At 70.0% G+C, this 54,301-nt stretch carries 57 protein-coding genes and 2 tRNA genes (2 of these 59 only partly in view); 31 read left to right on the forward strand and 28 right to left on the reverse strand.

Going from position 1 to position 54,301, the window contains the following annotated elements; genetic code table 11:
• From AC0IWM_RS07540 to AC0IWM_RS07550, 3 genes are all read right to left on the reverse strand, one after another.
• Positions 1 to 170 carry the 5' portion of an ABC transporter permease gene (locus AC0IWM_RS07540; RefSeq protein ID WP_471753920.1) on the reverse strand. 670 nt of this gene lie to the left of the window's left edge, so the window shows 170 of its 840 coding nt (coding positions 1-170); its start codon is at positions 168 to 170; the stop codon falls past the left edge of the window.
• Positions 171 to 187: 17 nt separating this feature from the next.
• Positions 188 to 1,252: an ABC transporter ATP-binding protein gene (locus AC0IWM_RS07545; protein ID WP_471753922.1), complete on the reverse strand. Its 1,065-nt coding sequence runs from the start codon at positions 1,250 to 1,252 to the stop codon at positions 188 to 190.
• A 404-nt stretch (positions 1,253 to 1,656) separates the two neighbouring features.
• Positions 1,657 to 1,896, reverse strand: a complete 240-nt coding sequence (locus AC0IWM_RS07550; protein ID WP_471753924.1) for a hypothetical protein — start codon at positions 1,894 to 1,896, stop codon at positions 1,657 to 1,659.
• A 451-nt stretch (positions 1,897 to 2,347) separates the two neighbouring features.
• Here AC0IWM_RS07550 and AC0IWM_RS07555 point away from each other — a divergent pair, with 451 nt between their 5' ends.
• The 3 genes from AC0IWM_RS07555 (at position 2,348) to AC0IWM_RS07565 (ending at position 4,254) form a co-directional block, all read left to right on the forward strand.
• Positions 2,348 to 2,620 (forward strand): hypothetical protein, encoded by a 273-nt coding sequence (locus AC0IWM_RS07555; RefSeq protein WP_056475056.1) that lies wholly within the window; start codon positions 2,348 to 2,350, stop codon positions 2,618 to 2,620.
• 791 nt (positions 2,621 to 3,411) lie between these two features.
• Complete coding sequence (locus AC0IWM_RS07560) at positions 3,412 to 3,630, forward strand: DUF6894 family protein (RefSeq protein ID WP_471753926.1); 219 nt, start codon at positions 3,412 to 3,414, stop codon at positions 3,628 to 3,630.
• A gap of 357 nt (positions 3,631 to 3,987) precedes the next feature.
• A complete protein-coding gene (locus tag AC0IWM_RS07565) occupies positions 3,988 to 4,254 on the forward strand; it encodes a hypothetical protein (protein ID WP_471753928.1) in 267 nt (88 codons plus the stop codon).
• 123 nt (positions 4,255 to 4,377) lie between these two features.
• On the opposite strand, the gene AC0IWM_RS07570 is transcribed toward AC0IWM_RS07565, so the two are convergent.
• The 3 genes from AC0IWM_RS07570 to queA all read right to left on the reverse strand — a co-directional run bounded on the left by AC0IWM_RS07570 (position 4,378) and on the right by queA (position 6,887).
• Positions 4,378 to 4,453, reverse strand: a tRNA-Lys gene (locus AC0IWM_RS07570).
• Positions 4,454 to 4,571: 118 nt separating this feature from the next.
• On the reverse strand, positions 4,572 to 5,726 hold the full coding sequence (tgt, locus tag AC0IWM_RS07575) for a tRNA guanosine(34) transglycosylase Tgt (protein ID WP_471754135.1): 1,155 nt from the start codon (positions 5,724 to 5,726) through the stop codon (positions 4,572 to 4,574).
• Between the two features lie 75 nt (positions 5,727 to 5,801).
• The gene (gene queA, locus AC0IWM_RS07580; protein ID WP_471753929.1) at positions 5,802 to 6,887 is read right to left on the reverse strand and encodes a tRNA preQ1(34) S-adenosylmethionine ribosyltransferase-isomerase QueA; all 1,086 of its coding nucleotides are present in this window, start codon (positions 6,885 to 6,887) and stop codon (positions 5,802 to 5,804) included.
• Between the two features lie 169 nt (positions 6,888 to 7,056).
• Here queA and AC0IWM_RS07585 point away from each other — a divergent pair, with 169 nt between their 5' ends.
• From AC0IWM_RS07585 to AC0IWM_RS07605, 5 genes are all read left to right on the forward strand, one after another.
• On the forward strand, positions 7,057 to 7,314 hold the full coding sequence (locus AC0IWM_RS07585) for a hypothetical protein (protein WP_471753930.1): 258 nt from the start codon (positions 7,057 to 7,059) through the stop codon (positions 7,312 to 7,314).
• Between the two features lie 119 nt (positions 7,315 to 7,433).
• Positions 7,434 to 8,321 carry a cation diffusion facilitator family transporter gene (locus tag AC0IWM_RS07590; RefSeq protein WP_471753931.1) on the forward strand — a complete coding sequence of 296 codons (888 nt, stop codon included), beginning with the start codon at positions 7,434 to 7,436 and terminating at the stop codon, positions 8,319 to 8,321.
• A 136-nt stretch (positions 8,322 to 8,457) separates the two neighbouring features.
• Positions 8,458 to 9,060, forward strand: a complete 603-nt coding sequence (locus AC0IWM_RS07595; protein ID WP_471753932.1) for a TetR/AcrR family transcriptional regulator — start codon at positions 8,458 to 8,460, stop codon at positions 9,058 to 9,060.
• A gap of 88 nt (positions 9,061 to 9,148) precedes the next feature.
• Positions 9,149 to 9,397 (forward strand): hypothetical protein, encoded by a 249-nt coding sequence (locus tag AC0IWM_RS07600; RefSeq protein WP_471753934.1) that lies wholly within the window; start codon positions 9,149 to 9,151, stop codon positions 9,395 to 9,397.
• A gap of 102 nt (positions 9,398 to 9,499) precedes the next feature.
• On the forward strand, positions 9,500 to 10,183 hold the full coding sequence (locus AC0IWM_RS07605; RefSeq protein ID WP_471753936.1) for a type 1 glutamine amidotransferase domain-containing protein: 684 nt from the start codon (positions 9,500 to 9,502) through the stop codon (positions 10,181 to 10,183).
• A gap of 54 nt (positions 10,184 to 10,237) precedes the next feature.
• On the opposite strand, the gene lipB is transcribed toward AC0IWM_RS07605, so the two are convergent.
• Entirely contained in the window at positions 10,238 to 10,963 is a 726-nt protein-coding gene (lipB, locus tag AC0IWM_RS07610; protein WP_471753938.1) for a lipoyl(octanoyl) transferase LipB, read from the reverse strand.
• Positions 10,964 to 11,043: 80 nt separating this feature from the next.
• On the opposite strand from lipB, the gene AC0IWM_RS07615 reads away from it, so the two are divergent.
• Positions 11,044 to 11,349 (forward strand): FliM/FliN family flagellar motor switch protein, encoded by a 306-nt coding sequence (locus AC0IWM_RS07615; protein WP_056475087.1) that lies wholly within the window; start codon positions 11,044 to 11,046, stop codon positions 11,347 to 11,349.
• 135 nt (positions 11,350 to 11,484) lie between these two features.
• Positions 11,485 to 11,569, forward strand: a tRNA-Leu gene (locus AC0IWM_RS07620).
• Between the two features lie 121 nt (positions 11,570 to 11,690).
• On the opposite strand, the gene AC0IWM_RS07625 is transcribed toward AC0IWM_RS07620, so the two are convergent.
• Entirely contained in the window at positions 11,691 to 12,824 is a 1,134-nt protein-coding gene (locus AC0IWM_RS07625; RefSeq protein ID WP_471753940.1) for an FAD-dependent monooxygenase, read from the reverse strand.
• 301 nt (positions 12,825 to 13,125) lie between these two features.
• On the opposite strand from AC0IWM_RS07625, the gene AC0IWM_RS07630 reads away from it, so the two are divergent.
• Positions 13,126 to 13,305, forward strand: coding sequence for a hypothetical protein (locus tag AC0IWM_RS07630; RefSeq protein ID WP_471753942.1), 180 nt, complete (start codon positions 13,126 to 13,128; stop codon positions 13,303 to 13,305).
• Between the two features lie 97 nt (positions 13,306 to 13,402).
• Here the strand turns inward: AC0IWM_RS07630 and ribB are convergent, their stop codons facing one another.
• The 3 genes from ribB to AC0IWM_RS07645 all read right to left on the reverse strand — a co-directional run bounded on the left by ribB (position 13,403) and on the right by AC0IWM_RS07645 (position 16,868).
• Positions 13,403 to 14,479 (reverse strand): 3,4-dihydroxy-2-butanone-4-phosphate synthase, encoded by a 1,077-nt coding sequence (ribB, locus tag AC0IWM_RS07635; RefSeq protein ID WP_056475095.1) that lies wholly within the window; start codon positions 14,477 to 14,479, stop codon positions 13,403 to 13,405.
• Between the two features lie 51 nt (positions 14,480 to 14,530).
• Entirely contained in the window at positions 14,531 to 15,634 is a 1,104-nt protein-coding gene (gene aroC / locus AC0IWM_RS07640) for a chorismate synthase (RefSeq protein WP_056475099.1), read from the reverse strand.
• Positions 15,635 to 15,728: 94 nt separating this feature from the next.
• Positions 15,729 to 16,868, reverse strand: coding sequence for an anhydro-N-acetylmuramic acid kinase (locus AC0IWM_RS07645; RefSeq protein WP_471753944.1), 1,140 nt, complete (start codon positions 16,866 to 16,868; stop codon positions 15,729 to 15,731).
• A gap of 135 nt (positions 16,869 to 17,003) precedes the next feature.
• Between AC0IWM_RS07645 and tyrS the strand changes: the two genes are divergently transcribed.
• Positions 17,004 to 18,308 (forward strand): tyrosine--tRNA ligase, encoded by a 1,305-nt coding sequence (gene tyrS, locus AC0IWM_RS07650; protein ID WP_471753946.1) that lies wholly within the window; start codon positions 17,004 to 17,006, stop codon positions 18,306 to 18,308.
• A gap of 365 nt (positions 18,309 to 18,673) precedes the next feature.
• On the forward strand, positions 18,674 to 18,874 hold the full coding sequence (locus AC0IWM_RS07655) for a hypothetical protein (RefSeq protein ID WP_471753948.1): 201 nt from the start codon (positions 18,674 to 18,676) through the stop codon (positions 18,872 to 18,874).
• 289 nt (positions 18,875 to 19,163) lie between these two features.
• Here the strand turns inward: AC0IWM_RS07655 and AC0IWM_RS07660 are convergent, their stop codons facing one another.
• From AC0IWM_RS07660 to AC0IWM_RS07670, 3 genes are all read right to left on the reverse strand, one after another.
• On the reverse strand, positions 19,164 to 19,364 hold the full coding sequence (locus AC0IWM_RS07660) for a hypothetical protein (protein ID WP_471753950.1): 201 nt from the start codon (positions 19,362 to 19,364) through the stop codon (positions 19,164 to 19,166).
• A gap of 10 nt (positions 19,365 to 19,374) precedes the next feature.
• Positions 19,375 to 19,617 carry a hypothetical protein gene (locus AC0IWM_RS07665; RefSeq protein WP_471753952.1) on the reverse strand — a complete coding sequence of 81 codons (243 nt, stop codon included), beginning with the start codon at positions 19,615 to 19,617 and terminating at the stop codon, positions 19,375 to 19,377.
• Between the two features lie 434 nt (positions 19,618 to 20,051).
• Positions 20,052 to 21,002, reverse strand: a complete 951-nt coding sequence (locus tag AC0IWM_RS07670) for a LysR family transcriptional regulator (RefSeq protein WP_471753954.1) — start codon at positions 21,000 to 21,002, stop codon at positions 20,052 to 20,054.
• Between the two features lie 97 nt (positions 21,003 to 21,099).
• Between AC0IWM_RS07670 and AC0IWM_RS07675 the strand changes: the two genes are divergently transcribed.
• Positions 21,100 to 21,972, forward strand: coding sequence for an aldo/keto reductase family oxidoreductase (locus tag AC0IWM_RS07675; protein WP_471753956.1), 873 nt, complete (start codon positions 21,100 to 21,102; stop codon positions 21,970 to 21,972).
• 7 nt (positions 21,973 to 21,979) lie between these two features.
• Here AC0IWM_RS07675 and AC0IWM_RS07680 read toward each other — a convergent pair whose 3' ends face one another.
• Both AC0IWM_RS07680 and AC0IWM_RS07685 read right to left on the reverse strand, forming a co-directional pair.
• Entirely contained in the window at positions 21,980 to 22,291 is a 312-nt protein-coding gene (locus AC0IWM_RS07680; RefSeq protein WP_471753958.1) for a GGDEF domain-containing protein, read from the reverse strand.
• 441 nt (positions 22,292 to 22,732) lie between these two features.
• Positions 22,733 to 26,179 carry a hypothetical protein gene (locus AC0IWM_RS07685; protein ID WP_471753960.1) on the reverse strand — a complete coding sequence of 1,149 codons (3,447 nt, stop codon included), beginning with the start codon at positions 26,177 to 26,179 and terminating at the stop codon, positions 22,733 to 22,735.
• 172 nt (positions 26,180 to 26,351) lie between these two features.
• Between AC0IWM_RS07685 and AC0IWM_RS07690 the strand changes: the two genes are divergently transcribed.
• Both AC0IWM_RS07690 and AC0IWM_RS07695 read left to right on the forward strand, forming a co-directional pair.
• On the forward strand, positions 26,352 to 26,819 hold the full coding sequence (locus AC0IWM_RS07690; protein WP_471754138.1) for a peroxiredoxin: 468 nt from the start codon (positions 26,352 to 26,354) through the stop codon (positions 26,817 to 26,819).
• A 149-nt stretch (positions 26,820 to 26,968) separates the two neighbouring features.
• Positions 26,969 to 28,162, forward strand: a complete 1,194-nt coding sequence (locus AC0IWM_RS07695) for a M23 family metallopeptidase (protein WP_471753962.1) — start codon at positions 26,969 to 26,971, stop codon at positions 28,160 to 28,162.
• Positions 28,163 to 28,291: 129 nt separating this feature from the next.
• On the opposite strand, the gene prfB is transcribed toward AC0IWM_RS07695, so the two are convergent.
• A protein-coding gene (gene prfB / locus AC0IWM_RS07700) for a peptide chain release factor 2 (protein ID WP_156653057.1) occupies positions 28,292 to 29,420 on the reverse strand; the annotation gives its coding sequence in 2 pieces (ribosomal slippage) (positions 28,292 to 29,350 and positions 29,352 to 29,420; 1,128 coding nt in all).
• A gap of 106 nt (positions 29,421 to 29,526) precedes the next feature.
• On the opposite strand from prfB, the gene AC0IWM_RS07705 reads away from it, so the two are divergent.
• On the forward strand, positions 29,527 to 29,901 hold the full coding sequence (locus AC0IWM_RS07705; protein WP_471753964.1) for a ribosomal maturation YjgA family protein: 375 nt from the start codon (positions 29,527 to 29,529) through the stop codon (positions 29,899 to 29,901).
• Here AC0IWM_RS07705 and AC0IWM_RS07710 read toward each other — a convergent pair.
• From AC0IWM_RS07710 to AC0IWM_RS07725, 4 genes are all read right to left on the reverse strand, one after another.
• Entirely contained in the window at positions 29,898 to 30,215 is a 318-nt protein-coding gene (locus AC0IWM_RS07710; protein WP_471754141.1) for a hypothetical protein, read from the reverse strand. The two genes, AC0IWM_RS07705 and AC0IWM_RS07710, sit on opposite strands and share 4 nt — an antisense overlap.
• A 234-nt stretch (positions 30,216 to 30,449) precedes the next feature.
• Complete coding sequence (locus tag AC0IWM_RS07715) at positions 30,450 to 30,662, reverse strand: hypothetical protein (RefSeq protein WP_056475130.1); 213 nt, start codon at positions 30,660 to 30,662, stop codon at positions 30,450 to 30,452.
• A gap of 163 nt (positions 30,663 to 30,825) precedes the next feature.
• Positions 30,826 to 32,058, reverse strand: a complete 1,233-nt coding sequence (locus tag AC0IWM_RS07720) for an LL-diaminopimelate aminotransferase (RefSeq protein WP_056475575.1) — start codon at positions 32,056 to 32,058, stop codon at positions 30,826 to 30,828.
• Positions 32,059 to 32,308: 250 nt separating this feature from the next.
• On the reverse strand, positions 32,309 to 32,635 hold the full coding sequence (locus AC0IWM_RS07725; protein WP_082511359.1) for a hypothetical protein: 327 nt from the start codon (positions 32,633 to 32,635) through the stop codon (positions 32,309 to 32,311).
• A gap of 143 nt (positions 32,636 to 32,778) precedes the next feature.
• Here AC0IWM_RS07725 and AC0IWM_RS07730 point away from each other — a divergent pair, with 143 nt between their 5' ends.
• Complete coding sequence (locus tag AC0IWM_RS07730; RefSeq protein WP_471753966.1) at positions 32,779 to 34,584, forward strand: PHA/PHB synthase family protein; 1,806 nt, start codon at positions 32,779 to 32,781, stop codon at positions 34,582 to 34,584.
• On the forward strand, positions 34,581 to 35,051 hold the full coding sequence (locus tag AC0IWM_RS07735; RefSeq protein WP_471753968.1) for a GNAT family N-acetyltransferase: 471 nt from the start codon (positions 34,581 to 34,583) through the stop codon (positions 35,049 to 35,051). Before AC0IWM_RS07730 ends, AC0IWM_RS07735 begins: the two co-directional genes overlap by 4 nt.
• 13 nt (positions 35,052 to 35,064) lie before the next feature.
• Here the strand turns inward: AC0IWM_RS07735 and AC0IWM_RS07740 are convergent, their stop codons facing one another.
• A complete protein-coding gene (locus AC0IWM_RS07740) occupies positions 35,065 to 36,402 on the reverse strand; it encodes an OmpP1/FadL family transporter (protein ID WP_471753970.1) in 1,338 nt (445 codons plus the stop codon).
• Between the two features lie 435 nt (positions 36,403 to 36,837).
• Between AC0IWM_RS07740 and AC0IWM_RS07745 the strand changes: the two genes are divergently transcribed.
• Both AC0IWM_RS07745 and bioB read left to right on the forward strand, forming a co-directional pair.
• Positions 36,838 to 37,722, forward strand: coding sequence for a fumarylacetoacetate hydrolase family protein (locus AC0IWM_RS07745; protein ID WP_471753972.1), 885 nt, complete (start codon positions 36,838 to 36,840; stop codon positions 37,720 to 37,722).
• Between the two features lie 50 nt (positions 37,723 to 37,772).
• Complete coding sequence (gene bioB, locus AC0IWM_RS07750; protein WP_471754143.1) at positions 37,773 to 38,792, forward strand: biotin synthase BioB; 1,020 nt, start codon at positions 37,773 to 37,775, stop codon at positions 38,790 to 38,792.
• Between the two features lie 24 nt (positions 38,793 to 38,816).
• On the opposite strand, the gene AC0IWM_RS07755 is transcribed toward bioB, so the two are convergent.
• The 4 genes from AC0IWM_RS07755 to mnmA form a co-directional block, all read right to left on the reverse strand.
• On the reverse strand, positions 38,817 to 40,307 hold the full coding sequence (locus AC0IWM_RS07755) for a sensor histidine kinase (protein ID WP_471753974.1): 1,491 nt from the start codon (positions 40,305 to 40,307) through the stop codon (positions 38,817 to 38,819).
• A gap of 185 nt (positions 40,308 to 40,492) precedes the next feature.
• Complete coding sequence (locus tag AC0IWM_RS07760) at positions 40,493 to 41,296, reverse strand: TVP38/TMEM64 family protein (protein ID WP_471753976.1); 804 nt, start codon at positions 41,294 to 41,296, stop codon at positions 40,493 to 40,495.
• Entirely contained in the window at positions 41,293 to 41,946 is a 654-nt protein-coding gene (locus AC0IWM_RS07765; RefSeq protein ID WP_471753978.1) for a class I SAM-dependent methyltransferase, read from the reverse strand. The genes AC0IWM_RS07760 and AC0IWM_RS07765 overlap by 4 nt, the downstream gene beginning before the upstream one ends.
• 52 nt (positions 41,947 to 41,998) lie before the next feature.
• Entirely contained in the window at positions 41,999 to 43,150 is a 1,152-nt protein-coding gene (gene mnmA / locus AC0IWM_RS07770; RefSeq protein ID WP_056475156.1) for a tRNA 2-thiouridine(34) synthase MnmA, read from the reverse strand.
• A gap of 275 nt (positions 43,151 to 43,425) precedes the next feature.
• Between mnmA and AC0IWM_RS07775 the strand changes: the two genes are divergently transcribed.
• The 8 genes from AC0IWM_RS07775 to flbD all read left to right on the forward strand — a co-directional run bounded on the left by AC0IWM_RS07775 (position 43,426) and on the right by flbD (position 51,221).
• Positions 43,426 to 44,799: a flagellar hook-length control protein FliK gene (locus AC0IWM_RS07775; RefSeq protein ID WP_471753980.1), complete on the forward strand. Its 1,374-nt coding sequence runs from the start codon at positions 43,426 to 43,428 to the stop codon at positions 44,797 to 44,799.
• A gap of 11 nt (positions 44,800 to 44,810) precedes the next feature.
• Positions 44,811 to 45,485, forward strand: a complete 675-nt coding sequence (locus AC0IWM_RS07780; protein ID WP_471753982.1) for a flagellar hook assembly protein FlgD — start codon at positions 44,811 to 44,813, stop codon at positions 45,483 to 45,485.
• Positions 45,486 to 45,586: 101 nt separating this feature from the next.
• Positions 45,587 to 45,862: a CtrA inhibitor SciP gene (gene sciP / locus AC0IWM_RS07785; protein ID WP_018044452.1), complete on the forward strand. Its 276-nt coding sequence runs from the start codon at positions 45,587 to 45,589 to the stop codon at positions 45,860 to 45,862.
• A 225-nt stretch (positions 45,863 to 46,087) separates the two neighbouring features.
• A complete protein-coding gene (gene fliF, locus AC0IWM_RS07790; protein WP_471753984.1) occupies positions 46,088 to 47,701 on the forward strand; it encodes a flagellar basal-body MS-ring/collar protein FliF in 1,614 nt (537 codons plus the stop codon).
• Between the two features lie 42 nt (positions 47,702 to 47,743).
• Positions 47,744 to 48,796, forward strand: a complete 1,053-nt coding sequence (gene fliG, locus AC0IWM_RS07795) for a flagellar motor switch protein FliG (protein WP_056475168.1) — start codon at positions 47,744 to 47,746, stop codon at positions 48,794 to 48,796.
• Positions 48,793 to 49,392 (forward strand): FliH/SctL family protein, encoded by a 600-nt coding sequence (locus tag AC0IWM_RS07800; RefSeq protein WP_471753986.1) that lies wholly within the window; start codon positions 48,793 to 48,795, stop codon positions 49,390 to 49,392. The genes fliG and AC0IWM_RS07800 overlap by 4 nt, the downstream gene beginning before the upstream one ends.
• A gap of 52 nt (positions 49,393 to 49,444) precedes the next feature.
• Entirely contained in the window at positions 49,445 to 49,789 is a 345-nt protein-coding gene (gene fliN / locus AC0IWM_RS07805) for a flagellar motor switch protein FliN (protein ID WP_055958008.1), read from the forward strand.
• Between the two features lie 64 nt (positions 49,790 to 49,853).
• Positions 49,854 to 51,221: a sigma-54-dependent transcriptional regulator FlbD gene (gene flbD, locus AC0IWM_RS07810; RefSeq protein WP_471753988.1), complete on the forward strand. Its 1,368-nt coding sequence runs from the start codon at positions 49,854 to 49,856 to the stop codon at positions 51,219 to 51,221.
• Positions 51,222 to 51,254: 33 nt separating this feature from the next.
• Here the strand turns inward: flbD and AC0IWM_RS07815 are convergent, their stop codons facing one another.
• A complete protein-coding gene (locus AC0IWM_RS07815) occupies positions 51,255 to 51,533 on the reverse strand; it encodes a hypothetical protein (protein WP_056475176.1) in 279 nt (92 codons plus the stop codon).
• Positions 51,534 to 51,568: 35 nt separating this feature from the next.
• Positions 51,569 to 52,882 carry a KpsE/RkpR family capsule polysaccharide export protein gene (locus AC0IWM_RS07820; RefSeq protein WP_471753990.1) on the reverse strand — a complete coding sequence of 438 codons (1,314 nt, stop codon included), beginning with the start codon at positions 52,880 to 52,882 and terminating at the stop codon, positions 51,569 to 51,571.
• 265 nt (positions 52,883 to 53,147) lie between these two features.
• Here AC0IWM_RS07820 and AC0IWM_RS07825 point away from each other — a divergent pair, with 265 nt between their 5' ends.
• Together AC0IWM_RS07825 and AC0IWM_RS07830 are read left to right on the forward strand one after the other, a co-directional pair.
• The gene (locus tag AC0IWM_RS07825) at positions 53,148 to 53,477 is read left to right on the forward strand and encodes a (2Fe-2S) ferredoxin domain-containing protein (RefSeq protein ID WP_471753992.1); all 330 of its coding nucleotides are present in this window, start codon (positions 53,148 to 53,150) and stop codon (positions 53,475 to 53,477) included.
• 147 nt (positions 53,478 to 53,624) lie between these two features.
• Positions 53,625 to 54,301, forward strand: the 5' portion of a protein-coding gene (locus AC0IWM_RS07830) for a lysylphosphatidylglycerol synthase domain-containing protein (RefSeq protein WP_471753994.1). 430 nt of this gene lie beyond the right edge of the window; 677 of the gene's 1,107 nt are visible here — the first part of the coding sequence; it begins with the start codon at positions 53,625 to 53,627; its stop codon lies beyond the right edge, outside the window.

Here is a 54,301-nt window from a genome sequence, read left to right on the forward strand (position 1 = left end):
GATCGCCACAATTGTCGATCGGCCAACATCGTCGACCAGTGGCGTAGCGAGAAACCACTCTCGCCGCCGAAGTTGAGATACCCCAGAGACTGGGAGACGGCCATGCCGACGACCAGCACCATGAAGGCCAGCATCAGGCCGAGCCCGGGCAGCAGCAGCGCGTAGGCCATGAGCGTGCGCCGGGCGATCACGTGACGTTCGCCTCGAGAAACCGAATCCGATCCGCAGGGACGTGAATGGTCTGGAGCGAGCCTTCGGCCGCCTGATGGGCGCCGAGCGCATGGACGCGCAGACGTGTCTGCGGGGCGGCCTGCGGGGCGAGGGTGAACTCGGTGATGGCCCCCAGGAAGGTCCGGCTGACGAGCGTGAGCGTGGCGGCGTTCTCGCCCCCCGGTGCGAAGCTGCCGTCTTCCGGCCGCCAGCAGAGATAAGTCCTCTTGGTCGTGGGGGGACGCCTCGTGCGGATGGTCAACGCACCCATGGCGCTCATCGCGCGATAGGAGGTGCCATCGGCCCCAATGACCTCGGCCGGGAGGATGTTGGCCGAACCGACGAATTGGGCGACGAACCGGGTGAGCGGATGGTGATAGACGTCCTCGGGCGAGCCGATCTGCTGGATCTGGCCGGCGTCGAGCACCACCACGCGATCCGACATGGCGAGCGCCTCGGACTGGTCGTGCGTCACGTAAATGGCGGTGAAGCCGAGTCGCTTCTGGAGCCGGCGGATCTCGAAACGTACGGAATCGCGCAGCTTGGCGTCCAGGTTGGACAGGGGCTCGTCGAAGAGGACTATGCCGGGCCGGATGGCCAGGGCCCGGGCAAGGGCCACCCGCTGCTGCTGACCGCCCGAGAGCGCTGCCGGCCGCTTGTCGAGCTGCCCTTCGAGGGAGAGTTGCCTGGTGGTCTCCGCCAGGAGCGCCGTCTGCCGATCTCTCGGCTCACCTTTCTGGCGGGGGCCGAAGAGGATGTTCTCGGCCACCGTGAGGTGCGGAAACAACGCGTAGGATTGGAAGCACATCGCGGTGTCCCGCCGCTCCGGCGGCTGGCCCGTCACGTCGATCCCGCCCATGAGGATTCTGCCGGAACTGAGAGGGACGAAGCCGGCGATGGCCTTGAGAAGGGTCGTCTTTCCGCACCCGGAGGGCCCGAGCAGGCTGATGAATTCGCCGGATGCGACGTCGAGGCTGATCCCGCCCAAGGCCTCGAATGTGCCGAAACGCAGACGCGCTTCGTCGATGTGCAGGCTCGTCATGATCGCGGGCGGCTCGGACGTCCCACGATCTCGTAGGCTCGTTCGTCACACCCCTAAGGTGATCACGCGACGATATTGTTACACGCTGGGTTGCTGACCCATTGCTGAGCAGGTTGCTGGTTGTGGTCTGCGCGCGGCCGCTGCCGGAGCGAGAACGAGGGTGAGCGTGCGGGATCCAAGGATCTGCTCCCGGTTCACCGCGTTGGGCACGGAGCGCATCATCCTCAGTGTCGTCCGTCGCGAGCCGGGCCTGTCCCGTTCAGGGATCACGGGGCGGACCCATCCGACGCGCCACGGAACATCCCCGACATCGTCGGTCCGCGCATGGCTCGCTTCCGGGTGGCTCGTGGCCTTGGCCGAAGACGCCGCCTCGCCCCGGACGGGTCTGCGCGGACGCGGCTCGACTACACCCCGGGCAGATGGTCGCGATCCTGTGTCGTACTTCTGAGCGAGATCTTCGCCAGCATCTCCTTCATCGAAAGGGTGCTGTAATTCAGGTCGATGAGGCCGCGGGCGATGAGGGCGAGAAGTTGTATGGTCTTCTCCTTGTCGGACAGGACGAGGCTGTTTTCCAGCTCGGCGAGTCCGTCCATGGCCTCCTGCCAGTCCTGGTACTCCGAACTCACGACATCGATCTTCGACATCTGCCGCTCCATACAGATATAGATTTCGTGAATTCTATCAATTGATGTTTCATGAGCTTCGTATCGCGGACAGGCTATGCGAAGATCGTTCCAAGATCCAGATTTCAGTCGAATTTTTGATGCTTCGACTGTGCCGGTTTCTTGCGCGGGGATCGCGGCTTGGCCGCGCGGCCTTCCCGGTCGGGCCACGTCGGAACCGGACCTCCGCCGGCCGCCTAGCGAGGATCGGCGAGGATGCCGGCCGTGATCCATGTTTCGATCCGGCACCGTTGTCGCTGAAGGCCCGGACGAAGGCTTCCGCTGTGGAATACCACCTGTCAGGGTAAGGCGTTCCACCCAGGAACACCGAGGAACACCTTTGCCCGCTGGGAGCGATCCTGGCGGGATTTTTCGTGGGAACGACCAGGCGGATCAGGCTGTTGCCCCGACAGCCTTTCAACTGGGAACCGCCATGATCAGAACCACCGCCCTCGCCCTCGGCGCCTCGCTCATCAGCCTCTCCGCATGGGCGCAGCCCGCGACGGCGCCCGGGGCCGCGCCCGGTCAGCCGGGCGGAGCCGTGGTCCAGGGCCAGCCGAACACCACGGGCAACGATCCGAGCGTGTCCGTCTCGCGGGGCGCCACGGGCGCCGAGACGGCGACCACGGATTCGGCCGCAGGCGGCAATGCCAGCAAGCCGGAACAGGCCGTGCCCAACAGCAGCGCGGGCGGCAGCAGCCGCTGAGGCCACGGCATCGGCGGAACGCGAAGACCCGTTCGGCCACCGCCGGACGGGTCTTCGTTCTCGAGTTTCGGCGGACCGTCGACCGCCACCGGCGAAACATCGAGGCGGACAGCCGCACCGAGCAGGTCTCGCACGGCGTCCGCAACTTCAAGGTCGGGGTGGGGTGAAGGCGAGGCGGTCTCCGTACGACCGCGTGTGCTCATTGCGCGGCGTCCTGCCCCGAATGGGACTCCCGCCCAAGCGCGGGATCGATCGCGATGAGTGCACGGAACGCCGTTCGCTGCGTCAGGCCGCGGGCACCATAAATACGGGTCTCTCGGCCGAAGCGGGCTCTCGACACGCCCACGCGAGAGCGGTCGAGCCATGCGCAGACCGTCCCCGCGTCTCCACCCTGGGTGGCGAGCGAAGGGAATATACTGCTAAGGACGTGTCTCGCTGTCCCTTTGGGTAGCTACCGGCATTGGCTCGCGGATAATAATCTTCGCCAAGATGCTTCGCATATGGGCGCGGACCGCTGCCGTGTGTCCATCGCCGCCGCGTGCGGTCGATAAACTGCTGCGGTCCTGCTTGTACATCATGGCCATGACCCCCGATTGCTCATCAGCCAACGGACTGTTTCACGAAGGGTAGAGTTAGGACGATAGTCCAGACAGGACTTTCTGCTTCCGAACGCTTCAAGTAAGTGCATTTTGGCGCTGCAATCAAGGGGGATTTTGCGTCTTTGTGGGCTTGTAATTACTTAGTCTCCGGTGTTCGATCGGAAATCAGGGAAGATGTCATAGGAGACTACATTGTCGCCGCGTTTCTTCTTCGATCTGACAGATGAAAAGACTTTACTGCATGACAACGAGGGTGTTGAGGCTGATAGTCTTGATCAAGCTGTCGAGCAGGCGAAGGTCGTGGTCAACGAGATGCGTCGAGAGGGCAATCTGATCGGAGCGGGCGCAAGCTGGACCATGCATGTGCGAGACGAGGACGGCATCATCCAACAGCGCATCACGATCACCTGAAGGTCATCGCCGACGCAGCATTCATCCCCCGAAGATGTCGTTAGGCCTCCAAGCGCAGCCATCTTCGGATCATCGCAGCTTCCATCATCGGCTAAGCTTCGGCGGCAGCGCGGCCACTGGTCTCGGAATCCTCGAGCCGCTCCCGACCGCGTCCATGTCGGCCGCGCCGCATCTTCGCGCGATCCGGACCGCATCCGGCGCGACCCGCCAGATCGATGGCATCCGATCGAAACCCCGACACGCTCGGCGGCGGCGGCAAGGGGGTCTGTCCGCTGCCGGACGTGTGATGCCGCGCGATGAAACGGGCTGCGCCCCGGGCGGTTGCCGTCCTGGACCTTCCGGAACCGCCGAGCGCCCATGACCGCGAACCTGACTCCCGTCGCCCTCGCCGGTGCCTTCGTGGTCGGTTGCGTGGCGATCCGGGCCCTCCAGCGCTGGGCAGACCTCGTCCTGTTCGGACTCGCCTGGATCTTCGCCGCCGTCGTCCTCCTGCTCCTCGCCGAGATCGCGGTGAACCACCGGCCCCCGTCCGCGGCCCCGGCGGCCGGCGGATCGATCCCGAGCGGCCCAGCCGCGGTGCCGGTCCGCCCCGCGGAGAGAGCCGCCCTGGAATTCGGAGACTGAGCGGCGCCGCGCGACCTCTCCCCCGCTGGTGGGCTGGACGGGCGAGGCCCGGGGTTTCCGGCGAGAGCTGCGTCGTGTCACGGAGCCGCGTGGTGTCGGATCGTCGGGACTGCCGAAGGCAAGTGGTGAGCGCGCTGGGGCTCGAACCCAGGACCTACAGATTAAAAGTCCGTTGCTCTACCAACTGAGCTACGCGCTCGCGTGCGACGGGGCCTCGCGGCTCTGAGGGCCGGCCTGCGTCGTACGGCGTGGCTCGCAATAGGGGGTCGGCGGTATGGGGTCAACCGGCTTCCCGGCCGTCCCCGGGGGACGGCGCCTCAAGGCGCGGCACGCTCGGCCTCGGCCCGGGCCCAGGCCGCGCGGGTCTCGTCGCAGAAGTCGGCGAGGCGGCCTCGCGCGATGGCGGCGCGCAGGCCCGCCATGAGGTCCTGGTAGTAGGACAGGTTGTTCCAGGTCAGCAGCATCATGCCCAGGATCTCGTCGCTGCGCACGAGATGGTGGAGGTAGGCCCGGGAATAGTCGCGGGCCGCCGGGCAGACGGAGGCCTCGTCGAGGGGGCGCGCGTCCTCGGCGTGGCGGGCATTGCGCAGGTTGATCCGGCCGTGCCGGGTGTAGGCGAGGCCGTGGCGGCCGGCGCGGGTCGGCATCACGCAGTCGAACATGTCGATGCCGCGGGCCACCGAGCGCATCAGGTCGTCCGGCGTGCCGACGCCCATGAGGTAGCGCGGCTTGTTCGCCGGCAGGTGCGGCTCCACCGTCTCGATCATCGCCAGCATCACGTCCTGGGGCTCGCCCACCGCCAGGCCGCCGATGGCGTAGCCCTTGAGGTCGAGATCGACGAGGGCGCGGGCGCTCTCCACCCGCAGGGCCGGCAGGTCGCCGCCCTGGACGATGCCGAACATCGCCTTGCCGGGCTGGGTGCCGAAGGCCACCCGGCAGCGCTCGGCCCAGCGCAGGGACAGGTGCATCGCCTTCTCGATGGTGGCGTGGTCGGCCGGCAGGCGGACGCACTCGTCGAGCTGCATCTGGATGTCGGAGCCGAGCAGCCCCTGGATCTCGATGGAGCGCTCCGGGCTCATGTGATGGGTCGAGCCGTCCACGTGGGAGCGGAAGGTGACGCCCTGCTCGTCCAGCTTGCGCAACGCGGAGAGCGACATGACCTGGAACCCGCCGGAATCCGTGAGGATCGGGTGCGGCCAGTTCATGAAGTGGTGCAGGCCGCCGAGACGGGCCATGCGCTCGGGGCCGGGCCGCAGCATCAGGTGGTAGGTGTTGCCCAGGACCACGTCGGCCCCGAGTTCGCGGACCTGCCCCGGATACATCGCCTTGACGGTGGCCGCGGTGCCCACCGGCATGAAGGCCGGCGTCCGGATGGTGCCGCGGGGCATCGTGATCGCCCCGGTGCGCGCCGCCCCGTCGGTGGCGTCAACGCGAAAGCCGAATTCGGCGGGCGGCGGAGCGGGCTCGGACATGACGGTGTGCTCGGACATGGGCGCCGTCTTAGGGCCTGCGGCCGTTTCGAGGCAAACCCGGAGGTGGCGCGGGCCTCAGCCCCGCGCCGGGAACAGCAGGCTGGAATCGCCGTAGGAGTAGAAGCGGTAGCCCGCCGCGATGGCGTGCGCGTAGGCGGCCCGCATGGTCTCCAGGCCCGAGAAGGCCGAGACTAGCATGAACAGGGTCGAGCGCGGGAGGTGGAAGTTGGTCATCAGGGCGTCGACCGCGCGGATGCCGGTGCCCGGGGTGATGAAGATCTCGGTCTGCCCGGCGAAGGGGCGGAGCCGCCCATCGGCATCGGCCGCGCTCTCCAGGAGGCGCAGGGCCGTGGTGCCGACGGCGACGATGCGCCCGCCCCGCGCCCGCACGGCATTGAGGGCCTCGGCGGTCTCGGCGTCGAGGCGGCCGATCTCCGCATGCATGCGGTGGTCCGCGGTGTCGTCGGCCTTCACCGGCAGGAAGGTGCCGGCGCCCACGTGCAGGGTCACGGTGTGGCGGGCGATGCCGGCGGCATCGAGCTCGGCCAGCATCGCCTCGGAGAAATGCAGGCCGGCGGTGGGCGCCGCCACCGCGCCGGGCTCGCGGGCATAGACGGTCTGATAATCGGTGGCGTCCTGCGCGTCGGTGGGTCGCTTGCCGGCGATGTAGGGTGGCAGCGGCAGGTCTCCGATGGCGGCAATGGCCTCGTCGAGCGCTGGCCCGGCCAGATCGAAGCACAGGGTGATCTCGCCCCCCTCCCCCTTCGCCGCGATGGTGGCGTCGAGGCCGCCGAGCTCGCAGGGTTCGCTGGCGCCGTGACGGCCGAAGCGCACCCGGTCGCCGGGCGCGAGGCGCTTGCCAGGCCGGGCGAAGGCGCGCCAGGTATCGGCCGCCTCCCGCAGGTGCAGCATCGCCTCCATGCGCAGGCCCGGCGAGCCCGCGCGGTGGCGCAGACCCGCGAGGCGGGCCGGGATCACCCGAGTGTCGTTGAAGACCAGGGCGTCGCCCCGGCGCAGGAACTGCGCGAGGTCGCGCACCCGCCGGTCCTCCAGGCCCTCGCCGGGCCGGACCACGAGGAGGCGCCCGGCATCGCGGGGCACCGGGGGCCGCAGGGCGATGCTGGCCTCAGGCAGTTCGAAATCGAAGAGATCGACGCGCATGCCGCGCCAACTGCATGGTTTGCCCGCGCGGATCAATGGTCCGGAACCCGCGGGCCGCCGGGCGGTTCGGACTTCCGGCCGGGTAGTCGTGCCTAACGACTAGCCGCGGAGACCTCAGGTTGCGATAGTCGGACCGGTGCAGCGAGCGTTCGAGGCAGGAGAGCGAGGCATGAGCGACGGGATCACCCGGCCGGTGCGGCCGGGCCGCGTCACCCTGGATGGACAGCTGGTGTCGTACTGGGAGCGCGAGGCGCAGCGCCTCGAGGCCCTGGCCGGCGCTGCGCGCTGGAACTGGAGCGCACGGAGCCTCCAGCGCAAGGCCGAGCGCGCCCGGGCGGAGGGCGCGCGCTTCGCCGCCCGCGAGGCGGGGCGCCGATCCCCGGCGGCGGATGCCTCCGATCCGGGGGATGGGCCGGAGACGGCATAGCCCCGGCTCAATCGTTCAGCGACGGGTTCAACCTTTGCCGTGGCCTTGGCGTGGGCACGGGCGCTATGGCCCCGCTACCGGGCGGCACCGCCCCGTCCGGGTCGAGACCGGACGTCGTGATGGACCGCACCCAGAAAGCCGCCCTCCTGAGCGCCGGTCTCGGCACCCTGGTGATGGGGCTCAAGTTCGCCGCCTACTGGGTCACCGGCAGCCTCGCGCTGTACTCGGACGCCCTGGAGAGCATCATCAACGTGGTGGCGGCGGTGTTCGCCCTCGTCGCCCTACGGGTCGCCGCGCGCCCGGCCGATGCCGACCACCCCTACGGCCACCACAAGGCCGAGTACTTCTCCGCCGTGATCGAGGGCGCGCTGATCATCGTGGCGGCGATCCTGATCCTGCGGGAATCCTTCCACGGCCTCCTCGATCCGAAGGCCCTCGACGCGCCGGTGACCGGCCTCGTCGTCAACCTCGTGGCCACGGCGATCAACGGCGCCTGGGCCGTGATCCTGCTGCGCCGGGGCCGGGCCTGGCGCTCGCCCGCCCTGGTGGCGGATGCGCGCCACGTCATGGCCGACGTCGTCACCTCCGGCGGCGTCCTCGTCGGCGTCGCCCTGGTGGCGGTCACCGGCTACGCGATCCTCGATCCGCTCATCGCCGGGCTGGTCGCACTCAACATCCTGTGGTCCGGCTGGGGCATGGTCCGCGATTCCGTCAGCGGCCTGATGGACAAGGCGGCGCCGAGCGAGATGGTGGCGCAGATCCGCGACCTCATCTCCACGCACAGCACCGGCGCCCTGGAGGCCCACGACGTCCGCACCCGCCATGCGGGGCAGGCCACCTTCATCGACTTCCACCTCGTGGTGCCGGGCACGATGACGGTGCAGGATTCGCACGCGATCTGCGATCGGCTCGAAGAGGCGATCGAGACCGCCATCGAAGGCTCGGTGGTGGTCATCCATGTCGAGCCGGGCGAGCATGCCAAGGGTCGGGGCGTCCCGGTGATCTAGCGGACGAAGCGTCGGTCCGGTCGTGGCCGATCCGACGGGCACCCGTCCGCCGGGCCGTCTCGCCTCCAGAGGGCGTGCGCGCGAAAATGTCGTCCTGCCACTAGACGACCGGTCTAATGTGAGCTAGATCATCGTCATGGCACAGGCGAGCGGCAACACCGATGTCCGGCAGGGCATCCTCGATACGGCCCACCGCATCGTGGGTGCGAAGGGGTTTTCGGGCGTCGGTCTCAACGAGATCCTGGCCGCCGCGCGGGTCCCGAAGGGATCGTTCTACCACTACTTCGGCTCCAAGGAGGCCTTCGGCGAAGCGTTGCTGGCGGATTACTTCGCGGATTATCTCGCCGATATCGACGCCACCCTGGCGGAGCCGGGTCTCAGCCATGCCGAGCGCCTGATGACCTACTGGCGCAAGTGGCAGGCGACCCAGGGCAGTATCGATCATCAGCGCAAGTGCCTTGCCGTGAAGCTGGCCGCCGAGGTCTCGGACCTGTCCGAGCCGATGCGCCTGGCCCTCAAGGCCGGGACGGCGGGAATTCTCGAGCGGGTGACCCGAGCCATCGAGGCAGGGGCGGCGGACGGGTCTCTGCAGGTCGAGGGCCGCGCCCGGGACGTTGCCGAGACGCTCTATCACCTCTGGCTCGGCGCGAGCCTCATGGCGAAGATCGAGCGCTCCGACGCGCCGTTCGAGGCCGCGATGGCCACGACCCGACGGGTCCTCGACCCGCATCCGGCCTGATCGCTTGGGCCGGGACGAAAACCAGGGTTTCGGCCCTTCGGTCCTAAGACGACCGGTCTACTCATTTGTCACCACCCAGGAGAAGCCAATGCGTATCCAACCCACCCACGCCGTCGCGCCCTACCTTCTGCTCGCCGAACTCGGAGCCGCCCTGTTCGGGGGTTCGGCCGCCTCGGCCGAGGAGCGCATCACCCTGGAGGTGATCGGCGCCGTCCGCATGGCCGGGCCGGACGCGAACCGCCGGTCCGCCGCCTCGTCGCAACGATCCGAAGCCCGGCCGATGCGCGAGACGATCGCGGAGCGCACCGATGCCCCTGCGTGGTCCGCCCGGCACTGACGCGCGGGCGAACCGACACCGCGACCGATCGGGGAGGTCCTGCGGCCGCCGATCGACCCGACCCTTCACGGCATTCGAATTTTACACGGACGGAGAAGACTCATGAAGATCCTGATGGTCCTGACCTCGCACGACACCCTCGGTGACACCGGCCGGAAGACCGGCTTCTGGCTCGAGGAACTCGCCGCGCCCTATTACGTGTTCAAGGATGCGGGCGCCGAAATCGTCCTGGCCTCGCCCAAGGGCGGCCGGCCGCCCCTCGACCCCAAGAGCAACGAGCCCGGCTTCCAGACGGACCTGACCCGCCGCTTCGAGGCCGACGGCCAAGCCAACGCGGTCCTGTCGGACACGGTCCGGCTCGATGGCGTGACCCATGACGGCTTCGATGCCGTGTTCTATCCCGGCGGCCATGGTCCGCTCTGGGACTTGGCCGAGGATCCGACCTCGGTGCGGCTGATCGAGAGCACGCTCCAGGCCGGCAAGCCCGTGACCCTCGTCTGCCACGCCCCCGGCGTGCTGCGCCACGCGAAGACGCCCGACGGCGCGCCGCTCGTCGCGGGCAAGGGCGTCACCGGCTTCACCAACACCGAGGAGGAGGCGGTCGGCCTGACCGAGGTCGTTCCCTTCCTCGTCGAGGACGAGCTCAAGCGGAACGGCGGCACCTTCTCCAAGGCGGGCGACTGGGAGCCGTACGTGGTCGCGGACGGTCTGCTGATCACCGGGCAGAACCCGGCATCGTCCGGCCCTGCGGCCGAGCGCCTGCTCGCGATGCTCGCCAGCGCCTGACGCGCCTGGGAAAGCACCAGCGGCGACGAGGCCGGAGCGGCGCGGCCGGGCGGGTCAGTCGACCGACACCGTCGCGCCGAAGATCTCCTCGAAGGCGGAGCGCAGTTGCATGTCGACCTCGGCCATCGAGACGAGGTGGCCGAGGTCGACGAGGCTCGTGACGCCATGGCCAGCGATGCCGCAGGGCACGATGCCGGAGAAGTGCGTCAGGTCGGGCTCCACGTTGAGGCTGATGCCGTGGAAGCTGACCCAACGCCGGACGCGGATGCCGATGGCGGCGATCTTGTCCTCGACGCCGGCGCCCCGTTCCGGCCGCCGGACCCAGACCCCGACCCGGTCCTCGCGCCGCTCGCCGCGGACGTTGAAGGCCTCCAGGGTCGCGATGATCCAGGCTTCCAGGGCGGCCACGTAAGCGCGCAGGTCGCGGCGCCGCCGGTCGAGGTCGAGCATCACGTAGGCCACGCGCTGTCCCGGCCCGTGATAGGTGTACTGCCCGCCGCGCCCCGTCCGGTGCACGGGAAAGCGCTCCGGCTCGACGAGGTCGGCCGCCCGCGCCGAGGTTCCGGCCGTGTAGAGCGGCGGATGCTCCAGGAGCCAGACGAGTTCCGGCGCCCGGCCCGCCGCGATGGCCTCGGCCCGCGCCTCCATGGCGGCCACGGCCTCCGCGTAGGGAACGGGCGCGTCGCTGATCAGCCACGCGACCGGCGCCGAGCTGGCCCCGGCTCGAAAGTCCCCCGACGGGAGCGCCAGCCGGGCCGCGGTTATGGTTTCGTTTACCAAGACTTCACCATCGCGCATGGAAGGTGGACGGAAGGGCGGGCGCCGCGTCGCGCGTCGTCCCGGAACGAGGGGCAGGTCGCGTGGCGGTTTTCGAAGACCTGAAGGTCGATCTCAAGGTGGTGCTCGGACGCAGTCACATGCCGCTGCACATGCTGCTGCGCATGGGCCGCGGTGCCGTGATCGAACTCGAATCCACCGAGTCCGATATGGTCGAGATTCTCGCCAACGACCACCCGATCGCCCGCGGCCAGATCGTGGTGACCGGCAACCGGATCTCCGTGGAGATCACGGAGCTGATCCGGAAGGCCGAGGTGGTGCGCCTCGCGGGCGTGACCATCGGCGAGGGCGCGGTGCCGGTCCTCGAAGGCGGCGTCGATTTCCTCTGATCCCGCCCTCGCGACGCTTGTCGGACGGAAATCCGTCTGTTATTGGCTGCGCCGCGCCCCGAGAGATCGGCCGCCGCAGCCGAGTGAGACAGCATCTCCGGGCCCGGTGACCGACGCGAACGGTGTGTTGACGATGCGGCCATGGCGGAATTGGTAGACGCGCTAGCTTGAGGTGCTAGTCCTGCAAGGGGTGGAGGTTCGAGTCCTCTTGGCCGCACCAACTCAACGGAGTTGGTGTTCCCCTCGGAACTGACGAGGCCGCTACCAGGCCTCTGGAACGTCCCCGACATTTCGATCGAGACCGCTCCGCGTCGGAGCGCGCGTCGCCATGCGGCGTTCGCTCAGGCCGAGACCGGCACGCGAAGCTTTGCGTAGGTGGCGCGGTAGCTGCGCGGACCGATCAGCGGCAGCAGCAGGTTCCTCGCCCAGTCCGGCATCGTCGCCGTGCGCGACAGGCGATCGGTCATGGCCTGGACATGGGCGACCCGGGGCCGGCGCAGGGCCTCGTAGGCCGAGCCGATGCCGTCCCGGTCCCCTCCCCCCGCCAGTAGGCCGGCCAGCACCAGCGCATCTTCGAGGGCCAAGGCCGCGCCCTTGGCCCACACCGGCGCGGTGGCATGGGCGGCGTCGCCCATCAGGAGGACGCGCCCCTGGGTCCAGTGAGCGACCCGAACTTCCTCGAGCGGAGAGTGGTGGATCGCGTCGGGACGCAACAGGACCCGGTCCAGGGTGTCCTGGACGGGCTGGGGAAACCGATCGAACACCCGGCGCACCGCCGCGAGATCGCGGCCGGCGGCGCCTGCCCCACCGACCGAGACCCAGCCGTAGACCTCGTCGCGGTCCACGGGAATGAGCAGGAAGAGACCGCCGGCGCCGGCCCAGAGCGTCCAGGCGTCGATCCCCGGATTCGGTGCCATGAAGCGCCAGCTCGCCTGACCCAGGACGGCGGGGCGGGGCGCGGCCGCGCCGAACACCGATCGCCTGACCGCCGAGTGCACGCCGTCGGCGCCCACGAGCCAGCCGCCCCGCTCGACCGCCCCATCGGCGAGCTCCACGCTCACGTCCCCGGCACTCTGGCGGATGGCGGCGACCGCACGCCCCCGCCGCACGGCGTCCGCGGGCAGTCCGTCCGCCAGGAGGCGCAGGAGATCGCCGCGGCGCACGCAGCGCGGATGCGCTCGCGCGCCCCAGAACGCTTCCTCGTCGACGGCGAACAGCAGACGGCCGCGTTCCGTGCGGTACTCCCGGCGCCGGATGGGCGATCCGACCTGCGCGAGCGCGTCGGCCAGACCGAGCTGCGCCAGGGCCTGCACCGCATTGCCCGGCAGGTTGATGGCGAGGCCGGCTTCCGCGACGTCCACCCGCCGCTCCAGGATCAGCGCGGGTACGCCGCGCCGGTGCAGCGCCCGCGCCATCGCCAGCCCGGCGATGCCGCCGCCGGCGATGAGAACCTGGTTCGTCGCGTCAACCGCCATGATGTCTCCCGAGATATGTCGGCCGCCGTCCTGGATCACGGCGACGGTGCGGGTGCCACGACCGCGTCACGGTCGGCTCAGTCACAATGTTGCTGAGGGCAGGGAACCGGATGCGGTGGCGGACCTTCCTAGAGCGCGGCCGTCTTCGGCCCGGCGCTTGCTATGACCCGAGGCGTGCGGCGCCGGGTGCGGGATGCTCCGCACGCGCGTCTCGGCTTCATGGTGAACGAAAGTGGGTTCCATCCCGGGCGTTTCTACGTAGGACTTACGCGGAAGCTCGTCGAGCGGTGAGGGAAACGGGATGCGGTTGATCGACGACGTGGATGCGACGGGCGCCCGGCGAATCCGGCGAAACGCCTACATCTGGTACCGCTTCACCATCCTGGCGGTGCGCGAGATCCTGACGCGTCGCGACACCGTGCACGAGCGCCCCCGACCGCAGCCACGCCGCCTGTCCTGGTCGAGCGGTCCCAAGGCCTGAGGGTCGCGAATCACGAGGCCTGAGCGGCCGGGAGGCTTCGAACCTCGCCGGCCGTCCGACGTCGCGCGTCACCGTCGCCCCGGCATCGAGCGGCGCCTCAGCCTTCGAGCCGCTCGTCGCCGAGAAACTCGATGCCGAAGCCGGACAGGCCGACATAGGCCCGCGAGGACGTCGCGAGGTTGCGGATCGACGAGATCCCGAGGTCGCGCAGAATCTGCGCCCCGAGGCCGACCTCGCGCCACTGCGCGACGCGCTGGGCTTCCGAGCCCTCCTCGGCGATCGGATTGAGCGGCACCCCGGCCGTGCCGTCGCGCAGGTAGACCAGGACGCCGCGGCCTTCCTGCGCGAACCGCCGCATCACCGCCTCGATCTGGCGCCCCCCCTCGATCACGTCGGCCACCACGTTGGAGCGGTGCAGGCGCACCAGCACGTTCGTGCCGTCGCCGATGCGGCCGTGGACGAAGGCGAATTGCTGCACGGTCTCGAAGGGCGTGGTGTAGGCGTAGCCCGTCATCTCGCCGAACTCGGTCTTGACCGGGAAGCTGGAGACCCGCTCGACCAGGGTCTCGCGCGCCTGACGGTAGGCGATGAGGTCCGCCACCGAGACGCGCTTCAGGTCGTGCTTCTCGGAGAAGGCCGTGATCTGCGGCCCCTTCATCACGGTGCCGTCGTCGTTGGCGAGCTCGCAGATCACGCCCACCGGCGGCAGGCCCGCGAGCTTGCACAGGTCGACGGCCGCCTCGGTGTGTCCGGAGCGCATGAGCACGCCGCCGTCCTTGGCGATGAGCGGGAAGACGTGCCCGGGGCGGACGAAGTCGTCCTCGCCCATGTTGCCGTTGGCCAGCGCCCGCACCGTGTTGCAGCGCTGCTCGGCCGAGATTCCGGTGGTCAGACCGTGCTTGACGTCCACCGTCACCGTGAAGGCGGTGCCCAAAGGCGCGTCGTTCGAGGCCACCATCGGGTCGAGGCGCAGGCGCCGGGCCTCGGCCCGGGTCAGGGGCGCGCAGACGATGCCGCAGGTGTTGCGGATGATGAAGGCCATCTTCTCCGGCGTGCAGAGAGAGGCCGCGACGACGAGGTCGCCCTCGTTCTCGCGGTCGTCGTCATCGGTGACGACGACGATCTCGCCGCGGGCATAGGCCTCGATGGCTTGCGTGACGTGGGTGTGGGGCACGGGCTGTCTCTTGGCGTTTCGCGGATCGGACGATGGCGGGCGCGGGCGGGGTCAGGCCCGCGCGCCGACCTGTCCCCGATGGCGCAGATAATGATCGGCGAGGACGCACGCCATCATGGCCTCGGCCACCGGCACGGCGCGGATGCCGACGCAGGGGTCGTGGCGGCCCTTGGTGACGAGGTCGACGTCGCGGTTGTCCCGCGTCACGCTCATGCGCGGGGTCAGGATCGACGAGGTCGGCTTCACGGCGAAGCGGCAGACCACCGGCTGGCCGGTGGAGATGCCGCCGAGGACGCCGCCCGCATGATTGGCGAGGAAGGTCGGTGCGCCGGCATTGCCCGAGCGCATCTCGTCGGCGTTCTCCTCGCCCCGGAGGGCGGCGGAGGCGAAGCCGTCGCCGATCTCGACGCCCTTCACGGCGTTGATCGACATCATCGCGGCGGCGAGGTCCGCATCGAGCTTGCCGTAGATCGGCGCGCCGAGGCCGGGAGGCACCCCTTCGGCCACGACCTCGATCACCGCACCCACCGAGGAGCCGTCCTTGCGGATGCCGTCGAGGTAGTCCTCGTAGAAGCGCGCCGTCTCGGGGTCCGGGCAGAAGAACGGGTTGGCGTTCACCGCCTCCCAGTCCCAGCGGGAGCGGTCGATGGCGTGCGGGCCCATCTGGACCAGGGCGGCGCGGATGACCAAACCGGCCGGCAGGACCTTGCGCGCGACCGCGCCGGCCGCCACCCGTGCGGCGGTCTCGCGGGCCGAGGAGCGGCCGCCGCCGCGGTAGTCCCGGATGCCGTACTTGGCGTCGTAGGCGTAGTCGGCGTGTCCCGGCCGGTAGCTGTCGCGGATCTCGGAATAATCCTTCGAGCGCTGGTCGGTGTTCTCGATCTCCAGGGCGATCGGGGTGCCGGTGGTCAGCTGGACGCCGCCGGTGCGGTCGTCGGCGAAGACGCCCGAGAGGATGCGGACCTGGTCGGGCTCGCGCCGCTGGGTGGTGAAGCGTGACTGGCCCGGCTTGCGCCGGTCGAGCTCCGCCTGGATGTCCTCGGCCGAGAGGGGCAGGCCGGGCGGGCAGCCGTCGACGACGCAGCCGAGGGCGACCCCGTGGCTCTCGCCGAAGGTGGTGACGCGAAACAGGTGTCCGAACGTATTGTGCGACATGGCGCCCCCGCTCTAGCGCGGGTTTGGTCCGAGGGCCAGCGGGCGGCCATGCACCGGTCCGGGAGCGACCGTGCGCCAGGACACGCGCCGCGCCTCAGGCGCCGGGCCGCGCCAGCACGCCGCCCGTCGTCGGCTCGCGCACGCCGGTGGTCGACGGGAAGGTGATCGGCAGGCCTTTGAGCGAGCGCACCGCGAGATGCGCGAAGGCCTGGGCCTCCAGGTAGGCCGAGGACCAGCCGATGGCATCCGCCGTCGTGATCTCGGCGCGCAGGTGGTAGTTCAGCAGGCGGACGAGCTCGCCGTTGCGGGCGCCGCCGCCGGCCACGATCCAGCGCGCCGGGATCTCCGGGGCGTGGTCGAGGGCGCGGGCCACCGCCCGGGCGGTGAAGGCGGTCAGCGTCGCTGCGCCGTCCTCGGTGGAGAGCTGGCCCGCGAGCTTGTGGGAGAACCAGTTCCGGTCCAGCGATTTCGGCGGGCGCCGGGCGAAGAACGGGTGGATGAGCAGCCAGGCGAGCAGCGGCTCGTCGGGGCGCCCGCGGGCGGCGGTGCGGCCGCCGTCGTCGAGGGGGCGTCCGGTGCGCTCGCGCATCCAGTCGTCGATCAGCGCGTTGCCGGGTCCCGTGTCGAAGGCGATGACGTCGCCGTTCGAGGACAGGATGGTGGCATTGGCGACGCCGCCGATGTTGAGGATGCCGAGCGCGCCCTCGAAGCCGGAGGCCCGGGCCAGCGCCTGGTGGAACACCGGCACCAGGGGCGCCCCCTGCCCGCCCGCCACCACGTCGGCGTGGCGCAGGTCCGACACCACCGCGATCCCGAGGCGACGGCTCAGGGCCGCGCCGTCGCCGATCTGCACGCTCATGCGCTGGTCCGGCCGGTGCACCACGGTCTGGCCGTGGAATCCGATCACGTCGATATCGGACGGCGCGAGGCCGTTGGCGGCGAGAAAGCTCTCCACCGCCTCGGCATGGGCGGCGGTGACGAAGGCCTCGGCCTCGGCGAGGCAGCCCGGCCGGTCCTCGCGGGCGGTGACCCCTTCCGAATCGACCAGCGCCTGGCGCAGCAGGGCCCGGTCCTCCTCGGTGTAGCCGCGGTAGCCCGTCGGCCCCAGGGGTTCGAGGTAGCCGTTGTGGCTCTGGACCACGCGCACCGTCTCGCCGTCGGTCTCGATCAGGGCGACGTCGACGCCGTCGAGGGAGGTGCCGCTCATCAATCCGATCGCGCGCATCATCGTCATGGTGCCCTCCCCGGGCCTCGATGCCCGTGCCTTCCGTCCGCAGCCCTGCTAAGAGCCGGCCAAACATCCCGTGCGGTGCTATCACGCGGCCTTCGGCCCTGTCCCGCGCCGCGATCCAGCAGACCGGAACCTCGCATGTCCCCCGACGCCACCCAGGTTGCCCCCGCCAAGCCCGTCGACGCCTTTGTGCCGCAATCCGACTTCCTGAAGGTGCTGACCGAGCGCGGCTACATCCACCAGGGCTCGGACCTCGCCGGCATCGACGCGGCCGCGCGGGAGAGCCGGCTGACGGCCTATGTCGGGTACGATTGCACGGCCGCCTCCCTGCATGTCGGCCACCTCCTCTCGATCATGATGCTGCACTGGCTGCAGGCGACCGGCGGCACGCCCATCACCCTGATGGGCGGCGGCACCACCCGCGTGGGCGACCCGTCGGGCCGCGACGAGAGCCGCAAGATCCTCACCCTCGAGCAGATCGAGGAGAACAAGGCCGGCATCCAGAAGACGTTCGCGCGCTTCCTCACGTTCGAGGGCGGCGGCAACGCCGCGACCATGGTCGACAACGCCGAGTGGCTGACGAAGCTGAACTACATCGAGATGCTGCGCGACATCGGGCGCCACTTCTCGGTCAACCGCATGATGTCGATGGACAGCGTGCGCATGCGCCTGGAGCGCGACCAGGAACTCTCGTTCCTCGAGTTCAACTACATGATCCTGCAATCCTACGATTTCGTCGAACTGAACCGGCGCTACGGCTGCGTGCTGCAGATGGGCGGCTCGGACCAGTGGGGCAACATCGTCAACGGCATCGATCTCGGCCGCCGCATGGGCACGCCGCAGCTCTACGGACTGACTTGCCCGCTCCTCACCACCGCCTCGGGCGCCAAGATGGGCAAGACCGCCGCCGGTGCGGTCTGGCTCGATGCCGGAATGCTGAGCCCGTACGATTACTGGCAGTTCTGGCGCAACAGCGAGGACGCCGATGTCGGCCGCTTCCTCAAGCTGTTCACCCTGCTGCCGATGGACGAGATCGCCCGTCTCGAAAGCCTGCCGGGCGCCGGCATCAACGAGGCCAAGAAGGTTCTGGCGACCGAGGCCACCGCCCTGATGCATGGCCGCGAGGTGGCGGACGCCGCCGCCGAGACCGCCCGGAAGACCTTCGTCGAGGGAACCGTGGCGCAGGACCTGCCGAGCATCACCGTCTCGCCCGACCTGCTGGAGGCCGGCCTCGGCGTGCTCTCGGCCTTCGGACCGGACTACGCCAAGCTCCTGCCCTCCACGAGCGAGGGACGCCGCCAGATCAAGAGCGGCGGCCTGCGCGTCAACGACGTGCCGGTGACGGACGAGCGCGCGGTGCTGCGGACGGCCGACCTCACCGTGGATGGCGTGATCAAGCTCTCGTTCGGCCGCAAGAAGCACGTGCTCGTCCGGGTCGGTTGAAACGGGATTCGCGCGAAATCCGCTTTCGGAGCTGAGAAGCCCGGGAGATCTCCCGGGCCGATCGGGACCAGCGGATGCGGGATGACGGACCATTGGGCGTTCCTCCGGTTCCCCACTCGCTGGCCGCTGTCGTCGACGGGCGCCCCCCCAATTCGGTCCCCGCACGCCTCGAACGTACGCGGCCCTCGCGTACGCACCACCTCGCTGAACGATACCCGATCCGCTCGCGGATCGACGCCGGGGTCAGGCTGTCGACTCGAGCTGACGCGCATGACTCCGCAGACGACGGCACCCGGACCCATCGACAATAAGTGTAGGTAATCCAGAAATCGGAGCGCATACTGATCCTTGGGTCAGGATGCTCTATGACAATTCAAGAACTCGTCCATCGGCATCGATCATCGGCAGCACAGGCGGCGGTCGTCGGTGCCACGCGTGCTTTGGAAATGGCGTTTCCCCTCATCGAGAACGACGAGACGCTCAATCGTCTGGGCCGGGCCTTGGCAGCCATCATCGCGTTGGACAAGCTCGCCGCGCGGGAGGACACCGTCGCAGTGGCCTGCTGATCGAAGCCCGCCAGCGACGGACCCTCGCCGAAGGGAACGCGACGGACCACGGGCGCGCGTGAGGCTGCCGAGGTCCCTTAGGGGCTCGGCCATGGTCCAGACGAGGTCCCCGGACCGCTCGCGCCGGTCCTGTGTGGTCGGTCCGCGACCTGATCGTCCTCGATCGCCTTGGACGGGACACAGCGCCGTACGGGTGATCCGCCTGCCGGATCGAGACGCGCGATCGCCGATCGATTTTTGCTTGGCCCGAGGGCCGAGGAGCGGCGCCGGTTCGGATCGCCCATCGCGATCAGTGCGGGTTCCAGGGCGCGCCGATGCATGTCCCGATGATGAAGACGATCGCCGCTGCACAGACGTGCAGCGCGGGAGACGTCGTCTGAAGAAGCGTCTTCGCCTGACGGCCGGGCCGAGCCCAGACCATCCTTGCCCCCATCGCCAAAGCGGCCGTCGCGACCGCCACGTCGAGCGCCGCTTCGAGGAAGTCTGTCATCCCGGACGACCTAATCCCATTGCTGGCTATCGAGATTGCAGGCGCCGTTCGTCAGCTTGGCGATGGCCGTCATGGCCTCATCGAGGCTCGGGTGCCGGACCTTGACCGCCGCGAGGATCGTCCCCGGCTCCGGTCGGATGCTGACGGTATCCCCCGCAGCGCTTCTCCAGATCGTTCCGAGGTCGCGACCCAGTCGGTCCTTCAGCGACCAGGCATCGACATCCGAAAGCACCGGCGTGAGTACGACGTCCATCGGCGGTCCTCCAAAGACAGATCTAGGGGCACCATCGCGCGAATTGTCCGTCGCCGATGCGCAAGATGCGCTGTCAGTGATGCGCTCGGCGCAAGATTCTGGCAATCCTATAAAAATGAATGCAGCGACGTTTTTATTTGTAGGAGACAGCGAAAACACGTGCATACTGGTCGTTATTCAGAAAAAGGCGACGCATGTTGCGTATTATTCTCCGCCACGAAGCCTCGGCTCTTGGCTCGAAGGCTTGGACCGGCGACTTGGAGTCGGCGAAATCCCACGCGAAAAAGCTGATCGACGAGCCGCGAGCGGGCATTCGACCGACCTCGGCCGAGATCCGCGATGGAATCTCGCAGACGATCGTTCACCGCTATCCGCTCTTGCCATAGCTCTTGCCATAGCGCTGTTTCGACCTCTCGGACGTCGGAGTGCGCTCCCTACGGAGTCGTGCCCGGCGCCTGCCGGGAAGGATCCGCCTGCGAAGGCCCCATGCGCCGCTGCCGCCCGATGAAATCGACGAAGGCCCGGAGCGGTGCCGGCAGGTAGCGCCGCCCGGGATAGTATAGGAACGGCCCGGAGAAGCGTGGCCACCAGGGTTCGAGAACGGCTTCCAGCGCGCCGCTGTCGAGGTGCGGCCGGAGCCAGTCCTCGAACAGGGTGAGGATGCCGATTCCGGCGACGGCCGCCTCGACCGCGAGGTCGGTGGCGGCCCCCACGCGCACGATCAGCGGCCCCGACGGGTCGACCCGGACGGTCTCGCCGTCGCGCTCGAATTCCCAGGCCGTCATCGCGCCGCTGGCGAAGCGGCCACCGATGCAGGCATGGTCGAGAAGATCGCGCGGATGTTCCGGGCGGCCCCGCCGGTCGAGATAGGCGGGCGCGGCGACCGTGGCGAAGCGCTGCTCGCGCGGGCCGATCGGCACCGCGACCATGTCCTGCTCCAGCCGCTCGTCGTAGCGGATGCCGGCATCGCAGCCCGCCGCCAGCACGTCGACGAAGCTGTCATCGGCGATCACCTCCAGGCGGATGTCCGGATAGGCCGCCAGGAAGGGCGGCACGATCCGCGGCAGGACGAGCCGGGCCGCACTCACCGGCACGTTGAGCCTGAGGGTTCCGGCCGGACGATCGCGGAACCCGTTGACGACGTCGACGGCCGCCGCGACCTCACCGAGGGCCGGCTTCAGGCGCTCCAGCAGGCGCAGCCCGGCCTCGGTCGGGATGGTGCTGCGCGTCGTGCGGTTGAAGAGCCGGACGCCGAGGCGGCTCTCCAGCCGGCGCACCGCCTCGCTCAGTCCGGAGGCGCTCGAACCGCTGGCACGGGCGCCGTCGCGAAACCCGCCGGCCTCCGCCACGGCGACGAAGGCCGCGAGGTCGCTCAGATCCGTCATCGCTGTTCGCCCGTTCGCACGACCCGTGCGGACTGTACCGGATTATCGCGGCCTGTCGCAGGGCCTAGCTGTGGGTGACCCATTCCGGAGACACCCGATGACGAACCTCGACAAGGCCGGCACCTACGCGCTGGGCGACCGCACGGTGAGCCGGCTCGGCTACGGCGCCATGCAGCTCGCCGGGCCCCACGTCTTCGGGCCGCCGAAGGATCGCGCCCGGGCGGTCGCCGTCCTGCGCGAGGCAGTCGCCGGCGGCGTCAACCACATTGACACCAGCGACTTCTACGGGCCGCACGTCACGAACCAGATCATCCGCGAGGCGCTGCACCCCTATCCGGCGGACCTCGTCATCGTCACCAAGATCGGCGCGCGCCGCGGCGCGGACGCTTCCTGGAACCCGGCCTTCTCCGCCGCGGCGCTGACGGAGGCGGTCCACGACAACCTGCGGAATCTCGGTGTGGAGGCCCTCGAAATCGTCAACCTGCGCATCATGCTCGATGTGCACGGTCCCGCCGAGGGCTCCATCGCGGAGCCCCTGAGGGTCCTGGCGAACCTCCGGCGCCAAGGGCTCGTCCGCCATGTCGGGCTCAGCAACGTCACCCCGCGGCAGGTCGCCGAGGGACGCGCGATCGTGCCGATCGCCTGCGTGCAGAACGCCTACAACCTCGCGCACCGGGCCGACGACGCCCTGGTCGACGACCTCGCCGCGGCCGGCATCGCCTACGTGCCGTTCTTTCCCCTGGGCGGCTTCAGCCCGCTGCAATCGACGACGTTGTCGGAGGTGGCCGCGCGCCTCGGCGCGACGCCGATGCAGGTCGCGCTGGCCTGGCTCCTCGCCCGGTCGCCCAACATCCTTCTGATCCCCGGCACGTCCTCGCCCGAGCACCTGCGCGAGAACATGGCCGCCGCCGGCCTGACACTGCCCGAGGACGCGCGCGCCGACCTCGACGGGATCGCGGGCGTGGGCTGAGACGCGTTCAGGCGCACCGGACTCGGAGGCCGTCCGAATTGGCCGGCTCCCCGTCGAACGTCTCGCCCGCGACGCGGTTGCGCCCGGCGTGCTCGGCCCGGTGGAGCGCGGCATCGGCCGCCTGGAGCAGGTCGTCCAGCGTGCGCGCCCGGATCGGCCCGGCGGCAAAGCCGATGCTCACCGTCATGGCCGGTCGCTCCAGCGTGGAGGGATCGGTCTCGACCATCCGCCGGATCGTTTCCCCGAGGCGGGCGCCGTCCGCCTCGTCGCCGCCCGGGACCAGGCAGACGAACTCCTCGCCTCCGAAACGGGCGAGCACCGGACCGCGACCGTTGCCGGTGGGCTCGCCGGCTGTCGCCCGGCGCAATAGGAATGCGAAGCGGACCAGACCACGCTCGGCCGCTGCGACCGGCGATGCACCAGGCGGATCGCCGCCCACAGGAAGGCGAAGGTCTGGATTAAGCAGACCTCGGCGAGCCAGATCGCCACCCAGTCGGGCGCCGCCTGACGCAGCATGTAGAGCAGGCACCCGATCGTCGCGCTGGTGGCCGAGGCGGCGACCCAGAGATGGATCCGGACGGGGCGGCAGCCGAGCCAGAGCGCCCAGGCATAGAGGGCGATGCCGACGTCGAGCGCCAATGCGGCGAGGAGCAGGGTGGCGATATCGAGGGTCGACGCAGCATTCCGTCGTTCGTATGACGGACGTTTAACCCGGTCCGGTTGCAAACACGCTGACCGGGTCGGGCGGGGCCGATCGCCCTCAGCGCTCGATCTCGTTCATCGGGGTGCCGGCCGCGAGCCCGTCATTGCCGCCGCCCGCGCTGAACAGCTTGCGCAGGATGCCGGGCGCGAGGGCCGAGAGCGGGTTCACGCTGACGTCGGGTTTGGCGAGGCGGCCCGAGACGCGGAAGTTCAGGGCGAACAGGCCCTCGTTCCGGCCGCCGCCGAGGAGCTGGCCGAGGATCGGCAGCTGGGAGACGACGTTGTTCAGGCCGTAGAGGGGCACGAAGGTCCCGTTGATGTCGGTGCGTTCCTTGGCGGTGTCGAGGAAGCCCGTCATCGTGAAGCCCATGGCGGGGTTCGAGATCGCCGCGTCGCTGATGTCGATGCGGCTGCCGGTGCGGGTGAAGATCGCCCGCAGGCGGTCGAATTCCACGTCGTTGCCGGCATTCTGGACAACGTATTTCCGGCCGCGCGCGTCCGTAACCTCGCTGGTGGCCGGCCCCTGGGCCATGATGCTCGACAGGGCGGGCTCGTTGCGCAGGACGAAGTTGCGGATCTGGACCGAGCCCGGCTGCGGTCCGTCGTTCAGGGCGCTCGTCATGATCAGCTTGCCGCCGTACATGCGCTTGTAGATGTCCGCGAAGCGCAGGGTCGAGCCGGCATCGAGGGTCTCGATGGCGATGCCCGAGCCGCCCCGGTCGCTGTGGGTGATCTGCGCGGAGAACGGCGCGCTGGTGAACTTGCCCTGGATGCGCCCGCTGCGGATGTCGCGCCCGCGCAGGGCGACCTTGACGGTCGCGTTCGTGAGGGATTCGCCGTTGAAGCCCGTAAGAATGCCGAGGCTGAGATCGGCGTCGATGTCCTTCGGGGCGGCATCGCGGCCGCCCTTGGCGTCGGAGCCGGCGAGGTTGCGCAGGAAGGGGCGCGCATCGGCCACGGCGCCCTTCACGCCGATGCGGTAGCCGTTGCCGTTGCGCTCGGCCTGCAGGCGCATGTCGTCGCCGGGCGAGAGCTTGAAGCTCGACAGGTCGGCCCGCTCGAAACCGCCCTCGCCGTTCAGCGTGGCGCTGCCCCGCGCCAGCAGGGGCGCGGCTTCGACGGCGAGGTCGCGCAGCTCCAGGCCGCCGCCGGCGGTCTCCTGCATCGTGAAGCTGGCCCGGCCGGGCTTGCCGACCGCCTTGGTGAAGCCCGGCAGCAATCCGTCGCTGCCGGCCCGGGCGAGGTCGGCCTCGACCCGGATCGGCGGCTTGCCGGATGTGGGGCGCCCGATCGGCACGTTGATCCGCACCGGAATCGTACCGGACAGGAGCGGCGCCACCGGCAGGCCCTTGCGGGCGCGCAACCCTTCGTCGAGGGCGAGGGCGACGTTGATCTCGCCGGGCGCGCCGGCCTTCGGCTGGCGCAGGTCGACGGTGAGCGCCGAACCCAGCACCCGTCCGTCGCCCTTCAGCGCGAAAGCACCCCGGTCGTAGGAGACTGAGAAGCGGCCGGCATCCAGGCGCTCCTTGCCGAAGGCCTTGTCGACGCCGATGTCGGCCAGCGTCCCCGTCATCGTGACCGGCAGGTCCGGCAGGTCGGGGATGTGCTTGAGGTTGAGCGGGAAATCGATCCGCAGGTCGGCGCTGCCCTTGACGGTGGCCGGGTCAAGATCGACCCCGGTCAGGCTCTTGAACATCTTCGTCTGCAGCAGGGAGACCAGCGCGTCCGCGCCGCCGCCGAGGCGCAGGCCGATCTGCGCCACAACCGTGTCGGGCGTGATCTTCGGGATGACGAAGGAGCCGTCGGAGATCGACAGGGTGCGATTGTCCTGCATGCGCAGGTCGGCGGTGACGTTGCGGATCGTCGTCGTCAGGCCCGTGATGGTGCCGCTGACGCGCCCGCGCGTCAGCGGCGGGGCGTCGGCCGAGACGGTCAGGCTCGCGTCGGAGACCGCGAAGTCGATATGGACGGCGTTGTCGGGCATCGGCTCGCCGCGGGTGGCGGCGGCGAGTTCCGGGCCGCTCATGTCCACGGTGATGTCGACGGCGTTCACCCGGCCGCCGCGCAAATTGTCGACGAGGTAGTTGCGCGCGGGCGGCGCCACGTGTTCCGGCCAGAGGCGAAGGGCCATGCGCCCTTCGGTGTCGGCGGCCACGATGTGCAGGGTCAGCCCGTCATCGTCGGCGGCGGTCCCGATGGTTCCGGTGATCCGGCCGCTCGCCGCACCGGCCCGGACCGAGAAGTCGTCGATGACGACGCCCCCGGCCTTGCCGGTGAGGTGGGTCGAGATCGTGTCCAGGGTCACGGGCTTGTCGCCGGCATTGGCCCCGCGCAGGACCGCATCCTTGCCCGACAGTTCGAGGGTCCAGGCGGACTCGGCGCCCGGCGGTGCGGCGGTCCAGGCGCCGGTGAGATGCACCGCGTTGCCGGCCCCGCGATAGTCGAGGGCCTCGAGCTTCATCGCCCGGCCGGCCTCGTCCCAGCGCACCGCGGCCGCGAGGCTGTCGATGGTGACCGGGTTGAAGTCCTTCTCCTCGATGAGAACGCTGCCGCCGCCGGTGCGGATCTCGGCCGTCATCGTCTCGATGCGCCCGGCATCGATGGCCACGTCGGCCTTGGCCGAGAGCTTGAGGTCGGTCTCCACCGGCAGCTTCGACTGGCCGGACAGGAGGAGGAGGTCGTTGATCGGCAGGTCGTCGAGGGTGATGATGCCGGTGCGCCTGGTGCCGCCGGCCTCGTGCAGGTCGCCGCCGAAGCGCCACTCCCCGTGCGGTCCGTCGATGCGCAGCTCGAAGACCCGGGCGTCGCGCCCGGCATCCCGCCGGAACAGGCCGTTGACGTGCTCGAAGACGGCGCGCTGGCGGGCATCGTCGTCGATCAGCGTCAGGCGCCCGTTCGTGATCCGCGCCCGGTCGAGGGCGCCGATGACGCCGGCGGAATCCAGCACCACGCCGAAGATCGAGGCGACGCCGGCGGAGATCGGCGAGACGTGCCCGGCGGCGGCATCGACGCTCGGCAGGGTGTGGGGCACCACCGTTCCCGCCTGGCTGCTGTCGGAGGCCGCGAAGGCGATGCTGCCGTTGCGATGGACCAGGGCGGTCATCTGCAGGTCGCGGAACTCGATGGCGCGGGGCTGAACCGCGAGGCGCAGCAGGCTCCAGGTGTCGAGGCTGACCACCGCCAGGGGCGCCCGGACCACGAGGGCGCCCTCCGGGTTGCGGACGTCGAGACCGGCCACCCGCAGGGCGAGGGAATTCTCGGGGTCGATCTCCAGGGCGCTGTCGCTGAGGTTGACCCGCCAGCCGGGACCGATGCTGCCGGCGATGGCCGAGGCCACCCGCTCCGACATGCCGTCGATCCGCAGCGGACCCATGGCGAGGCGCCCGATCAGCCCGCCGACGGCGATCACCAGGCCGATCACCAGGGCGGCCACGATCCAGAGCAGCGGCCGCCGCCGGGCGGCGGGCCGCGCGGGTCGCAAACCTTTGGCCGTTTCCTGGTCCATCAATCCTTGTGCCGCTGGATCGGAACGTCCCCTCGGGCTATCGAGCGGCTGTCCTACGGGTTTCAGCTTTCGCGGGTCTTTCGCCTTGATCGGTCCCGATGGGCCGGGGCGTCACGCCCCGTCGCGATGCAACTCCAGAGGCACACCATCAATCGGCCGAAAGGAAGGCATGATGCCCCTCGCTACCGGAGATCAGGCGCCCGATTTCACCCTGGCGGGCGCCGGCGACGAGACGATCAGCCTCGGAGCCTTGAAGGGCCGCAAGGCGGTCCTGTATTTCTACCCCAAGGACGACACGAGCGGTTGTACCCTGGAGGCGCAGGGCTTCAACGCCCTCGGCCCCGACTTCTCGGCGGCTGACACCATCGTGATCGGGGTGTCCCCGGACTCGGTCAAGAGCCACGACAAGTTCCGCGCCAAGTACGCCCTCACCTTCCCGCTCGCCTCCGACGAGAGCAAGGCGATGCTCGAGGCCTACGGCGTCTGGGTCGAGAAGAGCATGTACGGCCGCAAGTACATGGGCGTCGAGCGGACCACGATGCTCCTCGACCGGACCGGCCGCATCGCGCGGATCTGGCCGAAGGTGAAGGTGCCGGGTCACGCCGAGGAGGTCCTGGCGGCCGCCCGCGACTTGGCATGACGAGCGACTTGGCATGACCAGCGACTTGGCATGACGGCGCGATCTGGCAGGGCGACATGACCGGCATGGTGAATCGTCGGACCGGCGCCTTGGCGGTTCGTTAACCCTGATCCGGGCAGAGTGAGGCGGTGGATCAGGTCACGCGTCCCATGCCATCGTCCTCTCGGAAAACCTCCTCGAAGACGACCCACGTCGTCTCCGCCGCGCCCGGCGCGACGCTTCGGTCACGCCTCCTCGCCGGAGCGCTGGCCCTCGCGGTCGCCTGGGCCGGCGGGGCGACGTACTACCTCGTCTTCCATGACGAGGTGCTCGCCCGCTTCGTCTCGCAGCAGAGCGCGATCCAGTACGGCTACGAGGAACGGATCGGTGCGCTCCGCCTCCAGCTCGACCGGGTGACGATGGAGCAGGCGGCGGCCCGCGACGGGATCGCCCAGCGCATGGCCGAGCTCGCCCGACGGCAGGCCGCCATGGAGGCACGCCAGGCCGTGCTGGCGAACCTGGCCGGCGAGCCCGGCGCCGCGGCGCTCCCGCCCCCGGCGGTCGAGATCCCCGAGCCCGCGCCGCGACCGCTTCCGGGCGGCAAGCCCTTCCCGACCCCCGACGGCCTGCGGCTGCGGACCGACGCGGAAACCATGCCCGGCCGGCAATCCGCCCGCGCGTCCGAGAGCCGGATTTCGGCCCTGGAGCAGCGCCTCGACGGACTCGCCGAGGCCCAGTCGCGCGTGCTCGCCAATCTCGGCCTGCGCGCCGGCAAGGGCGCCCAGCGCCTGCGCCAACTCGTGGTCCGTCTCGGCCTCGACCCGGCCCGCTTCGAGCACGAGCGCCCGGCCGGCATCGGCGGCCCCCTGGTGCCCCTGAGCGACGCGTTCGGCGCCTCGCTGGCGGACGTGCAGCGCTCCATCGCCGAGGAGGCGCATCTGCGCCGGATCACCGCCGGCCTGCCGGTGCGGCGTCCCCTCTCCGGCGAGCTCAGCCTGTCGAGCAATTTCGGCGCGCGCCTCGATCCCTTCACCCGCGGCTACGCCATGCATACCGGCATGGACATGCGGGCGGAGACCGGCGAGCCGGCCCGCGCCACGGCGGCCGGACGGGTCACGGTGGCGGATTACAACGGCGGCTACGGCAACATGGTCGAGGTCGACCACGGCCACGGCCTGGTCACCCGCTACGCCCACCTCTCGGCCTTCGACGTGACGCCCGGCCAATGGGTCGAGCCCGGCACGATCGTCGGCCGCGTCGGCTCCACCGGGCGCTCCACCGGCAGCCACCTGCATTACGAGACCCGCATCGACGGCGAGCCCGTCGACCCAGTGCGCTTCCTCAGGGCCGCCGAGGCGCTCTGAGCGGCGATCGGGCGGGCCGCAGCAAGGTCGCCCATCCGTGCCCTGTCGCCTGCACCGCCCGACGCGCGCCGAGTCCCAGGGCACCCGCACGGGAACCGTGCGCGACCCCTGGAACTCGTGCGCGTGTCCCTATTCGATGTCCTCGACCACGTCGGCGCCGCCGTAGACGCGCTGGGCCAGGGACGATTCCATAAACGGGTCGAGGGAGCCGTCGAGCACCGCGTCCGGATCGGTCGACTGGGTGCCGGTGCGCAGGTCCTTCACGAGTTGATAGGGCTGCAGCACGTAGCTTCGGATCTGATGGCCCCAGCCGATATCGGTCTTGGCGGCGGCCTCGGCGCTGGCCTTCTCCTCCCGCTTCTTCAGCTCGGCCTCGTACATGCGGGCGCGCAGCATGTTCCAGGCGGTGGCCCGGTTCTTGTGCTGCGAGCGCTCCTGCTGGCACGCCACCACGATGCCCGTCGGGATGTGGGTGATGCGCACCGCCGAATCGGTGGTGTTCACGTGCTGGCCGCCGGCGCCCGACGACCGGTATGTGTCGATCCGGCAGTCGGATTCCTTGATCTCGATCTCGATCCGGTCGTCGATCACCGGATAGACCCAGACGCTGGCGAAGCTGGTGTGGCGGCGCGCGCTCGAATCGTAGGGCGAGATGCGGACCAGCCGGTGTACGCCGGACTCGGTCTTGAGCCAGCCATAGGCGTTGTGGCCCTTGATCAGGAGCGTGGCGCCCTTGATCCCGGCCTCGTCGCCGTCCGACCACTCGACGATCTCGACCTTGTACTTCCGGCGCTCGGCCCAGCGGGCATACATGCGCTGGAGCATGTTGGCCCAGTCCTGGCTCTCGGTGCCGCCGGCGCCCGAATGGACTTCGAGATAGGTGTCGAAGCCGTCGGCCTCGCCGGAGAGCAGCGTCTCGATCTGGCGGCGCGCGGCCTCCTTCTCGACGGCGCGCACGCCGGCCTCGCCCTCCAGGATGGTGGCCTCGTCGCCCTCCATCTCGCCGAGTTCGATCAGCGTGTGGGCATCCTCGAGGTCCTGGCTCAGCTTCTTGATCGCGGTCACGGCGTCATCGAGCTGGGTGCGCTCGCGCATGACCTTCTGGGCCGCCTCGGCGTCGTTCCAGAGTTCGGGGTTCTCGGAAGCCGCGTTCAGCTCCGCGAGGCGTTTCTCGACGGTATCCCAGTCAAAGATGCCTCCTCAGCAGTCCGATCGACTGCTTGGCGGCATCCGAGAGTTGTTCGATCTCGGCGCGCATCTGGTGTTTCGGGCTCGTGGTTCGGGGGTGTGGGACGGGGTGATACCGGGCCGGCCGGATGGTGTAAACGGCGCGCACCCGCGCGCCGCCCCAGGATCGTCGAACGATGCAAGCCCAGAACACCCGGCGGCTCCGGCTTCTCGCGCTGACCGTCCTGGTCATCGCGGCCGGCCTCGTCCTGCGCCTCGTGCCCCTCGGCCTGCCGGCCGCGGTGACGAAGTGGGGCGGCTCGGTGCTCTGGGGCGCGATGGTCTACGGGCTCGCCGGCCTCGTGCTGCCGTGGCCGCGCGGACGTGTCCTGGCCCTGGCGGCCGCCATCGCCGTCGCGGTCAAGCTCTTCCGGCTGGTTCACACGCCGGAGCTCGACGCCTTCCGGCTGACGCTGGCCGGCAAGCTGCTGATCGGGCGGGTGTTCTCGCCCTGGAACCTCGTCGCCTACGCGGCCGGGATCCTGGCCGCGCGCCTAGCCGACCGGCGCTAGCGCAGGGCCGGGCGAACGTAGTCGGGCGGACCGATGCGGGCCGGGGCCAGGACGTACTCGCGCGGGCGATGGCGCTGGTTCAGCGGGCCTTCGCTGAGGCCGTCGGCGAAGTAATCCGTGCCGGTCAGGCCGAAGCCGCCGCCGTTCATCACGCTCGGCACCGGCACGGCGTTCGGCACGTCCGGGATCGGCCGACCGCTGCTGGGGCTGGTGGGCAGGACGATCGGACCCTGGGACCCGAGAAAGAGGGTCTGCGCGGGGGCGGGAACGCTGAACCCGAGACCGATCAGGCCAGCGGCAACGAGGGTTCGCATCTTCAGCACCACGAGATCACTCCTGCGGGCAGCCTGAGACCGGGAAGCGAGGCGCCCGCGCGCATCATGCTCCATTCCCGCGACGCTGTCCGTGTCCGTTCGGTCGCGCCGCCACGACTTTCAGCAAAGCCCTGTGGGCAAAAGCCCCGGGAGGCTGTGCCCGGAACGACGAAGGCCGGGCGATCGGCCCGGCCCTGAACCGTGATGGGGTCCGACGGTGGTCTCAGCCCTTGGTCAGCCCTTGGCGCGCAACACCACGGAGCGCTCCTGGAGCACCGGCTCGCAGGTCGAGTAGAAGCCGTTCAGGACGGTCGGGCGCGAATTGCACTCGTAGCCGAGGGTCGGCTCGGGCGCCGGCACCGGGTCGCGGGCGACGATCGGCTTCGGGGCGCAGGCCCCCGCGGAGGCGCTCAGCACCAGGGCGACGGCAAGGGTCAGGCGACGCATACGATCCTCGGGCCTCGGCGAACGGGCCGCGCGAAACCATCGGGCGCGGCGCGGCGTCGTTCGACCCTGCTGACCTCGCACCGCCGTGACAAGCGCATCGGTGCGTTTCGGCGAGCTTTGCGGGCGCCTGTCTCCCGGCCGCAACAACCGGCCGGGGGCCTGCTCAGCCGGCCTTCGACAGCGGCGCCTCAGGCAGCGGCACCACGTTGTGCAGCGTCTTGTCCGAGGTCTCGAAGAAGCGCCGGACGTTGCGCGCCGCCTGCCGGATGCGCTGCTCGTTCTCGACCAGGGCGATGCGCACGTAGTTGTCGCCGTGCTCGCCGAAGCCGATGCCGGGGGCCACGGCCACGTCCGACTTCTCGAGAAGGAGCTTCGAGAATTCGAGGCTGCCCAGCGCCTGATACTTCTCCGGGATCGGCACCCAGGCGAACATCGAGGCGGACGGGGTCGGGATCTTCCAGCCCGTCTTGCCGAAGGACTCGATCAGCGCGTCGCGGCGCTTCCTGTAGATCGAGCGCATCTCGACGATGCAATCCTCCGGCCCGTTGAGGGCGGCGGTGGCGGCGACCTGGATCGGCGTGAAGGCGCCGTAATCGAGGTAGGACTTCACGCGGGTGAGCGCGGCGAGCAGGCGCTCGTTGCCGACCGCGAAGCCCATGCGCCAGCCGGCCATGGAGAAGGTCTTGGACAGGGACGAGAACTCCACCGTGCAGTCGATGGCGCCGGGAATCTCCAGGACGGAGGGCGGCGGATCGCCGTCGAAATAGACCTCCGCATAGGCGAGGTCCGACAGGATGATGATCTCGTGGCGCTTCGCGAAGGCGACGAGGTCCCGGTAGAAGTCGAGGCTCGCCACGTAGGCGGTGGGGTTCGAGGGGTAGCAGACCACGATCGCCACCGGCTTCGGGATCGAGTGCTGCATCGCCTTCTCGACCGCCGGGAAGAAGGCGGGCGTCGGTTCGGCCGGAACGGAGCGGATGACGCCGCCCGCCATGAGGAAGCCGAAGGCGTGGATGGGATAGCTCGGGTTCGGCACCAGCACCACGTCGCCCGGCGCGGTGATCGCCTGCGCCATGTTGGCGAAGCCCTCCTTCGAGCCCAGCGTCGCCACCACCTGGGTGTCGGGGTTGAGGCTCACGCCGAAGCGGCGCTTGTAGTAGCTCGCCTGGGCGCGGCGCAGGCCGGCGATGCCCTTGGAGGCCGAGTACCGGTCCGTGCGCGGCCGGCCGGCGGTCTCCACCAGCTTGGCGATGACGTGCTTCGGAGCGTCGAGGTCCGGGTTGCCCATGCCGAGATCGATGATGTCGGCGCCGTTGGCGCGGGCCTGGGCCTTGATCCGGTTCACCTGCTCGAAGACGTAGGGCGGCAGGCGCTTGATGCGGTGGAAGTCGGTCATGGCCTTCACGAAGTCCGAAATGGAATTGAGGCGCGGGGTGACGGGCGTCACCGCCGCGCGAAGCTGTCATCATCCCGAGACGGGAGCGTGGTTTCGTCCGAAGGTCCCTCGGGCGGCATGCGGACGTCCTTTGACGGATCTGCCTTGCGCAGGGCCGTCGCGGAATCCGTACGCCCGGCGAATCTCTAGCAGTTCTGCGGCCCGACGCCGAACGATATCTGGCGGACCTGACGCCCCGATCTGGCGGACCTTAAGGCTTGGCGCCCTGCGCGGCGCTCTCGGCGGAGCGGCCGCGCGCCTCGTTTCGGCCGCGGGCGGCGACGAGCTCGTCCTCCAGGGCCCGCGTGCCCTCGGGCGTCTTGGCGCGGATGGGCCGGGCCGGGGCGGAGACGCCGACGGGCATGAACGCATCGTCGCCGCGGCGCGACTGCGCGACGAAATCGGGCGCCTTGGCCGGCGGACCCGCCTCGCCGGTGCCGTAGGCGATCCGCATCGGATTCAGGTCGCCGGAACAGCCGGCGAGCAGGATCGCGAACACCAGGCTCGCGACAAACTGAGGGTTGTGAAGCCGGGACATGGGAGAAGTCGGCCGTTTTGGGGTCATGCGCACTGGCGGAACTCCGCGATGGCGCGTTAATTTGTCGGAAACGAGGCCCCCTCGGCCGCGCGGCAGGCGTCGCGCGGTGAAAGGTCGGGCCACACTCGGGGAGAGACGCACGCGTGACGACCGAACGGACGACACCGCTGCCCGACATCGAGGCCCTGTCCCGCAACGCGAGCCTGCTGGTCGAGGAATTCGGCCGGGCCGCATCGCGCTACATGAAGCCCGTCGGCGCGTCGGACGCCCTTCCGGTCGAGGCCGTCGAACCCCCCGAGGAGGTCAAGGACGTGGTGCGCACCCTCGGCAGCGTCGCCGAGACCTGGCTCGCGGATCCCAAGCGGACCGTCGAGGCGCAGACCAAGCTGAGCGAGGCGTTCATCACCCTCTGGGGCTCGACCTGGCAGCGCCTGCAGGGCGAGAACGCCCCGCCCGTGGCGCAGCCCGAGCCCAAGGACAACCGCTTCGCCCACGCCGAGTGGTCCACCAATCCGATCTTCGACTTCATCAAGCAGAGCTACCTCATCACCTCCCGCTGGGCCGAGGAACTCGTCGAGGAGGCCGAGGGCATCGACGAGCACACCCGGCACAAGGCGCATTTCTACCTGCGCCAGATCACCGGGGCGCTGTCGCCCTCGAACTTCGTGATGACCAATCCGGAACTGATCCGGCACACCCTGAAGGAGAACGGCGCCAACCTCGTGCGGGGCATGAAGATGCTCGCCGAGGACATCGAGGCCGGCAAGGGCCAGCTCCGGGTGCGCCAGACCGATCCGGGCGCCGGCTTCGAGGTCGGCCTCAACGTGGCGGTGACGCCCGGCGAGGTGGTCTTCCGCAACGACCTGATGGAGCTGATCCAGTACGCGCCGACGACCGACACGGTGCTGAAGCGGCCGTTCCTGATCGTGCCGCCCTGGATCAACAAGTTCTACATCCTCGACCTTAACCCGTCGAAGAGCCTGATCGCCTGGATGGTCGGCCAGGGCCTGACGGTGTTCTGCATCTCCTGGGTCAATCCCGATGCGCGGCACGCCGACAAGGATTTCGAGAGTTACATGCGGGAGGGCATCGAGACCGCGATCGATGCCATCGGGGTCGCCACCGGCGAGAGCGAGGTCTCGGCGGCGGGCTACTGCGTCGGCGGCACCCTGCTGGCCGTGACCCTGGCGATGCAGGCCGCCACCGGCAACAAGCGCATCAAGAGCGCCACCTTCCTGACCACGCAGGTCGATTTCACCCATGCGGGCGACCTCAAGGTGTTCGCCGACGAGGAACAGATCCGCCTGATCGAGTCGCGGATGCAGAAGCGCGGCTATCTTGAGGGCACCGGCATGGCCACCGCCTTCAACATGCTGCGCCCCAACGACCTGATCTGGTCCTACGTGGTCAACAACTACGTCAAGGGACAGACGCCGATGCCCTTCGACCTGCTGTACTGGAACGCCGATTCGACCCGGATGCCGGCGGCCAACCACTCGTTCTACCTGCGCAACTGCTACCTCAACAACACGCTCGCGCAGGGCAAGATGATCCTCGGCAACGTTCGCCTCGACCTGAAGAAGGTGAAGATCCCGATCTTCAACCTGGCCACCAAGGAGGATCACATCGCGCCCGCCCTGTCGGTGTTCGAGGGTTCCTCGAAGTTCGGCGGGCCGGTCGATTACGTGCTGGCCGGGTCGGGCCACATCGCGGGGGTCGTCAATCCGCCGGCCAAGCCGAAATACGGCTTCTGGACCGGCGGCCCGGCCGTGGGGCGGTTCGACGACTGGGTGGCGGCCGCCACGGAGACCAAGGGGTCTTGGTGGCCCTACTGGTTCCAGTGGCTGGAGCATCAGGCCCCGGCCCGCGTGCCGGCGCGGATTCCCGGCGAGGGCGGCCTCGCCTCCCTCGGGCCGGCGCCCGGGACCTATGTCCGCATGAAGGCGTGAGCGCCGGCAGGGACGCGCCGGGCTGGACCGTCCGCCTGGAGGCGGAGCCGGACCCGGCCATGCGGGCCGAGATCCTGGCGCCCCTCGTCGCCCACAACGAAGCCCAGGTGCCGAACGGCAACTGGGGTTTGCTGGCCCTAACCGTGCGGGACGCGGCCGGCGCCATCGTCGGCGGCCTCTGGGGCCGGACCGGCTACGGAATGCTGTTCGTGGAATTGCTGGCGCTGGGCCCGGCCCGGGGCCGCGGGCTCGGCCGGAGCCTGATGCAGGACGCGGAGGCCGAGGCCCGCCGGCGCGGCCTCTCCGGAATCTGGCTCGACACCTGGACCTTCCAGGCGCCCGGCTTCTACGAGCGCCTCGGGTTTTCCGAGTGCGGGCGGATCACCGACTATCCGCCCGGCCATGACCGGATCTTCTACGTGAAGCGATTCGATACCGGCGGAGCCGCACCGGCTCCGCCGTCCTGAGCGTTCCGCGGCCTCAGAACTTGCGCACCAGCGGGGCCGGCGCGGCGACGACCGGATCGCCGAAGACGTACCGGAAGCCCACCGAGACGATGTCGGCGCTGCTGTCGGCCACGCCGGCGAAGACGACGTTCTGGACGTTGTAGTCGCGTCCGGGGCCGGCGAGGATGCGGCCCTTGTCGACGAAGAAGTGCGAGTAGGCGAGGTTGAGGGTCAGCTTCTCGCTCCAGCGGTAGCTTCCGCCCACCGAGACGTTCACCCGGTCGCCGTCGGGCAGGCGCACGGAGCGGTTCGAGAAGTCGATCGGCGAGGATTCGTAGGCGACGCCCGCGCGGACCGTCAGGGCCGGCGACCAGTCGTACTCGCCGCCGATCGAGTAGGTGTAGCCGTCCTTGTAGTTGAGGGTCAGCGGCGGCGCCGCAGCCCGCGCCCCGGCCGAGACGATGTTGATCAGCCCGACGCGACTCCAGTTGTCCCATTCGAAGCCGAGATTGATGCGCGCCACCGGGGTGATCGCCTGCGTGAGGCCGACGCTCAGCTTCTCGGGGGTGTTGAGCTTGGCCTTGATGTCGCCGCCGAGCGCCGAGAAGGCGCCCGGCAGGATGAGCTGGCCGCCGATGTCGTGGTGCACCGAGGAGCGGTAGCCGACGCCGATGGCGGTGCCGTCGAAGGGCGTGATCAGCGCGCCCGCGGTGAAGCCGACCCCCCAGGAATCGCCCTTGAGGCCCGAGCTCGGCAGGGCGGCCGGATTGAAGACGGCGGCCGGGATGAAGGCCTGGCGCAGAACGAGCTTGAAGTACTCGATGTTCGGGCCGGCGGCGATCGAGAGCCACTCGTTGACCTTGAAACCGATGACCGGGTTGAAGGCCAGCGAGAAGATGCGGCTGGAGCGGCCATAGAGCTCGCCCGACCAGGTCTGACGCGGCTTGGTCACGAGGCCGAAGGGCGCGCCGGTGGTGATGCCGACCCATAGGCGGTCGTTGAGCTGGTAGGAGGTGGCGCCAGCCGGGACGATGGCGCCCTGGCCGAGCTCGCCGCTGTCGCCGAGACGGGCGAAGGCCGGGTTCGTGCCCACGTCGGGCGTGATCTTCGCCGACAGGTTGATGAAGCTCAGGTTCTGCTCGGTGACCCAGCCCGGACGCATGGTCACGGTGGCGGGGTTCCAGAACATCGAGGAGACGCCGCCGGAGCCGGACGCGGCGCCGGCCCAGGCGAGACCCTGCGCCTGGGCGCTCTGCTCGCGGATGCCGAAGGCGCCGGCCGAGGCGCCGGCCACGCTGGCGCAGAGGATGGCCGCGGAAACTCCCGACCGCGCGATGTTGCGGAGGGAACGGCCCCGAATCGTGCCCATCATGACGTAAGACCCACCCTTGTTGTTGGCGCTCGCTTGTCCCGTCCCGACCGGGTCGGTCTCGCACCTTGGGTGAGACAATGACGCGACCGGCGCGACTTCGCAATCCGGACATCCTCCAATAAAGGCAAAGTATCAATATAAGACTAAACTGTTTTTTGCGCGATATTGCAGCCTTGGGATCGCCGAGGCCAGGAAGCCGGCAGAATGGTTCACATCTAAACTCTCGTTGCCGTGAGTAAGCGCCGGGCCGGAAAAAACGCTGCCGTCGCATCTCCCGGCAGCGGTGTGACCTTTCGGTGACAAAATCGGCCCGGACCCGCCCCGGACCCGGCGCCGGAGGGAAGATCGCGCGGCATCCGTCGCGGATTGCCCCTTGCCGGGTATCCCGGTGCGATCGATGTCAGGCATCGCAACGTCCATGCGGAGGCACGAGCGATGAAACTGGTACGGCACGGCGCGAGCGGAGACGAGAAGCCGGGGCTCATCGATTCGCAGGGTGTCCTGCGCGACCTCTCGGCCCATGTGCGCGACATCGCGGGTCCTGCGCTCTCGCGCGAGACGCTGGAGCGCCTGCGCCGGATCGACAGCGCGAGCCTGCCCGCCCTTCCGGCCGACACCCGGCTCGGCCCCTGCGTCGGCGGCACCCGCAACTTCGTCGCCATCGGGCTGAACTTCACCGATCACGCCGCCGAGATCGGCGCCGACATCCCGCCCGAGCCGATCATCTTCAACAAGGCGCCCTCGTGCCTCGCGGGCGCCAACGACCGGGTGATCCTGCCCAAGGGCTCGGCCAAGACCGACTGGGAGGTGGAGCTCGCCCTGGTGATCGGCGCGCGCGCCTCCTACGTGCACGCCAACGAGGCCCTGTCCTACGTGGCCGGGGCCTGCATCTGCAACGACGTCTCCGAGCGCGAGTACCAGATGGAGCGCGGCGGAACCTGGACGAAGGGCAAGGGCTGCCCGACCTTCGGCCCGCTCGGTCCCTGGCTCGTCACCCTCGATGAGATCCCCGACCTGAAGAACCTCGCCATGTGGCTCGACGTGAACGGCACCCGGATGCAGACCGGCTCCACGGCAACGATGATCTTCGATGCCGCGCAGCTCGTCGCCTACGTCTCGCACTTCATGATGCTGGAGCCCGGCGACGTCATCACGACCGGCACGCCCCCCGGCGTCGGCATGGCCCGCAAGCCGCCCCGCTTCCTGCGCAGCGGCGATGTGATGACCCTCGGCATCGCCGGCCTGGGCGAGCAGCGCCAGGAGATCGTCGCCTTCGACGACTGGACCGCCAAGGTGGCGGCGGGCGAGCCGACGCATTGAGGACACTCGGCCGGCTTGATTTTCCGGTCGAGATTCGCCTCATGGGGACCATGACCGATACCCTGGCCCCCCTCGCTTCCCGCCCGGCCCCCGCGGCAGCCGCGATCCGTCACGACTGGAGCGTGGCCGAGATCCAGGCGATCCACGACCTGCCGCTCCTCGACCTCGTGTTCCGGGCGGCCGAAATCCATCGCGCGCACAACGATCCGGCCGACATCCAGCGCGCGAGCCTGCTGTCGATCAAGACCGGCGGATGCCCCGAGGATTGCGCCTATTGCCCGCAATCGGCCCACCACAAGGGCACCGGCATGGCGCGCGAGCGCCTGATGCCGGTGGATGCCGTGCTGCGCGAGGCGGCCGAGGCGAAGGCGGCCGGCGCCCACCGCTTCTGCATGGGCGCGGCCTGGCGCCAGCCCAAGGACGGACCGGAATTCGACGCCGTGCTGGCGATGGTGAGGGGCGTGCGCGGTCTCGGCATGGAAGCCTGCGTGACCCTCGGCATGCTGTCGCCCTCGCAGGCCGAGCGCCTCGCGGAGGCCGGGCTCACCTCCTACAACCACAACCTCGATACCGGCCCGGACTTCTACGGCGACATCATCTCCACGCGGACCTACGCGGATCGCCTGACCACCCTGCAGAACGTGCGCGACGCCGGCATCGGCGTGTGCTGCGGCGGCATCGTCGGCATGGGCGAGGGCGTGAAGGACCGGGCGAGCATGCTCCAGGTGCTGGCGAACCACGCGCCGCACCCGGAGAGCGTGCCGATCAACGCCCTGGTGGCGGTGGAGGGGACGCCGCTCGAGGATCGCCCGGCGGTCGATCCCCTCGATCTGGTGCGGATGTGCGCCACGGCCCGCATCGTCATGCCCCGCGCCCGGGTGCGCCTCAGCGCCGGCCGCAAGGGCCTGACCCGCGAGGCGCAGATCCTGTGCTTCCTCGCCGGCGCCAACTCGATCTTCTACGGCGAGCGCCTGCTGACCACGGCCAACAACGAGACCGATTCCGACGCCGAGCTCCTGCGCGACATCGGCATCACCGTCCCGGGCCTGACCCTGGCGGCGGCTGAGTAGCGCCCGTCCGCGACCACCGCCGGCTCAGGCGCCGGCGGCGTCCGGGATGGTGATGCGGAAGCAGGTGCCGATGGCGGTGTCGTCGAGGCTGAGGCGACCGCCGTTGAGCTCGATCAGCTCCGAGGCGATGGCGAGGCCGAGGCCCGTACCGCCGGCCCGCGACGAGCCCTTGAACGGCGAGAACAGGTGCTCGCGGGCCCGGGGCGGCAGCCCCGGGCCGTTATCGGCGACGAGGATCTGCGTCTCTCCGGACCCGGGCTGGCCCTGCCGGCGCGCCCTGATGGTGATCTCGGGATTCTCCTGGTCCAGCGGCTCATAGCCGGCTCCCTGGGGACTCAGCGCCTGCACCGCGTTCCGGACGATGTTGGCGAGCGCCCGCGAGAACTGGTCCGGATCGACGAAGATCCGCAACCCGCTCGGGCAGACCTCGTGGATGACGATCTTCGAATCGCGCCCGCGCCCGGCCAGATCCGCCTGTTCGGCGACGATCGGGGCGATCGGCACGAGGCGCCGGTTCGGGTTGCGCTCCGTCGCCCGGCCATAGGCCAGGGTCTCCTCGCAGAACCGGATCGCGCGATCGAGGGTGGCGACGAGGCGCGGCGCCACCCGCTGGGCCACGGGGTCGGCGACGCCGTCGAGGCGGTCGCTGAGCAGCTGCGCCGTGGTCAGCAGGTTGCGCAGTTCGTGGTTGATCTTGCTCACCGACAGGCCGAGGCCGGCCAGCCGGCGCTTCTCGCGCAGTTCCCGCGCCAGCGCGGTCTCCATGCGGGCCAGGGCGATCTCGGCATGGCCGATCTCGTCGGTGCGGCGGGAGGGCACGATCACCCCGTCGATCGCTTCCGGGTCGTCGGCGAATTCCGTGATGTTCTCGACGAGACGCCGGACCGGCCTCACGATCGCCCGCTGCAGGACGAAGAAGATCAGCCCGGCCACCGCGGCCGCGAGGGCCATGGACGACAGGGCCAGCCGGATCGAGAAGTCCGCCACCGCCTCCCGGAAAGGACCCGGGTCCATCAGGATCTCGACGAGGTCGATGCCGTCGCGCCCGTGTCCGATCACGCGGATCGGGTCGGGCGATTCCGTGAAGAGGGTGCGGGCCACGCCGCGGATCGAGCGGATCCAGTGTTCCGAGCGCAGGTCGATGATGTCCGAGACCCTGTCGGGCACCGTCTCGTTGGCCAGAAGCCGGCGGGTGCCGTTGCCGCGCACCGCGATGGCGCGGGCCCCGGCGCCGGCGAGCAGGCGCTGGGACAGGCCTTCCGAGACCTGCTGGTCGGGCGCCGCGTCGAGAACGAGCGCGGCGACCTGGGCCGCCGCGATCCGGTCCGAGAGCCACATCCGGCGGTAATTGGCCACCGTCGGCACGTAGATCAGCACCTCGATGAGGGCGACGAAGGCCACGGTGAGCAGGAACAGCCGGCCCGACAGGCCGAGGTGGCGGCCGAGCCCGCGCTCGGCCACGGCGGACGTCGCGGCCACCTCCTGCTCGAATTCGACGTGCGACGTCACACCCATCTCGGTACTAGCGTTTCCGGTGTTCCAAGGGCGCGGCGGATGACGGCGTGAACCTGATCTGGAGAGCGGTCCAGTGGCGTTTTCAGGGCGACGGCTCGAAGCGCGATTGCCCAACAACGCTCCGAACGGCATTAGGCTGCGTTCAGAGATACAACTTTTTAGATCAGATGTATGGCTAAATTCGATCAGGATTCTAGACGGCGCCGACCCTGTGCGCGACGTCGGACGAATACCGAGATCAGGGCTAATGCGGCCAGAGCGCCGAGGCCGAGCACCATCTTGGGCGTGACGAGGGCGCGCAGCGTCAGGGCGTTCTCGCAATCGAGGCCGTCCGCGGCGAGGCAGGCCGCCTTGGCGCTCTCGTGCGCCAGGACCACGTCCTCGATCGCCGCACCCGTCGAGGCGTAGATGAAGGCGCCCGGCAGGAGGCCGACCAGGGTCGCCAGCACGAAGGTGCTGCGCTTCACTCCGAAGGCGGCCGGCGCCAGGTTCGTCATCCAGAAGGGGAAGATCGGCAAGAGGCGCAGGAACGCGATGTAGCCGAAGGCGTCCTCGCGGAACCCCGCCGCGAGGCCGGCGAGGCGCGGACCGGCCCGCCGCAGGAGCAGGTCGGAGGCCGGCCCGCGGCCGATGGTGAAGACGATGGCGGCGCCCGTGGTGGCGGAGGCCACGGCCACGAGGGCGCCGGGCACGATCCCGAACAGGAACCCGCACAGCATCGTCAGGAAGAGCGAGGCCGGGACTGACACCACCACGGCCCCGACATAGACGAGGTAGGCCACCACCATCGCGCGGAAGCGGTCCTCGGCGACCCAGGCGTTGAGCCAGGCCCGCGAGGCGAGCAGCCGGTCGAGGCTGAGGAGGTGCGAGGCCCCGGAGGCGAGCACCGCCAGCGAGGCGCAGACGAGGAGCAGGAGCGGCCCCCAGCGCAGGAGGCGCTTCAGGCGCGTCGGCGTCCCGGGGCTCGCCGGCGGCGTCGGCGCGCTCACCCGCGCTTGCGCATCCGCAGGATCTTGAAGAACCCGCCCGGGAAGGTCGGCGACACGCCGATGAATTCGACGCCGTTGGCGCGGGCCCAGGCCTCGATCCGGGTCGACTTGAAGGCCGAGGACCAGCCGATCTTGGTGCAGAGCGGCGCCACGATCTCCTCGACCTTGGCCACAGGGCCGGCGGTCTGGCCGAAATGGTTGGCGAGCACGATCTCGCCGCCCGGGCGGACCACCCGCAGGAACTCCGAGAGGGCGGCCTCCGGATCCGGCACCAGGGTGATCAGGAACTGCGCCACCACGGCGTCGAAGCTGGCATCGGCGTAGCCGAGGCGGCAGACGTCCATGACCTGGAGGCCGCGGACGTGACGGAGGCCGCGCCGCAGCACCTTGGCCCGCGCCCGCTTCAGCATGTCCTCGGAGAGGTCGACGCCGCAGACGAAGCTCGTCGGCGGGTAGTAGCCCAGCGATAGGCCGGTGCCGACGCCCGCCTCGAGGATGCGCGGCCCGCAGGCCACGGCGGCCTCGACGGCGTCCCGGGCGGCCGGCTCCGTGAGCTTGTCGTAGACGACGTCGTAGACCGGCGCCCAGCGCGCATAGGCCTTGCGCATCAGGGCGGTGCTCGGACCGGCCTCCCGCAGCTCGCTCAGCATGTCGATCTCGTCGTCCTGTGGAGGGATGGGATTCGTGGGGGCGGTTCGTCGGTCAGGCCGCTTCGGCCGCGCCGGTCGCCAACGCGTCGACGCGCCGAATGGTGCCGCCGCCCAGAACGCGGGCGCGCGGACCGTCATCGGCGTAGATGACGCAAGCCTGTCCGGGCGAGACGCCGTCCTCCGGCGTGGCGAGAACGATCTCGGCCGCGTCGCCCGAGGCGTCTCGGGTCAGGAGGGCCGGCCGGGGCTCCCGGGTCGAGCGCACGCGCACCGCCACGGGCAGGTCCTCGCAGGTCCCGGCGCCGCCCAGCCAGTTCAGGTCTGTGATCCGGATGCGGCTGGTGGCGAGCGCCGCGCGCGGTCCGACCACGACGCGGGCCGTGTCGGGCTCGAGGCGGATGACGTAGAGCGGCTCGCCCACCGCGAGGCGCAGGCCCCGGCGCTGGCCGACGGTGTAGTGGATGATGCCCTCGTGGCGGCCGAGCACCTGCCCGCCGAGATCGACGATCTCGCCGGCCCGCGCCGCGTCGGGCCGCAGCCGCGCGATCACGTCGGCGTAGCGCCCCTGGGGCACGAAGCAGATGTCTTGGCTGTCGGCCTTCTCGGCCACGGCGAGGCCGAGGTCGCGCGCGAGGCGGCGGGTCTCGTCCTTGGGCAGTTCGCCCAGGGGAAAGCGCAGGAAGTCGAGCTGCTCGGCCGTGGTCGCGTAGAGGAAGTAGCTCTGGTCGCGGGCCGGGTCGAGGGCGCGGTAGAGCCCGCGTCCGCCGGACGCTTCGGGCCGGCTCGCCACGTAGTGCCCGGTGGCGAGGCAATCGGCCTCCAGGTCGCGGGCCGTGCGCAGGAGGTCGCGGAACTTGATCGAGCGGTTGCACTCGACGCAGGGGATCGGCGTCTCGCCGGCCAGGTAGCTCTCGGCGAAGCGGTCGATCACGGATTCGCGGAAGCGGTCCTCGTAGTCGAGGACGTAGTGCGGGATGGCGAGGGCCTCGGCGACGCGCCGGGCATCGTGGATGTCCTGGCCGGCGCAGCAGGCGCCCTTCCGGTGGGTGGCGGCGCCGTGATCGTAGAGCTGGAGCGTGATGCCGACGACGTCGTAGCCCTGGCGCTTCAGGAGCCCGGCCACGACGGAGGAATCGACGCCGCCCGACATGGCGACGACGACGCGCGTCTCGTGCGGAGCCTTGGGAAGATCGAGGGAATTCATTGCGCCAGGGTTTGCCGGAAGGGACCGGTCCGGCCCCGCGCGTGAGTCTATAGCGATCCTGGCCCGGGAGTTCCAGGGAGGTCGCGGAGGCGGGTGCGTGCCCGCGCATGGCGTCCGGCACCGGGCGGAAGCTGCCGCCCCCCCGGCAGGATTTGCCCGGCCGTGCCGGAGCAGGACATCGCCTCTTGGAAAAAGACACGTCTCGTCAATGACTTGCGCTCGAAGCCGGCTGGCCTGCGCCTTGCTCGGCCCAGATCCGTAGAGGATTGTCGCCCATGGCTGTGTCGTCGATCGATTGGAACTCCCCGGCCCGGCGCCCGGTCTCGCCCGGCGTGCTTCCCTCGCGTGGGTCGGCGACCTTCAGTCTCGACGTGCCCGCGCCCGAACCCCGTCCGCTTCCGTCAGAGGCCCGCGCCCGGGACGACCGCGCGGCGGCCGCGGATCGGAACGAGCGGATCGCGTCCGACCGTGCCGCCGACGCGGCGGCCAACCGCGAGGCTGCACAGGCCCGCGACACCGCGAAGGCCGCCGCGGCGGCGCGTTCCGCCAAGGCGGAGGAGTCCCGCGCCCCGGTGCCGCCCCGCCCCCGCCCCACCGGCGCGCAGGCCAGAAGCGACGCGGATTCGCCGCGTCCGGCCGCATCGAACGAAGCGCCGGCGGCACGTCCCGACACGAAGGTCCCACCCGGGGCGCCCGCGACCCGGGACACGGCCGCGCCCGCCCCGGACGACGCATCGCCCCCGAAGGCGGCGGCTGGCGAGACGGCCGCGGCCGACACCTCCGAGGACACGGAAGCGGCCGCGCAGGCCGGTCCCGCGGCGCCGATCGTCCCCTTGCCGATCGCCCCGCCGCCGAGTGCCGCGGTTCAGGCCGCGCAATCGGCCGCGGCGGCCGGATCGGGCGAGGCGGTCCCGGCGCAGGATCCGGCCGGTCCCGCCGCCCCGGTGGTGGCCGCGGGCGCGGAGGTGGCTGGCACGGCGGCTCCGGTCCCGCAGGGGCTGAAGGTCCACGCGCCGGCCGGCCGTGGCGAGGGCTCCGAGGGCGGCGAACCGGGCAACGGCAAGCCGCAGGGTGACTTCGCCGCCAGCCTCGCGCCGGCCGTGGAGGGCGCCGCCCGCACCGATCTGGCAGCCGCCGCCACGGCGGCGCCGGCGCCGGCGCACGCCAAGCCCACCGAGGCGTCCGCGCCCGGCGCGCCGGCCGCCCCGGCCCAGCCGCCGGTGCCGCTCGGCGCCGTGCCGATGACCATCGGCCTGCGCTCCCTCTCGGGCAGCAACCAGTTCGAGATCCGCCTCGATCCGAAGGATCTCGGGCGCATCGACGTCAATCTCGACATCGACAAGGAGACCGGTGCCGTCCAGGCCCGGCTCGTGGTCGACCGGCCCGAGACCCTGGCCCTGCTCCAGCGTGATGCCGGCAACCTGCAACAGGCCCTGGCGCAGGCCGGCCTGAATCCCGGCGAGGGCAGCATCAACCTGTCCCTTCGCGGAGACGGCCAGCCAGACGGCCGCTCCAACGGCTCCGGCGGCGACGGGCGGCAATCCGACACGGGCCGGAGCGCGCGCGCCGACAGCCCCGACCCGAGCCCCATCGCCGCCGTTCCGATGCGCCGCTACGGCGCCCTTTCCGGCATCGACATCCGCATCTGAGGAATCCGAACATGGCTTCAGGCATCACCGGCGCCGCGAGTTCGACCGGGTCGAGCGGCACGACCAAGACCTCGCAGCAGGAACTCGCCGGGAACTTCACCCAGTTCCTGACGCTGCTGACGACGCAGCTCAAGAACCAGAACCCCCTCGACCCCATGGACACCAACCAGTTCACCCAGCAGCTGGTGCAGTATGCCGGCGTCGAGCAGCAGCTGAAGTCGAACGACCGGCTCGATTCGATCCTGAGCAACGCCAAGTCGTCCAGCGCCGCCTCGGCCACGGGCTTCATCGGTCAGAAGATCACGGCGGACGGCACGACGACCGCCCTCAAGGACGGCGCCGCCTCCTGGACCCTGACCCCGGCACGGGCGGCCAAGCAGGCGACGATGACGATCAGCGACGCCAAGGGCAACGTGGTGGCGACGCAGACCAAGGCGCTCACGGCCGAGGCCCAGAGCTTCACCTGGGACGGCCGCACCTCCAGCGGCTTCACCGCGCCCAACGGCACCTACGCGATCAAGGTCGACGCGGTGGACGCCACCGGCGCCAAGATCAAGGTCGACACCAAGGTGAGCGGCACGGTCGACAGCGTCGATCTCAGCGGCTCGGAACCGGTGCTGCTGGTGGGCAAGTCGCGGGTTCCGGTCTCGACCGTGCAGGACATCGGCGCAGGGTTGTCCACATGACCGGCAGGGCGAATCCAATGCGATCGATCCGCTTCAAGATATCTTAAGTGGGCACAAGTAGCTTCCAATCTCGACAGGTCAGTCGAGTTGTAGAGCGTATCATGACCGAACCAAGCCGCCCGAGAGTGAAGTATGTTATCGGGCCTGATGGAAGTCCGTTAACCATTGCGGATCTTCCACCGACCACCACCCGTCGATGGGTCATCCGCCGCAAGGCCGAGGTGGTCGCCGCCGTCAGGGGCGGTCTCCTCAGCCTCGAGGAGGCCTGCCAGCGCTACACCCTCACCACCGAGGAGTTCCTGAGCTGGCAGTTCTCCATCGATCAGCACGGTCTGGCCGGGCTGCGCACCACGCGCATCCAGCACTACCGCCACTGAGCCGGAAGACGGCCGGGCTCACCGCCCGACCCCGTCCCAGCCCCTCCGAACCCGGAAGCCGCGTCCCCTCATCCGGGCGCGGCTTTCGCGTTTCCGGTGCCCGTTCATGGCCGCGTGCCGCACTTCGTTCACGATTGTTAACCCGACGCTAACCACGGCCCAGGCAAATTTTGCCGAGCGGGTGCCGGCAGTCCGGCGCCGCGTCTCGGGTGGGTGCGTCGCGTCGTGAAACCGGTCCTCGACCTCGTGACAAAGTTGGGCCCGGCGCGCCTCGCCGCCATGGCCGCCGTCACGATGACGCTGATCGGCTTCTTCGCCTTCGTGATCCTGCGGGTCTCGAAGCCCGACATGGGCGTGCTCTTCGCCGACCTGTCGATGTCCGATTCCTCGGCGGTGATCCGCGACCTCGACGCGCGCGGAATCAAGTACGAGACCAAGGGCGACGCGGGCCAGACCATCCTCGCGCCGCGGGCCGACCTGCCGCGCCTGCGCATGGACCTCGCCGGCAAGGGCCTGCCGAGCGCCGCCGGCGTCGGCTACGAGATCTTCGACAAGGGGGACGCCTTCTCGTCGACCAACTTCGTCCAGAACGTGAACCACCTGCGCGCCCTCGAGGGCGAGCTGTCCCGCTCGATCCGCGCCATCGGCCGGGTCCAGGCGGCCCGGGTCCACCTCGTGATCCCCGAGCGGCGCCTGTTCGAGCGCGACCGCGAGACGCCGAGCGCCGCCATCGTCCTGAAGCTGATGGGCGACCTCGACCCCTCCCAGGTCCGGGCCATCCGCCACCTCGCGGCCTCCGCCGTCGAGGGCCTGAAGCCGGAGCGGGTCTCCATCGTCGACGAGCGCGGCCGCCTGCTGGCCGATGGCGCCCGCGGCGCCGAGTCCGAGACCGGGGCCGGCATGGAGGAGAAGCAGGTCGGCATCGAGCGCCGGCTGCGCGCGCAGATCGAGGAGATCGTCGCCGGCATCGTCGGTGCCGGGCGCGCCCGCATCCAGGTCAGCGCCGAGCTCGACCTCAACCGGATCGAGAGCCGGTCGGAGAGCTTCGACCCCGAGAGCCGGGTGGTGCGCTCGACCCAGACCCGCAGCGAGAATTCCCTCACGGGCGGCGCCGAGGGCGCGGTCAGCGTCGGCAACGAGCTTCCGGGCGCCAATCAGCCCGGCCAGGCGCCGGCGCAGAAGGATTCCACGAACAAGAACGAGGAGACCACGAACTACGAGATCTCCCGGGTGACGAAGACCGAGGTCGCCGAGAGCGGTCGGGTCAAGCGGCTCTCGGTGGCGGTGGTGGTCGACGGCGCCTACGTGCCCGGCCCGGACGGCAAGCCCGTCTACCAACCGCGCCCGGCGGCCGAGGTCGACCGCATCGCCGCCCTGGTGCGCTCGGCCATCGGCTTCGACAAGGCGCGCGGCGATCAGGTCGAGGTGGTGAACCTGCGCTTCGCCGAGACGCCGGCCCCGGCCGAGTTCTCCGAGCCGTCGCTGGTCCAGTCGCTGCTGGCTCCCTCGAAGGAGGAGGTCATGCGGATCGTCGAACTCGGCGTCCTGACGATGCTGACCCTGATCGTCCTGATGGCGGTGGTGCGCCCGCTCCTGAAGAAGGTCCTGGCCTCGGAGCCGATCCAGATCGCCCTCCTCTCCGAGGGCGGCGCCGGCGCCCTGGCCGGCGGCGGCGAGGCCCTGATGGCCCCCCCCGACAACCCGACCGCGCGCCTCGTCGATTTCGCCCAGCTCAACGGCAAGGTCCAGGCCGAGACCGTTCAGCGGGTGGTCGACATGGTCCGCGCCAGCCCGAGCGAGACCGTGGAAGTGCTTCGAAACTGGATTCACGAGAACTGATGCGCGCCCTGTCCCCCGCACCGACCAAGAGGCGTTGAGACCATGTCCTCGGGACTGAACATCCAGGCGGAACTCGCCAAGGGCAGCAACGGTGCCTTCGGCGCCATGACGGGCGCCCAGCGCGCCGCCGCGCTCCTCCTGCTCCTCGGTGAGAGCGAGGGCGCGCCGATCTGGCAGATGCTCGACGAGGACGAGGTCAAGCTCGTCTCGCACGCCATGGTGCAGCTCGGCTCGCTGGAAGCCGAGACGGTCGAGAAGCTGATCGTCGACTTCGTCTCCCGCCTCTCCTCCGGCGGCGGCATCACCTCGAACTTCGAGCGGACGGAATCGCTGCTCCTCAAGATCTTCCCGACCGACCAGGTCTCCTCGATCATGGCCGAGATCAAGGGCGCCTCGGGCAAGCGCGTCTGGGCGAGCCTGACCCAGATCGATCCCGAGATCCTGGCCTCGTTCCTCCGCAACGAATACCCGCAGACGGTGGCGGTGGTGCTCTCGAAGGTGCGCTCCGACTACGCCGCCAAGGTGCTGACCATCCTGCCCGAGGAGTTCGCCATCGACGTACTGAACCGGATGCTCCGGATGGAGACGGTGCAGAAGGAGGCCCTGCGCCACATCGAGGAGACCCTGCGCGTCGAGTTCGTCTCCACCATCGCCCAGACCACCCGGCGCGACGCGCACGAGCTCATGGCGGACGTCTTCAACGCCTTCGACCGGCAGACGGAAGGCCGCTTCCTCACGGCCCTCGACCAGGCCAATCGCGGTTCGGCCAAGAAGATCCGCCAGCTGATGTTCACCTTCGAGGACCTGTTGAAGCTCGATGCCGGCAGCGTCCAGACCCTGCTGCGCAAGGTCGACAACGAGACCCTGTGCCGGGCCCTCAAGGGCGCCGACGAGCGGGTGCGCAACTTCTTCCTGAAGAACATGTCCACCCGGGCGGCCAAGAACATCACCGACGAGATGGGCTCCCTCGGGCCGATCCGCCTCAAGGACGTCGATGAGGCTCAGGCCAAGATGACCGAGCTCGCCAAGGAGCTGGCCGAGAAGGGCGAGATCATGATCGCCAAGTCGAGCGGCGAGGAGGAGCTGGTCTATTGAACGCGCGCCGCTTCCTCTTCGACACCGACTTCCGGCCGAGGCCGGACAACCCTGCCACCGTCAAGGAGGCGGCGGCCCTCGCCGAGACCGTCGCGCGCGCCGAGGCCGAGGGCTACGCCCGCGGCCTGCGCGAGGGCCAGGCCATGGCCGAGCAACAGATCCAGGCGCGCCTCTCGGATGCCCTCACCCGGATCGGCCTCGCCGCGGCCGGTCTGATCGGGCAGTCGGACGCGCGCGATCGGGCGCGGGAGGACGAGGCGCTCGACTTCGCCATCCTGCTCGCCCGCAAGGTCGCGGGCGAGGCCCTCGACGCCCAGCCCCTGGCGGCGATCGGCGACGCCGCCCGCGCCGCGCTCCAGCACCTGCGCGGCGTGCCCCACCTCGTCGTGCGGGTGCACGAGAGCCTCGTCGACGATTCCGAGGCCCTGGTGAAGCGTCTCGCCCGCGAGCGGGGCTTCGAGGGGCGCCTCGTGGTGCTCGGCGAACCCGATCTCGCCCCCGGCGACGCCCGCATGGAATGGGCCGATGGCGGCGTCGTCCGGGACCGTGCCCAGATCGAGGCCGCCGTGCTCGCCGCCCTCGGAATTCCCGCCTGACACCCCCGCCCGACGCCTCTGCCCGACCCGATCTCCGCTCCGGAAAACCCGCATGTCCGACGATTTCAGCCTGCCCCAGCTCAACGGCGGCGACGCCTCCTTCGACGGCCTCGGCACCGAGTCGATCCGCGAGACGCCGACCACGCCGAAGAGCGCCGCCGACCTGGAGCAGGTCTTCGACGTGCCGGTGGTGGTCTCGGCGGTGCTCGGCTCCTCGCGCATGCCGATCGGCGACCTGCTCCGGCTCCAGCCCGGCGCCGTGCTGGAACTCGACCGCAAGGTCGGCGAGGCCATCGACATCTTCGTGAACAACCGCCTCGTGGCGCGCGGCGAGGTGGTGCTGGTCGAGGACCGCCTCGGGGTCACGATGACCGAGATCATCAAGAGCGACCACTGACCCCCACGCCCTTCCGGCCGCCGCGCCCACCGCGCGAAGCCACACCTGACGGAGATTCCGGGCCATGCGGCTACTCATCATCGGACGGCTCAACGGCGAGCTGATCACCGCCTCCAAGATCGCCATGAACCGGGGCGCGGCCGTCACCAACGCCGAGAGCCTCGCCCAGGGGCTCGCGGTGCTGCGGGCCAAGGGGGCCGACCTCATCATGATCGACGTCGCCCTGGCGATCCGCGATCTGGTGACGGCGCTCGCCGAGGAGCGCATCCGCACCCCCGTCATCGCCTGCGGCGTCGCCACCGACGCCAAGGCCGCGGTCGCCGCGATCCAGGCCGGCGCGCGGGAATACATCCCCCTGCCCCCGGATCCCGAGCTGATCGCCGCCGTCCTGCAGGCGGTGTCCGAGGACGGGCGCGCCTTCGTCTGGCGCGACGCCTCCATGGAGAAGGTGGTCAAGCTCGCCGAGCAGGTGGCCCGCTCGGAGGCCTCCGTGCTCATCACCGGCGAGAGCGGCACCGGCAAGGAGGTCCTGGCCCGCCACCTGCACGGCAAGTCGAACCGGGCCAACCGGCCCTTCGTCTCCGTCAACTGCGCGGCGATCCCTGAGGCGCTGCTCGAATCGGAACTGTTCGGCCACGAGAAGGGCGCCTTCACGGGCGCCGTGGCGCGCCGCATCGGCCGGTTCGAGGAGGCCCACGGCGGCACGCTCCTCCTCGACGAGATCTCCGAGATGGACGTGCGCCTGCAGTCGAAGCTGCTGCGCGCCCTGCAGGAGCGAGTCATCGACCGGGTCGGCGGCACCGCGCCGGTGAAGGTCGACATCCGCGTGCTCGCCACCTCGAACCGCAATCTGGTGGAGGAGGTCCGCAAGGGCACCTTCCGCGAGGATCTGTATTACCGGCTCAACGTCGTGCACCTGCGCCTGCCGGCGCTCCGCGAGCGCCCGGCCGACATCCTCGAACTGGCGGCGCACTTCGCCAAGAAGTACGCCGAGGTGAACGGGGTGCCGGTGCGGCCGCTCAGCGCCGAGGCGCAGGGACTGGTGCGCGCCAATCCCTGGCGCGGCAACGTCCGCGAACTCGAGAACACCCTGCACCGGGCGGTGCTCCTCGCCTCCGGTCCGGAGATCGGCCCCGACGCCATCCTCACCCCCGAGGGCGACAGCATCGCCCCGCTCTCGGCCGGGCCGGCCGAGCGCGCCGCCCGGGTGGCGGAGGCCGCGACCCGCGGCCTCGTCGGGCAGACGGTGGCGCAGGTCGAGTGCGACCTCATCCTCGACACGCTCGACCATTGCCTGGGCAACCGGACGCATGCCGCCAAGATCCTCGGCATCTCCATCCGGACCCTGCGCAACAAGCTCAACGAATACGTCGATGCCGGCCTGTCCGTGGCCGAGCCCGGAAGCGTGCGGGCGGTGGCGGCCTACGGCTGAGCGCAGGGCCGCTCTTCCACCCGGGGTGCAGGCCTACGAGGCGCCGTGGACGCGCTCGCCGGCCATCTGGACCGCGTGGGCCCGCTCCAGCTTCTCCAGCGCGTGGAAGCGGGCGATGTCGGCCTCCACGTCGCGGATCGTCTCCTCCACGAGGTGCTGCTGCAGGGCGCTGCGCGGGTCGTTCGGCTCGAGGCCGTCCCGCGCCTGAAGCCGCTCCACCGCCTGCTTGACGACGCCGTAGACCGCTTCCCGCTCGGTGCGGGACATGGTGGGATTGACCGCGCGGGCGATGAGATCGGTGAATTCGGACATGCGGCGGTGCGGGGCGGATCGATGCTCGGGACGGGCTAGAGGCGCTGGTCGTTGACGCCGGCGATGATCAGGGCGATCGAGCTCCAGACGACCAGGCATCCGAAGAACACGACCATGATGCTGTAGCCGCGCTGTGGGAAGATCGAATCGTCGGGCAGGGCCGGGTCCACGAAGGTCGCGAGGTAGATCTGCTGCTTGTTCGCCGCGATGCGGGCGCGGTCGACCATCAGGTTCGCCGATTCGTTGAGCTTCGTGGCGATGGTGCGCTCGACCTGGAGGCTCTCGTATTCCAGCAGCGCGCGGGTCATGTTGGTGGCGGAATCCGCCCCCGACAGGCCATCGGTGGTCAGCTGGTCCGTGAGTTTCTGGATCTGCTGATCCAGGGCCGCGACGGTCGAGGCCAGGTTCTGGATGCTGCGCGACTTCTCGTCGAGGCTCGATCCGCGCAGGACGGCGAGGTCGGATTCGGCCTTCAGGCGGTCCTTCCGCAAACCGGCGATCGTCGTGAGGGTGGATTCCGCGGCCTTGGCCGGGTCGATGATGCCCCAGCGGTTGCGGAAGACCTGCAGCGCCAGGTGGGCGTTGCGCAGGCGCTCCTGCGCCTTGGCCGCCTCGGCCTCGGCGTGCTTGACCATATCGGCCTGCGCCCGGCGCGAGATCTCGTTGATCAGCGCCTCGCTGCGTTCGACGATCGCGCGGTTGATGGTCAGGGCGTCCTGGGGCGTGAAGGCGCGGACGCTGAGGGTGATGATGCCCGAGAGCACCTCGATCCGCGTGCCGACATGCTTGTTCCAGTATTTGACCAGCTCCTCCATGGGCTCGCCGACGCGGTAGCGCGTCCAGAAGTCGGCTTCCGGTCGCGAGAACATCTTCGAGACCTTCAGGCGCTCCTCCATCGTCGCGACGATCGCCCGGCTCTCGACGAAGTCGCGGATGATGAAGCTGTCCTGGCTGTTGTGCTTCATGATCAGGTCGGAGAACTGCCCGCCGGAGCTTTCCTCCATCGGCTCGACGTTGCCGCGGACGGCGAATTGCGAGATCGCCACGTACTGATCGGCGGCGAAGGCGTAGAAGTAGATCCCCGCGAGGGCGGTCGGCAGCAGCACGAAGAGGCCGAACTGGCGGACCAAGCTCCTGATGAGGTTCTTCGGCTGGCTCGACGGCGGCCGGATCCCGGGCAGCTGGCGCCAGTCCAGCCGCTCCTGCGCCCGGCGCAGGAGCGCGGGGACGCGGCTCCGCGAGACCGGATCGACGGTTTCGGCATTGCGCCGCAGATCGGGCAGCGAGCGCAGGGCGACGTCGATCACCCCCCGCACGCGATCCTTCTGCTTGACCTCCTCGGCACTCATCAATTCAGGTTCCCGAGACACGGCTCGATCAGGGCAGGCTGAGGAATCACCGTCAGGGACGGCGAGTCTGCACGGGGTGGAGGACGATGCATATGGTCACGCCTGCGGAGCCCCCGCGCCGCCCTCGTGTTGAGCGGAGGACTCCTTCGTTTTTCGGCCCTTTTTAAGGCGCTTCGCCGGGGTGCCGCGTCACGCGGCGGCGGCAGGGAACATCGGTGACGGTATGGAAGACACAGGTGGGACGGCGCGCCCGGCACGGATCCGCATGGCACGCGCCGGGTTCTCCGAACTCGTGCTCGTCTGCGGCAAGTGCGTCAAGCGTCAGGGACTGAAGAAGGGCTCGGTGCGCCGGCTGCTGCGGCGCGAACTGAAGGCGCGCGTCCCGTCGCGCAAGCTCCGGGTCGTCGAGGTCGGGTGCCTCGGCCCCTGTCCCAAGCGGGCGCTCGCGGCCGCCACCGCGGACAGTCTCGCCAAGCGGCGCATCCACCTGCTTGACCCGGCGGCCACGGCGGCCCAATCGATCGATGCACTGTTCCCCGATTTCGGCCCCAAAGGCTGCCTAACCCTGGCGGACGCCCCGACCACGGACCGCTAGGTCGGACCGCGGCGTTCCGGGCGCGGGTTCTCGGGGCGGGGGTGCCGGGAGAGCCACCCGGCGGGACGGGGCCGGGCCGGACGTTCCCACGGGACGGATTGCGCTCGGACCGACGTTTCTCGAACCGGACGATGCGTGACCGATCGGATGCCTGACGAACTCCGCACCACCGCGACACGCACGGTCGAGCGCCCGCCGGCCCGGCCGCCCTGGGCCGCCCGCCTCGGACGCCACGTCCTGCGCCGCCTGCCCCTGGCCGGGACCCTCCTCGGCCTCGGCCTCGGGATCTGGCTGATCGCCACCAACGATCTCGCCGCCGTCGGCGACGCCTTCGGCCGGGTCGGTCCCGGCGGTCTCGCCGCCATCGTGCTGGTGCGGGTGGCGGTGATCCTGCTGTGCGGGCTCGCCTGGGGCTGCGTGATCCAGGGCCTGACCGGCCTGGGACGCGCCGGAACCGGCGCCTTCGTCCTGCTGCGCTTCGTCCGCGAGGGCATCAACGTGCTGCTGCCCGTCGCCTCCGTCGGCGGCGACGTGGTGGGCGGACGCCTGCTGACCTTCTGGGGCACCGCCGGCACCCTCGCGGCGGCCTCGATCCTCGTCGACATGCTGTTCCAGGCCGGCACCCAGGCCGTGTTCGCGCTGGCGGGCGTCGGGCTCCTTCTTCAGGTCGGGGGCGAGGCGGCCCAGGCCCTGGCGACCTGGGTCCTGCGGGTGCTCGCGGTCACGGCCCTGCTGCTGGCGGCCTTCCTGGCGGTCCAGCGCAGCCCGGCCGCGCGGGCGCTCGGGCGCCGGGCCTTCGGCCGGTTGCGCCGGACCTTTCGCGG

It is taken from the genome of Methylobacterium sp. AC433, assembly GCF_979253015.1.

Bases quoted from the DNA above. Each gene is read 5' to 3' on its own strand.
- AC0IWM_RS07545 (WP_471753922.1), bottom strand. From the start codon at position 1,252: ATGACGAGCCTGCACATCGACGAAGCGCGTCTGCGTTTCGGCACATTC.
- AC0IWM_RS07550 (WP_471753924.1), bottom strand. From the start codon at position 1,896: ATGTCGAAGATCGATGTCGTGAGTTCGGAGTACCAGGACTGGCAGGAG.
- AC0IWM_RS07555 (WP_056475056.1), top strand. From the start codon at position 2,348: ATGATCAGAACCACCGCCCTCGCCCTCGGCGCCTCGCTCATCAGCCTC.
- AC0IWM_RS07565 (WP_471753928.1), top strand. From the start codon at position 3,988: ATGACCGCGAACCTGACTCCCGTCGCCCTCGCCGGTGCCTTCGTGGTC.
- tgt (WP_471754135.1), bottom strand. From the start codon at position 5,726: ATGTCCGAGCCCGCTCCGCCGCCCGCCGAATTCGGCTTTCGCGTTGAC.
- queA (WP_471753929.1), bottom strand. From the start codon at position 6,887: ATGCGCGTCGATCTCTTCGATTTCGAACTGCCTGAGGCCAGCATCGCC.
- AC0IWM_RS07585 (WP_471753930.1), top strand. From the start codon at position 7,057: ATGAGCGACGGGATCACCCGGCCGGTGCGGCCGGGCCGCGTCACCCTG.
- AC0IWM_RS07590 (WP_471753931.1), top strand. From the start codon at position 7,434: ATGGACCGCACCCAGAAAGCCGCCCTCCTGAGCGCCGGTCTCGGCACC.
- AC0IWM_RS07595 (WP_471753932.1), top strand. From the start codon at position 8,458: ATGGCACAGGCGAGCGGCAACACCGATGTCCGGCAGGGCATCCTCGAT.
- AC0IWM_RS07600 (WP_471753934.1), top strand. From the start codon at position 9,149: ATGCGTATCCAACCCACCCACGCCGTCGCGCCCTACCTTCTGCTCGCC.
- AC0IWM_RS07605 (WP_471753936.1), top strand. From the start codon at position 9,500: ATGAAGATCCTGATGGTCCTGACCTCGCACGACACCCTCGGTGACACC.
- AC0IWM_RS07625 (WP_471753940.1), bottom strand. From the start codon at position 12,824: ATGGCGGTTGACGCGACGAACCAGGTTCTCATCGCCGGCGGCGGCATC.
- AC0IWM_RS07630 (WP_471753942.1), top strand. From the start codon at position 13,126: ATGCGGTTGATCGACGACGTGGATGCGACGGGCGCCCGGCGAATCCGG.
- aroC (WP_056475099.1), bottom strand. From the start codon at position 15,634: ATGTCGCACAATACGTTCGGACACCTGTTTCGCGTCACCACCTTCGGC.
- AC0IWM_RS07645 (WP_471753944.1), bottom strand. From the start codon at position 16,868: ATGACGATGATGCGCGCGATCGGATTGATGAGCGGCACCTCCCTCGAC.
- tyrS (WP_471753946.1), top strand. From the start codon at position 17,004: ATGTCCCCCGACGCCACCCAGGTTGCCCCCGCCAAGCCCGTCGACGCC.
- AC0IWM_RS07655 (WP_471753948.1), top strand. From the start codon at position 18,674: ATGACAATTCAAGAACTCGTCCATCGGCATCGATCATCGGCAGCACAG.
- AC0IWM_RS07660 (WP_471753950.1), bottom strand. From the start codon at position 19,364: ATGACAGACTTCCTCGAAGCGGCGCTCGACGTGGCGGTCGCGACGGCC.
- AC0IWM_RS07665 (WP_471753952.1), bottom strand. From the start codon at position 19,617: ATGGACGTCGTACTCACGCCGGTGCTTTCGGATGTCGATGCCTGGTCG.
- AC0IWM_RS07670 (WP_471753954.1), bottom strand. From the start codon at position 21,002: ATGACGGATCTGAGCGACCTCGCGGCCTTCGTCGCCGTGGCGGAGGCC.
- AC0IWM_RS07675 (WP_471753956.1), top strand. From the start codon at position 21,100: ATGACGAACCTCGACAAGGCCGGCACCTACGCGCTGGGCGACCGCACG.
- AC0IWM_RS07685 (WP_471753960.1), bottom strand. From the start codon at position 26,179: ATGGACCAGGAAACGGCCAAAGGTTTGCGACCCGCGCGGCCCGCCGCC.
- AC0IWM_RS07690 (WP_471754138.1), top strand. From the start codon at position 26,352: ATGCCCCTCGCTACCGGAGATCAGGCGCCCGATTTCACCCTGGCGGGC.
- AC0IWM_RS07695 (WP_471753962.1), top strand. From the start codon at position 26,969: ATGCCATCGTCCTCTCGGAAAACCTCCTCGAAGACGACCCACGTCGTC.
- AC0IWM_RS07705 (WP_471753964.1), top strand. From the start codon at position 29,527: ATGCAAGCCCAGAACACCCGGCGGCTCCGGCTTCTCGCGCTGACCGTC.
- AC0IWM_RS07710 (WP_471754141.1), bottom strand. From the start codon at position 30,215: ATGCGAACCCTCGTTGCCGCTGGCCTGATCGGTCTCGGGTTCAGCGTT.
- AC0IWM_RS07715 (WP_056475130.1), bottom strand. From the start codon at position 30,662: ATGCGTCGCCTGACCCTTGCCGTCGCCCTGGTGCTGAGCGCCTCCGCG.
- AC0IWM_RS07720 (WP_056475575.1), bottom strand. From the start codon at position 32,058: ATGACCGACTTCCACCGCATCAAGCGCCTGCCGCCCTACGTCTTCGAG.
- AC0IWM_RS07725 (WP_082511359.1), bottom strand. From the start codon at position 32,635: ATGTCCCGGCTTCACAACCCTCAGTTTGTCGCGAGCCTGGTGTTCGCG.
- AC0IWM_RS07740 (WP_471753970.1), bottom strand. From the start codon at position 36,402: ATGATGGGCACGATTCGGGGCCGTTCCCTCCGCAACATCGCGCGGTCG.
- AC0IWM_RS07745 (WP_471753972.1), top strand. From the start codon at position 36,838: ATGAAACTGGTACGGCACGGCGCGAGCGGAGACGAGAAGCCGGGGCTC.
- bioB (WP_471754143.1), top strand. From the start codon at position 37,773: ATGACCGATACCCTGGCCCCCCTCGCTTCCCGCCCGGCCCCCGCGGCA.
- AC0IWM_RS07755 (WP_471753974.1), bottom strand. From the start codon at position 40,307: ATGGGTGTGACGTCGCACGTCGAATTCGAGCAGGAGGTGGCCGCGACG.
- AC0IWM_RS07765 (WP_471753978.1), bottom strand. From the start codon at position 41,946: ATGCTGAGCGAGCTGCGGGAGGCCGGTCCGAGCACCGCCCTGATGCGC.
- mnmA (WP_056475156.1), bottom strand. From the start codon at position 43,150: ATGAATTCCCTCGATCTTCCCAAGGCTCCGCACGAGACGCGCGTCGTC.
- AC0IWM_RS07775 (WP_471753980.1), top strand. From the start codon at position 43,426: ATGGCTGTGTCGTCGATCGATTGGAACTCCCCGGCCCGGCGCCCGGTC.
- AC0IWM_RS07780 (WP_471753982.1), top strand. From the start codon at position 44,811: ATGGCTTCAGGCATCACCGGCGCCGCGAGTTCGACCGGGTCGAGCGGC.
- sciP (WP_018044452.1), top strand. From the start codon at position 45,587: ATGACCGAACCAAGCCGCCCGAGAGTGAAGTATGTTATCGGGCCTGAT.
- fliG (WP_056475168.1), top strand. From the start codon at position 47,744: ATGTCCTCGGGACTGAACATCCAGGCGGAACTCGCCAAGGGCAGCAAC.
- fliN (WP_055958008.1), top strand. From the start codon at position 49,445: ATGTCCGACGATTTCAGCCTGCCCCAGCTCAACGGCGGCGACGCCTCC.
- flbD (WP_471753988.1), top strand. From the start codon at position 49,854: ATGCGGCTACTCATCATCGGACGGCTCAACGGCGAGCTGATCACCGCC.
- AC0IWM_RS07815 (WP_056475176.1), bottom strand. From the start codon at position 51,533: ATGTCCGAATTCACCGATCTCATCGCCCGCGCGGTCAATCCCACCATG.
- AC0IWM_RS07820 (WP_471753990.1), bottom strand. From the start codon at position 52,882: ATGAGTGCCGAGGAGGTCAAGCAGAAGGATCGCGTGCGGGGGGTGATC.
- AC0IWM_RS07825 (WP_471753992.1), top strand. From the start codon at position 53,148: ATGGCACGCGCCGGGTTCTCCGAACTCGTGCTCGTCTGCGGCAAGTGC.